45 protein-coding genes and 7 tRNA genes (1 of these 52 running past the window's edge) are annotated in these 57,671 nt (G+C 21.7%); 27 read left to right on the forward strand and 25 right to left on the reverse strand.

The window, feature by feature from the left end; translation table 11 throughout:
* The first annotated feature begins 37 nt into the window (after positions 1-37).
* Entirely contained in the window at positions 38-1,924 is a 1,887-nt protein-coding gene (gene mnmG / locus BUCICURV3402_RS00005) for a tRNA uridine-5-carboxymethylaminomethyl(34) synthesis enzyme MnmG (protein WP_154029073.1), read from the forward strand.
* Positions 1,925-2,047: 123 nt separating this feature from the next.
* Here mnmG and gyrB read toward each other — a convergent pair whose 3' ends face one another.
* The 3 genes from gyrB to dnaA form a co-directional block, all read right to left on the reverse strand.
* The gene (gene gyrB, locus BUCICURV3402_RS00010) at positions 2,048-4,459 is read right to left on the reverse strand and encodes a DNA topoisomerase (ATP-hydrolyzing) subunit B (protein WP_154029074.1); all 2,412 of its coding nucleotides are present in this window, start codon (positions 4,457-4,459) and stop codon (positions 2,048-2,050) included.
* 149 nt (positions 4,460-4,608) lie between these two features.
* A complete protein-coding gene (dnaN, locus tag BUCICURV3402_RS00015; protein ID WP_154029075.1) occupies positions 4,609-5,715 on the reverse strand; it encodes a DNA polymerase III subunit beta in 1,107 nt (368 codons plus the stop codon).
* A gap of 3 nt (positions 5,716-5,718) precedes the next feature.
* Positions 5,719-6,759, reverse strand: coding sequence for a chromosomal replication initiator protein DnaA (dnaA, locus tag BUCICURV3402_RS00020; protein ID WP_331865021.1), 1,041 nt, complete (start codon positions 6,757-6,759; stop codon positions 5,719-5,721).
* Positions 6,760-7,319: 560 nt separating this feature from the next.
* On the opposite strand from dnaA, the gene rpmH reads away from it, so the two are divergent.
* The 4 genes from rpmH to mnmE all read left to right on the forward strand — a co-directional run bounded on the left by rpmH (position 7,320) and on the right by mnmE (position 10,983).
* Complete coding sequence (gene rpmH, locus BUCICURV3402_RS00025) at positions 7,320-7,454, forward strand: 50S ribosomal protein L34 (RefSeq protein ID WP_154029076.1); 135 nt, start codon at positions 7,320-7,322, stop codon at positions 7,452-7,454.
* Between the two features lie 24 nt (positions 7,455-7,478).
* Positions 7,479-7,820, forward strand: coding sequence for a ribonuclease P protein component (gene rnpA, locus BUCICURV3402_RS00030; RefSeq protein WP_154029077.1), 342 nt, complete (start codon positions 7,479-7,481; stop codon positions 7,818-7,820).
* 101 nt (positions 7,821-7,921) lie between these two features.
* Positions 7,922-9,532, forward strand: coding sequence for a membrane protein insertase YidC (gene yidC / locus BUCICURV3402_RS00035; protein WP_154029078.1), 1,611 nt, complete (start codon positions 7,922-7,924; stop codon positions 9,530-9,532).
* 86 nt (positions 9,533-9,618) lie between these two features.
* Positions 9,619-10,983, forward strand: a complete 1,365-nt coding sequence (mnmE, locus tag BUCICURV3402_RS00040; RefSeq protein WP_154029079.1) for a tRNA uridine-5-carboxymethylaminomethyl(34) synthesis GTPase MnmE — start codon at positions 9,619-9,621, stop codon at positions 10,981-10,983.
* 42 nt (positions 10,984-11,025) lie between these two features.
* Here mnmE and BUCICURV3402_RS00045 read toward each other — a convergent pair.
* Positions 11,026-11,098: transfer RNA gene (locus BUCICURV3402_RS00045), tRNA-Phe, on the reverse strand.
* 216 nt (positions 11,099-11,314) lie between these two features.
* Here BUCICURV3402_RS00045 and BUCICURV3402_RS00050 point away from each other — a divergent pair.
* From BUCICURV3402_RS00050 to efp, 3 genes are all read left to right on the forward strand, one after another.
* Complete coding sequence (locus BUCICURV3402_RS00050) at positions 11,315-11,608, forward strand: co-chaperone GroES (protein ID WP_154029080.1); 294 nt, start codon at positions 11,315-11,317, stop codon at positions 11,606-11,608.
* A 51-nt stretch (positions 11,609-11,659) separates the two neighbouring features.
* On the forward strand, positions 11,660-13,309 hold the full coding sequence (groL, locus tag BUCICURV3402_RS00055; protein ID WP_154029081.1) for a chaperonin GroEL: 1,650 nt from the start codon (positions 11,660-11,662) through the stop codon (positions 13,307-13,309).
* Positions 13,310-13,454: 145 nt separating this feature from the next.
* On the forward strand, positions 13,455-14,024 hold the full coding sequence (efp, locus tag BUCICURV3402_RS00060) for an elongation factor P (protein ID WP_172598542.1): 570 nt from the start codon (positions 13,455-13,457) through the stop codon (positions 14,022-14,024).
* A gap of 22 nt (positions 14,025-14,046) precedes the next feature.
* On the opposite strand, the gene dnaC is transcribed toward efp, so the two are convergent.
* Together dnaC and rsmD are read right to left on the reverse strand one after the other, a co-directional pair.
* A complete protein-coding gene (dnaC, locus tag BUCICURV3402_RS00065) occupies positions 14,047-14,787 on the reverse strand; it encodes a DNA replication protein DnaC (protein ID WP_154029083.1) in 741 nt (246 codons plus the stop codon).
* A gap of 281 nt (positions 14,788-15,068) precedes the next feature.
* Positions 15,069-15,638, reverse strand: coding sequence for a 16S rRNA (guanine(966)-N(2))-methyltransferase RsmD (rsmD, locus tag BUCICURV3402_RS00070; RefSeq protein WP_154029084.1), 570 nt, complete (start codon positions 15,636-15,638; stop codon positions 15,069-15,071).
* Positions 15,639-15,908: 270 nt separating this feature from the next.
* Here rsmD and ftsY point away from each other — a divergent pair, with 270 nt between their 5' ends.
* The 3 genes from ftsY to metE all read left to right on the forward strand — a co-directional run bounded on the left by ftsY (position 15,909) and on the right by metE (position 20,770).
* Positions 15,909-16,754, forward strand: coding sequence for a signal recognition particle-docking protein FtsY (gene ftsY / locus BUCICURV3402_RS00075; RefSeq protein ID WP_269471969.1), 846 nt, complete (start codon positions 15,909-15,911; stop codon positions 16,752-16,754).
* Between the two features lie 77 nt (positions 16,755-16,831).
* Positions 16,832-17,707, forward strand: a complete 876-nt coding sequence (rpoH, locus tag BUCICURV3402_RS00080) for an RNA polymerase sigma factor RpoH (protein WP_154029086.1) — start codon at positions 16,832-16,834, stop codon at positions 17,705-17,707.
* Between the two features lie 789 nt (positions 17,708-18,496).
* Positions 18,497-20,770 carry a 5-methyltetrahydropteroyltriglutamate--homocysteine S-methyltransferase gene (gene metE / locus BUCICURV3402_RS00085; protein ID WP_154029087.1) on the forward strand — a complete coding sequence of 758 codons (2,274 nt, stop codon included), beginning with the start codon at positions 18,497-18,499 and terminating at the stop codon, positions 20,768-20,770.
* Positions 20,771-20,979: 209 nt separating this feature from the next.
* Here the strand turns inward: metE and rpoC are convergent, their stop codons facing one another.
* The 12 genes from rpoC to BUCICURV3402_RS00145 form a co-directional block, all read right to left on the reverse strand.
* Positions 20,980-25,212 (reverse strand): DNA-directed RNA polymerase subunit beta', encoded by a 4,233-nt coding sequence (rpoC, locus tag BUCICURV3402_RS00090; protein WP_154029088.1) that lies wholly within the window; start codon positions 25,210-25,212, stop codon positions 20,980-20,982.
* Positions 25,213-25,297: 85 nt separating this feature from the next.
* Complete coding sequence (rpoB, locus tag BUCICURV3402_RS00095) at positions 25,298-29,329, reverse strand: DNA-directed RNA polymerase subunit beta (protein WP_154029089.1); 4,032 nt, start codon at positions 29,327-29,329, stop codon at positions 25,298-25,300.
* A 227-nt stretch (positions 29,330-29,556) separates the two neighbouring features.
* Positions 29,557-29,925: a 50S ribosomal protein L7/L12 gene (gene rplL, locus BUCICURV3402_RS00100; protein ID WP_154029090.1), complete on the reverse strand. Its 369-nt coding sequence runs from the start codon at positions 29,923-29,925 to the stop codon at positions 29,557-29,559.
* A 50-nt stretch (positions 29,926-29,975) separates the two neighbouring features.
* Entirely contained in the window at positions 29,976-30,467 is a 492-nt protein-coding gene (gene rplJ, locus BUCICURV3402_RS00105; protein WP_154029091.1) for a 50S ribosomal protein L10, read from the reverse strand.
* A 173-nt stretch (positions 30,468-30,640) separates the two neighbouring features.
* Positions 30,641-31,330 (reverse strand): 50S ribosomal protein L1, encoded by a 690-nt coding sequence (rplA, locus tag BUCICURV3402_RS00110; protein ID WP_154029092.1) that lies wholly within the window; start codon positions 31,328-31,330, stop codon positions 30,641-30,643.
* 2 nt (positions 31,331-31,332) lie between these two features.
* Complete coding sequence (rplK, locus tag BUCICURV3402_RS00115; protein WP_154029093.1) at positions 31,333-31,764, reverse strand: 50S ribosomal protein L11; 432 nt, start codon at positions 31,762-31,764, stop codon at positions 31,333-31,335.
* Positions 31,765-31,826: 62 nt separating this feature from the next.
* Positions 31,827-32,369, reverse strand: a complete 543-nt coding sequence (gene nusG / locus BUCICURV3402_RS00120; RefSeq protein ID WP_154029094.1) for a transcription termination/antitermination protein NusG — start codon at positions 32,367-32,369, stop codon at positions 31,827-31,829.
* 3 nt (positions 32,370-32,372) lie between these two features.
* Positions 32,373-32,759 (reverse strand): preprotein translocase subunit SecE, encoded by a 387-nt coding sequence (gene secE / locus BUCICURV3402_RS00125; RefSeq protein ID WP_154029095.1) that lies wholly within the window; start codon positions 32,757-32,759, stop codon positions 32,373-32,375.
* A gap of 250 nt (positions 32,760-33,009) precedes the next feature.
* Positions 33,010-33,083: transfer RNA gene (locus tag BUCICURV3402_RS00130), tRNA-Thr, on the reverse strand.
* Positions 33,084-33,101: 18 nt separating this feature from the next.
* Positions 33,102-33,175, reverse strand: a tRNA-Gly gene (locus tag BUCICURV3402_RS00135).
* Between the two features lie 10 nt (positions 33,176-33,185).
* Positions 33,186-33,267, reverse strand: a tRNA-Tyr gene (locus BUCICURV3402_RS00140).
* A gap of 8 nt (positions 33,268-33,275) precedes the next feature.
* Positions 33,276-33,348: transfer RNA gene (locus tag BUCICURV3402_RS00145), tRNA-Thr, on the reverse strand.
* Between the two features lie 583 nt (positions 33,349-33,931).
* Here BUCICURV3402_RS00145 and BUCICURV3402_RS00150 point away from each other — a divergent pair.
* From BUCICURV3402_RS00150 to argH, 4 genes are all read left to right on the forward strand, one after another.
* Positions 33,932-34,813 (forward strand): methylenetetrahydrofolate reductase, encoded by an 882-nt coding sequence (locus tag BUCICURV3402_RS00150; RefSeq protein ID WP_154029096.1) that lies wholly within the window; start codon positions 33,932-33,934, stop codon positions 34,811-34,813.
* A gap of 247 nt (positions 34,814-35,060) precedes the next feature.
* Positions 35,061-35,855, forward strand: a complete 795-nt coding sequence (locus BUCICURV3402_RS00155; protein ID WP_154029097.1) for a hypothetical protein — start codon at positions 35,061-35,063, stop codon at positions 35,853-35,855.
* Positions 35,856-35,873: 18 nt separating this feature from the next.
* A complete protein-coding gene (locus BUCICURV3402_RS00160; RefSeq protein ID WP_154029098.1) occupies positions 35,874-37,088 on the forward strand; it encodes an argininosuccinate synthase in 1,215 nt (404 codons plus the stop codon).
* 37 nt (positions 37,089-37,125) lie between these two features.
* Entirely contained in the window at positions 37,126-38,511 is a 1,386-nt protein-coding gene (argH, locus tag BUCICURV3402_RS00165) for an argininosuccinate lyase (RefSeq protein ID WP_154029099.1), read from the forward strand.
* Positions 38,512-39,032: 521 nt separating this feature from the next.
* Here the strand turns inward: argH and rpoD are convergent.
* The 3 genes from rpoD to rpsU all read right to left on the reverse strand — a co-directional run bounded on the left by rpoD (position 39,033) and on the right by rpsU (position 43,135).
* Positions 39,033-40,874: an RNA polymerase sigma factor RpoD gene (gene rpoD, locus BUCICURV3402_RS00170; protein WP_154029100.1), complete on the reverse strand. Its 1,842-nt coding sequence runs from the start codon at positions 40,872-40,874 to the stop codon at positions 39,033-39,035.
* Positions 40,875-41,060: 186 nt separating this feature from the next.
* Complete coding sequence (gene dnaG / locus BUCICURV3402_RS00175) at positions 41,061-42,842, reverse strand: DNA primase (RefSeq protein WP_154029101.1); 1,782 nt, start codon at positions 42,840-42,842, stop codon at positions 41,061-41,063.
* A gap of 77 nt (positions 42,843-42,919) precedes the next feature.
* Complete coding sequence (gene rpsU / locus BUCICURV3402_RS00180; RefSeq protein WP_154029102.1) at positions 42,920-43,135, reverse strand: 30S ribosomal protein S21; 216 nt, start codon at positions 43,133-43,135, stop codon at positions 42,920-42,922.
* Between the two features lie 223 nt (positions 43,136-43,358).
* Here rpsU and tsaD point away from each other — a divergent pair, with 223 nt between their 5' ends.
* Together tsaD and BUCICURV3402_RS00190 are read left to right on the forward strand one after the other, a co-directional pair.
* A complete protein-coding gene (gene tsaD, locus BUCICURV3402_RS00185; RefSeq protein ID WP_154029103.1) occupies positions 43,359-44,390 on the forward strand; it encodes a tRNA (adenosine(37)-N6)-threonylcarbamoyltransferase complex transferase subunit TsaD in 1,032 nt (343 codons plus the stop codon).
* Positions 44,391-44,586: 196 nt separating this feature from the next.
* Positions 44,587-45,810 carry a CCA-adding protein gene (locus BUCICURV3402_RS00190; protein WP_154029104.1) on the forward strand — a complete coding sequence of 408 codons (1,224 nt, stop codon included), beginning with the start codon at positions 44,587-44,589 and terminating at the stop codon, positions 45,808-45,810.
* 196 nt (positions 45,811-46,006) lie between these two features.
* Here the strand turns inward: BUCICURV3402_RS00190 and BUCICURV3402_RS00195 are convergent, their stop codons facing one another.
* A complete protein-coding gene (locus BUCICURV3402_RS00195) occupies positions 46,007-46,450 on the reverse strand; it encodes a PTS glucose transporter subunit IIA (RefSeq protein WP_154029105.1) in 444 nt (147 codons plus the stop codon).
* Between the two features lie 248 nt (positions 46,451-46,698).
* Here BUCICURV3402_RS00195 and ligA point away from each other — a divergent pair, with 248 nt between their 5' ends.
* On the forward strand, positions 46,699-48,474 hold the full coding sequence (gene ligA / locus BUCICURV3402_RS00200) for an NAD-dependent DNA ligase LigA (protein ID WP_154029106.1): 1,776 nt from the start codon (positions 46,699-46,701) through the stop codon (positions 48,472-48,474).
* 27 nt (positions 48,475-48,501) lie between these two features.
* On the opposite strand, the gene BUCICURV3402_RS00205 is transcribed toward ligA, so the two are convergent.
* Together BUCICURV3402_RS00205 and BUCICURV3402_RS00210 are read right to left on the reverse strand one after the other, a co-directional pair.
* Positions 48,502-48,574: transfer RNA gene (locus BUCICURV3402_RS00205), tRNA-Lys, on the reverse strand.
* Between the two features lie 13 nt (positions 48,575-48,587).
* Positions 48,588-48,660, reverse strand: a tRNA-Val gene (locus BUCICURV3402_RS00210).
* A 153-nt stretch (positions 48,661-48,813) separates the two neighbouring features.
* Here BUCICURV3402_RS00210 and gltX point away from each other — a divergent pair.
* Complete coding sequence (gltX, locus tag BUCICURV3402_RS00215; RefSeq protein ID WP_154029107.1) at positions 48,814-50,232, forward strand: glutamate--tRNA ligase; 1,419 nt, start codon at positions 48,814-48,816, stop codon at positions 50,230-50,232.
* Positions 50,233-50,484: 252 nt separating this feature from the next.
* Here gltX and BUCICURV3402_RS00220 read toward each other — a convergent pair whose 3' ends face one another.
* A complete protein-coding gene (locus BUCICURV3402_RS00220; RefSeq protein WP_154029108.1) occupies positions 50,485-50,766 on the reverse strand; it encodes a flagellar hook-basal body complex protein FliE in 282 nt (93 codons plus the stop codon).
* Between the two features lie 159 nt (positions 50,767-50,925).
* On the opposite strand from BUCICURV3402_RS00220, the gene fliF reads away from it, so the two are divergent.
* The 8 genes from fliF to BUCICURV3402_RS00260 all read left to right on the forward strand — a co-directional run.
* Positions 50,926-52,452, forward strand: coding sequence for a flagellar basal-body MS-ring/collar protein FliF (gene fliF, locus BUCICURV3402_RS00225; protein WP_154029109.1), 1,527 nt, complete (start codon positions 50,926-50,928; stop codon positions 52,450-52,452).
* Complete coding sequence (locus BUCICURV3402_RS00230; RefSeq protein ID WP_154029110.1) at positions 52,449-53,429, forward strand: FliG C-terminal domain-containing protein; 981 nt, start codon at positions 52,449-52,451, stop codon at positions 53,427-53,429. Before fliF ends, BUCICURV3402_RS00230 begins: the two co-directional genes overlap by 4 nt.
* A 10-nt stretch (positions 53,430-53,439) precedes the next feature.
* The gene (locus tag BUCICURV3402_RS00235) at positions 53,440-54,123 is read left to right on the forward strand and encodes a FliH/SctL family protein (protein WP_154029111.1); all 684 of its coding nucleotides are present in this window, start codon (positions 53,440-53,442) and stop codon (positions 54,121-54,123) included.
* A 5-nt stretch (positions 54,124-54,128) separates the two neighbouring features.
* The gene (locus BUCICURV3402_RS00240) at positions 54,129-55,505 is read left to right on the forward strand and encodes a FliI/YscN family ATPase (protein ID WP_154029112.1); all 1,377 of its coding nucleotides are present in this window, start codon (positions 54,129-54,131) and stop codon (positions 55,503-55,505) included.
* A gap of 93 nt (positions 55,506-55,598) precedes the next feature.
* The gene (locus tag BUCICURV3402_RS00245; RefSeq protein WP_154029113.1) at positions 55,599-55,982 is read left to right on the forward strand and encodes a hypothetical protein; all 384 of its coding nucleotides are present in this window, start codon (positions 55,599-55,601) and stop codon (positions 55,980-55,982) included.
* Between the two features lie 53 nt (positions 55,983-56,035).
* Positions 56,036-56,746: a hypothetical protein gene (locus BUCICURV3402_RS00250; RefSeq protein ID WP_154029114.1), complete on the forward strand. Its 711-nt coding sequence runs from the start codon at positions 56,036-56,038 to the stop codon at positions 56,744-56,746.
* Positions 56,747-56,875: 129 nt separating this feature from the next.
* Positions 56,876-57,262: a flagellar motor switch protein FliN gene (fliN, locus tag BUCICURV3402_RS00255; RefSeq protein ID WP_154029115.1), complete on the forward strand. Its 387-nt coding sequence runs from the start codon at positions 56,876-56,878 to the stop codon at positions 57,260-57,262.
* 40 nt (positions 57,263-57,302) lie between these two features.
* A protein-coding gene (locus BUCICURV3402_RS00260) for a flagellar biosynthetic protein FliO (RefSeq protein ID WP_154029116.1) crosses the window boundary here: on the forward strand, positions 57,303-57,671 show its 5' portion. 36 nt of this gene lie beyond the right edge of the window; only the first 369 of its 405 coding nucleotides appear in the window; it begins with the start codon at positions 57,303-57,305; the stop codon falls past the right edge of the window.

Here is a 57,671-nt window from a genome sequence, read left to right on the forward strand (position 1 = left end):
TATATATAAATAAAAAATATTTTATTAGGAAAAAAAAATGGTTTTTTATGAAAAATTTGATATTATTGTAATTGGAGCTGGACATGCTGGTACAGAAGCAGCGTCCGCTTCTTCAAGAATGGGTCAGAAAACTTTATTGTTAACGAAAAATATTAATACTATCGGTGTTTTATCATGTAATCCTGCTATTGGTGGTTTAGGAAAAAGTCAATTAGTAAAAGAAATTGATGCTATGGGGGGTTTAATGGCACGAGTAATTGATTATTCTGGTATTCAATTTAGAATATTAAATTCTAAAAAAGGGCCAGCCGTACGATCAACTCGGGCTCAAGCAGATAGAATTTTATATCAAAAAAAAATGCAATATTTTTTAAACAATCAGGATAATCTGACTATCCTTGAAAGAGAAGTATCTAATTTAATTATTAAAAATAATCAGGTTTATGGAGTTTTAACTTGTAATGGCGAATCTTTTAAAAGTTCTGTAGTAATATTAACCACAGGAACTTTTTTAAATGGAAAAATGTATATAGGTTCAAATATTTCATCTGGAGGTCGACGAAATGATTCTGCTTCATCTGTTTTAGCAAAAAATTTAAAAAATTTTTCTTTTCGAATTGGACGTTTAAAAACTGGAACTCCGCCAAGATTAAGTTTAAAAACTATTAATCTAGATATTTTAGAAAAACAATGGGGTGATACTCCTACTCCAGTTTTTTCTTTTTTAGGTTGTGTTTCGCAACATCCTATTCAAGTTCCATGTTATATAACATATACAAATTTAAATACACATGAAATTATCAAAAATAATTTAAGTAGAGGTCCATTATATAATGGAAGTATTACTGGAGTGGGTCCACGATATTGTCCCTCAATTGAAGATAAGATAGTACGGTTTCCAGATAAAAATCGTCATCAAATATTTTTAGAACCTGAAGGTATAAATAGCAATATAATTTATCCTAATGGTATTTCCACAAGTTTACCTTTTTCTATTCAAAAAAAAATGATTCTTTCAATTAAAGGATTAGAAAAAACACATATTATTTATCCTGGATATGCTGTGGAATATGATTATTTTGATCCTAGAGATTTAAATATGACACTAGAATCAAAAATTATTAAAAATTTATTTTTAGCCGGTCAAATCAATGGTACAACGGGATATGAAGAAGCTGCTGCACAAGGTTTAATTGCAGGTATAAATTCTTCTTTATTAATTCAGAATAAAGAATTTTGGTTTCCAAAAAGAAATCAGGCGTATATAGGTGTTTTAATAGATGATTTATGTAATAAAGGTACTTCTGAACCATATCGTATGTTTACTTCAAGAGCAGAATATAGATTATTATTAAGAGAAAATAATGCTGATGAACGTTTAACAGAAATTGCTTATAATTTTGGTTTAATTAATCAAAAACACTGGAAAATTTTTTCTAAAAAAAAATTTTCTATTGAAAAAGAATATTATCGTTTAAAAAATATTATTATTAAGCCTAAATTTATAGATGATTTTTTTAAGAAAAAAAATATTAATATTAGTTTAAAAAAAACATGTACTGCTTTTGATTTTTTAAGAAGATCAAATATATCATATGATATTTTAATGGATTTTTTAAATTGTTATATACCTAATAATTCTACTTTAACAGATAAAACAGTAATAGAAGAAATTGAGACAAAGAGCAAATATTATGGGTATATTCAACGTCAGGAAGATGAAGTAAAAAAATGTATACGTAATGAAAATACTTGTTTATCGTTAATTAATGATTATAATTGTGTTACAGGTTTATCTAATGAAGTAATAATTAAATTAAATAAATATCGACCTAATTCTATAGGACAAGCTTCTCGTATTTCAGGAATTACTCCTGTAGCAATTTCTATATTATTGATTTTTCTTAAAAAAATGAAATATTAATCAATTTTCTTATATTTTTTCTTAAAAATTTATTGATACATTTTTGGCAGGTTTCTTAAATAAATTTCCTGCCGAAATTAATATTTTTATAGATAAAGTATTTTTTTATGGTTTTTAAAAAATTTAAATGTCAATATTTTTTGCATATAAAGCATTTTTTTTGATAAAATTCCTTCTAGGTTCTACAGAATCTCCCATTAATGTACTAAATATTTCATTTGCTGTACTAGCATCATTCATAGTAATTTGTAACATTTTTCTTGTTTTTGGATTCATTGTAGTTGTCCATAATTGTTCAGGATTCATTTCTCCTAATCCTTTATATCTTTGAATAACAATAAATTTTCTTGTTTCTTTAATTAATAAATTAATTATTTTATCTAAATTATTAAATTTAAATTTTTTCTTGTTAAATTTAATATAAGCATTATTTGAAACCATATAATTAATTTTTTTAATAAAATTAAGAATTTTTTTATATTTTTTATTTAAAAAAAATTTATTTTTTAAGTGATATGAATAAAAATTATTTTTATCGCTAATATTTAGTATTGGTTCATAATGATCATGGTTATTTTTTATCTGATAAGAATATATATTTTTTTTATTTAAATATTTTTGTTTTTGTAAATTTTTTATTAATTCTTTTATCCATTTTTTTACATTTTTCTTTTTTTTTAAATTATTTAATGGAATTATATAAATTATAGTTTTAAAAATAAATAATGGAATTTTTTTATTTAAAAAAAGAAAAATTTTATTAATTTTTTTATATTCATATAGAATTTTTTTAAATTTTTTTTTATTTTTTTGTTTTTTATTTTTTATTTTATATTTTATATAACTATTTTTTTTTATTAATTGATATTGATATTTATATAATGATTTTGTATTTGTTAAATATTTTTCTTTTTTTCCTTTTTTAATTTTATATAACGGTGGTTGAGCAACATATATGTGTCCTTGTTCTATAATTTCAGGCATTTGTCGAAAAAAAAATGTTAATAATAGTGTTCTGATATGTAACCCGTCTATGTCTGCGTCAGTCATGATTATAACGTAATGGTATCTTAATTTTTTAGGGTTATATTCTTCTTTTCCAAAACCACAACCTAAAGCAGTAATTAATGTAATTAACTCTGGTGAATTTATTATTTTTTCAAATCGAGCTTTTTCTATATTTAATATTTTACCTTTTAGTGGTAATATTGCTTGATTTCTTCTATTTCTGCCTTGTTTCGCAGATCCTCCAGCTGAATCACCTTCTACTAAATATATTTCTGAGAATAAAGGATCTTTTTCCTGACAATCAGATAATTTTCCGGGAAGGCTTGTATTTTCTAATGCTCCCTTTTTTCTCGTGATTTCTCTTGCTTTTTTTGCTGCTTCTCTAGATCTTGCGGATTGTATTATTTTAGTAATAATAATTTTTGAATCTTTTGGGTTTTCTAATAAAAAATCCATTAAATGTTCATTTAATAGTGTTTCAACAACAGATTTTACTTCAGAAGACACTAATTTTTCTTTTGTTTGAGAAGAAAATTTAGGATTAAACATTTTAATTGAAATTAATGCGGTTAAACCTTCTCTTGTATCATCACCAGTAATTGTAATCTTATTTTTTTTACTCGATCTTTCTCTATCAGAGAAATAATTTAATGTTCTTGTTAAAGCTGCACGTAAACCAGATAAATGACTACCTCCATCTTGTTGAGGTATATTATTTGTAAAACAAAGTATTTTTTCTTGAAATGTTGAATTCCATTGCATAGCAATATTAACTTCAATATTTTTTTTTTTTCTTTTAAAAATAAAAATTTTATTATGAATGGGTTTTTTATTGTGATTTATATTCTTTATGAAAGATTTAATTCCACCTTTATGAAAATATTTGAATTGTTTTTTATTTCTTAAATCTTTTAATTGTATTAATAAATTAGAATTTAGAAAAGATAATTCTTCTAGTCTTTTTTGTAAAATTTCGCATTGAAAAATATTTTGATTAGTAAAAATTTTTTTATTTGGCCAAAATCGAATTTTTGTACCTCTTTTTTTTGTTTTTCCAACATTTAATAAAGATTGTTGAGGATTTCCATTAAAATATATTTGTTGATATTTTTTTCCTTCTCGATAAATACATAGTTTTAGTTTTTCTGATAAAGCATTTACTACAGATATTCCTACTCCATGTAAACCGCCTGATACTTTATATGAATTATCATCAAATTTTCCTCCAGCATGTAAAACAGTCATAATTACTTCCGCTGCAGATATTTCTGCTTCTGGATGAATATCAACAGGTATTCCTCTTCCATTATCTTTTATTGATACAGAATTATCTTTGTATATTACAACATTAATTAAGTTACAATATCCAGCTAAAGCTTCATCTATTGAATTATCTACTACTTCAAATACCATATGATGTAATCCAGTTCCATCATCAGTATCTCCAATATACATACCCGGTCTTTTTCTAACTGCATCTAATCCTTTTAATATTTTAATATTAGATGAGGTATATAAATTTGACATATAATATCCTATTTTAAATTTATATTTTTTTTGTTTTTTATTTATATCTAAATAATTTTTTTTAAAAATATTTTTATATAAATATAAATAATTTTTTTATGAAAATTTTTGTAAAAATATAAAAATTTTATTTAATATGAAAGCTGTTATTATAATTTTAAAGGCATAATAATATATGTTATTTCTTTTTGTAAATTTGATTGAATTTGAATACTAGAAATTGGATTATTAAATAAAATATTAATTTTTTTAGAATTTAATGCATTAATAACATCAAGTAAATAAAATACATTTATAGAAAATGAGATATCTTCATATATATAGTAAATAGAAAATGAATCATAAGATTCTTCATCTTCTTGATTTTTAGATGTTATTGTTAATAAATTTTTTGAAAAATTTAAAGAAACACCTTTGAAGGTAGTATTACATAAAATTGATGTTTTTAATAAAGATTCTTTTAATTTTTCTTTTGATATTGATATACAATATTTATATTTTTTTAATATAATATCGTTATAATTTGGAAAATCACTATTTATTAATTTAGTTATTAATAATATTTTATTTATTTCAAAAGATATATTATTATTATTAATTTTAATTTTTATTAAATCTTTATTTAATAACATTATTCTAGATAATTCTAATATACTTTTTCTATTTATAATTATGGAAAATGTAGTTGTATTTAAATTTAAATTAATTTTATACATAGATAATCTATGTCCATCTGTAGTTACACCATACAGATAATTATTTTTATATTCAAATAACATTCCATTTAAAGAATTTCTAATATCATTACGGGCAATTGAAAAATGTGTTAATAAAATTATTTCTTTTAATATTGTTTGTGAAATAAAAAATTTTTTTGAATTAGTAAATTTTTGAAATATTGGGAAATTGTTATATGGAGTTATATTTAGTTTAAATAAACTATTAGATGTTTTAATATGCATCTTGTTGTTAATTAATTGAAAATATAATTCTTTATTATTTGGTATATTACGACAAATATTTAATATTTTTTTACCAGAAATTGTAATACAACCTGACTTATAGAAAATAAAATATTTTTTATTTATATATGTATTTATTTCTATCTCTAGGTTAGAACTAGTTAATTGTAATATATTTTGATTAATTTTTATGATTATATTTTCTAGTATTGGAAATATTGGATTTTTTGTTATAATTCTATTATTTTTTTTAAATGAATTTAAAAAATCATTTTTTTTTATTTTGAATTCCATATTTTATGAATTTAGTTGATTAAATAAATATAAAAAATCATAGTAGATTTGTTTTTTTTGTTTTTTGAATTGATTGATTTTTTTGCAAGCATAAAGAACAGTAGTATGATTTTTTTTTCCAAATGCAATGCCTATATCTGAAAGACTATATTTTGTTAATTTTTTTATTAATGTCATTGCAATTTGTCTAGATTGTACAATAGATTGTGATCTTTTTTTAGAAATCATATCTGATATTGTAATATTAAAGTATTTAGAGACTGTTTTTTGAATAGATAATATATCTATATTTTTTTTTTTGTATTTCATTAATTTATTTAAAATTTTTTTAGCTAAATGAATTGTTATTTTTTCTTTATTAAATAAAGAAGCTATATGTATTTTTTTTAAAATTCCTTCTAATTCTCTTACGTTGGAATATGATTTTCTTGCAATAAATTTTGCTATTTCATATGTTAAATTAATTTTATTTTCAAGAGCTTTATGTAATAGAATATTAATTCTGGTATTTAATTCAGGAGGATTAATTGATATAGTTAAACCCCATTTAAATCTAGATTTCAAACATTCATTAATTCCGCTAATATAACTTGGATAACAATTTGCTGTTATTACAATTTTTTGTCTTTTTTCAAATAAAGTATTTAATGTATTAAATAATTCTTCTTGAGATCTTTTTTTATTAGAAAAAAATTGAATATCATCTATTAATAATACATCAATAGAGCGATAATAGTTTTTAAATTTTTCAATAGAATTATTTTTTAAAGAATTTATCATATTTTGAATAAAATTTTCTGAATGTACATAAATTACTTTTTTACGATAGTCTTCTATTAGAATTTTATTTCCAATAGCATGGAGTAAATGTGTTTTTCCTAAACCCGATTTACCATATAAAAATAATAGATTATAAAAATTTTTTAAGTTATTTGTAAATCTATAAGATACATAAAGAGCTAATTGATTTGATTTACCTTCAATGAAATTATGAAATTGATATTTTTGATTAATTCCTGTATATGTAGATAATTTTATTTTTATTTTTTTTTTTTTTCTATTTTTTTATATATATTTTGATTATATAATAATATATTTGATTTTTTATTTAATAGATACGTCATAATAAATAGAGTTTTTTTTATTACAAAATTTGTATAGCAATTTTTTAAAATTATTTATATACTATTTTTAGATCTATTTTAATTCAAAGTTATTAGAAGTATATAAATTATATAATAATATTTTTTATTATAACTTTTAATAGTAATATTTATGTATTAAATTTAGTTTGTAATGATTTTAATTATCTTAAATATTTTTTCTAAATTAGAAGTATTATATAATTAATTTTTAAAAAATAATTAAACTTATATTTTTTTTTTGAAATAAAGTATATTTTTTGAAGTTATTTGTTATAATATTTTTTTTAAAAAATATAATGATATTAAATTTTTATATTTAAAAAATAATTGTTTAAATATATCTACTAGAAATAATTTTATATTTTTAAAAAAATTAATAATTGATTATAAAATATATAACTGATATGTTATCAAATATTATTTATATATTTTTTTAGATTTTATAAAGGAAAAATTTATATGAAACGTACTTTTCAACCATCTATTATTAAGCGTAATCGCACTCATGGTTTTCGAGCTCGAATGTCTTCTAAAGGCGGACGAGATATCTTATCACGTCGACGTTCTAAATTACGTTCAGTTTTATGTGTTTAGAACTTTTTATAAAAATATAAAAATATGCTTCAATTTTCTTTTAAAAAGAAATTACGTTTATTATCTAATATTCAATTTCAAAATGTTTACATTCAAAAAAGAAGAATTTATACAAAAAAATTTATTATGTTTATATGTTTAAATCATTTTAAATTTCCAAGATTAGGTATTTCAATTTCTAAAAAAAATATCACATATGCACATGATCGTAATAGGATTCGACGTCTTATTAAGGAAAGTTTTCGTTTAGTTCAAAATAATTTACTATTAATGGATTTTATTATTATTGTAAAGAAAAATATAAATTTATTAAGTAATAAAAGTGTTTTTTATTTTTTACAAAAATTATGGATTTATAAAAATTAATATTTTTTTTTGACTTATTTAAATAGATTATACCATGAATTCTTATATATAATAGATATGTTATATTTTATTTTTTAATATTTAATAATGAGAAATTTTTTATGATATATTTTAAACGTATTTTTTTTGTAATATTTTGTATTTTTTTTTCTTTTTTTTTGTGGAATATTTTTCATTTAAATTTTTTTGTGAACCAAAATAATTTAAAAATAAATAATTTTACATCTCAAATTTTAAGTAATAATTTTAATAAAAATAAAAACCAATTAATTAATATACAAAATGATGTATTATCTTTGGATATTAATTTATTAGGTGGTAATATTGAACATGCAACTCTTTTAAAATATAAAAATCATGTAAATATAAATTCTCCATTTGTTTTATTAAAAAACAAAAAAAAATTCATGTATAGAATTATTGATGGATTTTTAAAAAGAGATAATTCTAATTTTTTTTTTAAAAGACAACAACCTATATATACAGTAGAATCAGTTTTATATAAATTAAAGCCCGGAAAAAAAAAAGTTAAAGTATTTATGAATTGGAAGTCTATTGATAATATTCTTTATACAAAAATAATATCTTTAAAAAAAGGTTCGTACTCTGTTGATATAAAATATATAATTCATAATTATAGTAAAAAACCAATATACCAGTCTATATTTGGTGAAATACAACAAACAATATCTTTATCGAAAAAAAATAGTTTTTTGAATAATTTTTTTAATATAAAATCTTATATAGGCGCTGCTTTTTCTAGTGATAAAGAAAATTATCAAAAACATAGTTTTGATGATATTTTTTATAAAAAAAATATAAATTTAATAACACGTAATGGATGGATAGCAATGTTACAAAAATATTTTTTAACAGCTTGGATTCCTAAATTTATTAAAAAATATACGATATATTCTAATTGTATTAATAAAAATATTGCAGTAATAGGTTTTATATCTTCAGAAGATTGTATTAATCCTAATTCTGTTTATAAAATGTCTTCTTGTCTTTGGATAGGGCCGAATATTCAAAATAAATTATCTTATATTTCCAAAAATTTAGGATCTACTATTGACTACGGGTTATTAAATATAATTTCTTATCCTTTATTTAAGTTATTAGTTTTTTTTTATAGTATATTTCATAATTGGGGTATTACAATTATTGTAATTACATGTTTAATTAGGGTAATTATGTATCCTTTAACAAAATTACAGTATATATCTATGTTAAAAATGAGATCTTTAAATTCAAAAGTTCAAACAATAAAAAAAAAATATCATAATGATTTTAAAAAACAAAATAGAAAAATTTTATCTTTATATTCATTAAATAAAATTAGTCCAATCAATGGTTTTTTTTCTTTTATAATACAAACTCCAATATTTTTATCATTTTATTATGTATTAGTATCTTCTATTGAATTAAGACATTCTCCATTTTTTTTATGGATTTATGATTTATCAAGTTATGATTCATATTATATTTTGCCTCTTTTTATGGGTTTTAGTGTTTTCCTTACCCAGATTAATGATTTAGATTTTAAAGATATTTTTGAAAAAAAAAATATTATGTGTTTTATTCCGGTATTAAGTACTATTTTTTTTTTATGGCTTCCTTCTGGTTTAATAATATATTATATTACAAATAATCTTATTACTTTTTTTCAACAATGGTTTATATCTATAAATTTTATTGATAAAGATATATAGCATCATTAATAATGATTATTTAAATAATAAAAAAAATAATTTTATTTAATAAAATTATTTTTTTATATACGGAATAAAAATAGTATATGATATTTCATGAAACTATTGTAGCTCCTGCTACTTCTTTTGGTCGGTCTAGCGTTGGAATTATAAGAATATCAGGATCTTCTGTTTTAAAAATAATAAAAAAATTTTTAAGAATTTCAATGCAAGAACGATTTGCACATTATGTATCTTTTTTAGATGTTAATGGGAATATTCTTGACAATGGAATAGCTTTATTTTTTAATTCTCCTAGATCTTTTACTGGAGAAGATGTATTAGAGTTTCACGGTCACGGAAATCCATTTTTATTAGATTTATTAATAAAAAATATATTATTAACTAAGAATGTTCGTATGGCACGTCCGGGAGAATTTTCTGAAAGAGCGTTTTTAAATAAAAAAATGGATTTAATACAATCTGAATCAATTTGTGATTTAATTAACGCACAATCTGAACTTTCTATTAAAGCAGCCTTACGTTCTTTGTCTGGTAGTTTTTCAAAAAAAATACATTTTATTATAGAACAATTAAAGATATTATATTCTAGAATTGAGGCTATTATTAATTTTCCTGATGAAATGAATGAACTATTTTTATTTCAAAGTATAGAAATAGATTTAATTAAAGTTATTAAATTGATTCAAAAATTAATTAATACTGCACATTATAGTAATGTTTTGCAAAAAGGTATTAAAATAGTTATTTCAGGTTCTCCTAATGTAGGTAAATCTAGTTTATTTAATTATTTATCTAATCAAAAAGCTTCGATTGTTACTGATGTTCCAGGAACAACTCGCGATATAATTTGTAAAAATATATGGATAAATGGAATATCCTGCGAATTAATGGATACCGCTGGATTACGTAAAAGTAAAGATATTATTGAACAAATAGGTATAAAATTAGCAAAAAAAAAAATTTATTCCTGCGATCATATATTTTTAATGTTAGATATTACTAATGATCAATTATTTAATAATAAATTAATTCTTAAAAGTATTAATAAATTAAAATCCAATCAAAATATTACTTTTATTTTTAATAAAATAGATCTTATTAATCAAAAACCGTATTTAAAAATTATTTATAAAAAATTCAAATGTATTTATTTATCAATTAAAAATAAAACTGGATTAGATTTTTTAAAAAATAGAATTAATGAAATATCTAGTTCACTAAATAATACTGAAGGTATTTTTTTAGCAAGAAGAAGACATTTATCAGAATTAGAAAATGCATTAAAATATTTAATTAATGGTAAAAAATATTGGTTTAAAAATAAATGTATTGAATTATTATCAGATAATATTCGTTTATCTATGGATTGTTTATTAAAAATTACTGGATATTTTAGTAATGATGATTTACTAAATAAAATATTTTCTGAATTTTGTATTGGGAAATAAAAAAGTTATATAAAGAAATAAATAATTTTTTTATTAAAAATATGCCCGGAGGCGGAATTGAACCACCGACACGGGGATTTTCAGTCCCCTGCTCTACCGACTGAGCTATCCGGGCATTTAAAAAATATTAAACATTAAAATATTACTTTTGTCAATATTTTTATTTTTAAAAATTTTATTATTCAAAGAATTAAATAAAAATTTAAATACCCCTTGAAATTCTTTATTAAGGTCCATATATTCTTAAAATGTAAGAGTTCATTAATATAAATATTATTTATTATTTTTTTAAAAAATATAATATTAAAATTATTAAAGGGGATTAATAAATATGAAGCTTCGTCCATTGCATGATAGAGTTATTGTTAAGCGAAATGAAGCAGAATCAAAATCAGCAGGTGGTATTGTTTTAACTGGTTCTGCTGCAGGAAAATCTACTCGAGGAGTAGTTTTATCGGTAGGTAAAGGTCGTATGTTAGATAACGGAAATATTAAAAAATTAGATGTAAAAGTAGGTGATATTGTTATTTTTAATGAAGGTTATGGAGCAAAAACTGAAACTATTAATAATGAAGAAGTATTAATTCTTACAGAGAGTGATATTTTAGCAATTATAGAAGAGTAATAGTATTATAATATTTACTTTCAATTTAAAATTTTAAGGAGATATTTTAAAATGGCAGCAAAAGATGTAAAATTCGGTAATGAAGCTCGAATTAAAATGCTTCGTGGAGTTAATGTTTTAGCAGATGCTGTAAAAGTAACACTAGGTCCGAAAGGAAGAAATGTTGTTTTAGATAAATCATTTGGTCCGCCAAGCATTACTAAAGACGGTGTTTCTGTAGCTAGAGAAATTGAATTAGAAGATAAATTTGAAAATATGGGCGCTCAAATGGTTAAAGAAGTTGCGTCTAAAGCTAATGATGCAGCTGGAGATGGAACGACAACTGCTACTTTATTAGCTCAATCTATAGTAAATGAAGGTTTAAAAGCTGTAGCTGCAGGAATGAATCCTATGGATTTAAAAAGAGGTATTGATAAGGCAGTTATTAGCGCTGTTGATGAATTAAAAAAATTATCTGTTCCATGTTCTGATTCTAAAGCTATTACACAAGTTGGTACTATTTCTGCAAATGCAGATGAAAAAGTAGGTAGTTTAATAGCTGAGGCTATGGAAAAAGTAGGGAATGATGGTGTAATTACTGTAGAAGAAGGTACTGGATTACAAAATGAATTAGAAGTAGTAAAAGGTATGCAATTTGATAGAGGCTATTTATCTCCTTATTTTATTAATAAGCCAGAAACTGGTTTAGTAGAATTAGATAATCCTTATATTTTAATGGCAGATAAAAAAATTTCTAGTATTCGTGAACTTTTACCTATTTTAGAAGCTGTAGCTAAATCTAGTAAACCTTTATTAATTATTTCGGAAGATCTAGAAGGTGAAGCTTTAGCAACTTTAGTAGTTAATTCTATGAGAGGAATTGTTAAAGTTTCTGCTGTTAAAGCTCCTGGTTTTGGAGATCGTCGAAAAGCAATGTTACAAGATATTTCTATTCTTACAGGTGGTTCTGTTATATCAGAAGAATTAGCTATGGAATTAGAAAAATCTTCTTTAGAAGATTTAGGACAAGCAAAACGTGTAGTAATTAGTAAAGATGCAACTACTATAATTGATGGTAATGGTGAAAAAAATACTATCAAAAATCGTATTAATCAAATTAGACAAGAAATAAGTGAAGCAACTTCCGATTATGATAAAGAAAAATTGAATGAGCGTTTAGCAAAACTTTCTGGTGGTGTAGCTGTATTAAAAGTTGGTGCTGCAACAGAAGTAGAAATGAAAGAAAAAAAAGCTCGTGTTGAAGATGCCTTACATGCAACAAGAGCAGCAGTAGAAGAAGGTGTAGTACCTGGAGGTGGTGTTGCTTTAGTTCGAGTAGCAGAAAAAATTTCTCGTATTAATGGTCAAAACGAAGATCAAAATGTTGGAATACGTGTAGCTTTACGTGCAATGGAAGCTCCTTTACGTCAGATTGTTGCAAATTCCGGTGAAGAACCGTCTGTAGTGACAAATAATGTAAAAGATGGAAGAGGTAATTATGGTTATAATGCAGCTACTGATGAATATGGAGATATGATATCTTTTGGTATTTTAGATCCTACAAAAGTTACTCGTTCTGCATTGCAATATGCTGCTTCTGTAGCAGGTTTAATGATTACAACTGAATGTATGGTAACAGATTTACCTAAGGATGAAAAATCTTCACCTGATTTAAATGCTACCCCTGGAAGTGGTATGGGCGGTATGGGTGGAATGATGTAATATTTTTTTATTTTTCTTGTAAAGAAAAATAAAATTTATTTAGTATTACAAATTTTAATGATCTTCTTGTTCTCAGGAACTATTATTATGAGAACAAGGGGTATTTTAATTATATTTATTATTAATATATTTTGAGATATATATTATGACAGCATATAGTGGTAATTCTTTAAAATCTGGATTAAAAATTTTAATAAAAAATCATCCATATGAAGTTCAACATAGTGAGTTTATTAAGCCGGGAAAAGGTCAGGCGTTTGTTAGAATTAAATTAAAAGAATTATTAACCAATAAAATATTAAATAAAACATTTAAAGCAACAGACATTTTTTATTCTACCGATGTTATAGAAATTGAATCCTCATATTTATATAATACTGGATATGTTTGGATATTTATGAATAAAAAAAATTTTGAACATATTCATGTTTTAAAAAAATTTTTATTTGGTTGTGAAAAGTGGTTAACTAATCTTTCTATTTGTAAGATAACTTTATGGAATAGTTCTCCTATTGCTGTATATATAGATAATTTTATTAATTTAAAAGTTAAAAATACAGATATAGCAATACAAGGTGATACAGTTAATTTATCTACGAAATTAGTAAAATTAGAAACGGGTGTTACTGTACGCGTTCCTTTATTTATTAAAAAAGGTGATTTAATACGAATAGATACCCGTATTGGAAAATATGTTTCTCGTATAATTAAATAATTAATTTCATTTTAAGTTATAATTAATATTTTTCATTTCCATTTATATTCTTCCTATAGCTATTCCATTCGAATGTTAACCATAAACTATTTCCTAATCTCATTCTATCCATAACTCTCTCTCCTAATAAATCATTCATTCTTTTATAATTTAAATTAGATAACATTCCTGTAGATTTTTTTGATGATGAACGTCTATCTATAATTTGATTAATAATTATTTTTTCATATCGAGATTCTGTTTGCATTCCGATTTCATCAATTATTAATAGATCTAAAATACATAGATTATGTAATAATTTTTTTTCTGTCATTTCTTTATTAGAAGATTTATTAAATGTTCCTTTTAAATTTGACATAAGATCTGCGATACTAATAATTAATACACTATTTCCATTTGAAATTAAATAATTTCCAATTGCAGCAGCTAAATGATTTTTTCCTGTTCCTGATCGACCTGAAAAAATAAAGTTTGCAATACTATTTTGAAAGTTTTTTGCATATTTATTTGCTGCATAAAGTACTTTTTTATGACCTTCATGTTGTATATGGTAGTTTTTAAATGAACAGTTTATATATAACTCTTTTATTCCTGATCTACCCAATATTTTTTGTATTTTCATAGCTTTATTTTTTTGAATTATAGACTTAGAATATTTTTTTCCTTGTTCTTGATTCCAAATTAATAATTCTTTATCATTAAAAAATTTTGGTTGTATATATTTAGGCATTATTTTCTTTAATTTGATTAAAAAATTTTTCATTTATATTATTTTTTCCTTTAAATTTATTTTTATAGGTAAAAATATATACAATAGTTAAATTGAGAAAATATTATATATTTATTTTTATTATTTTTATAAAAATTAATAATAAAAATATATATTGTATATTGTAATTTGTTGTCGTTTATGTAAAAATAGATTTTCTTATATAAGAATATTATATTTTATTTTAAACGTTATTGTTAGTATATATTTTAATTTGTAATTATATATATTTATATTTTATGAAATAATTTTAGTATTTTCTTATATTAACTTTTTTAGATATTTTTATTTTTATAAAATAATGATAATAACACAATACCGATTTTTTTTTTTTTCATCAATTTCCAATTATCTGGTATATATATATTATCGTCAGTATGTTCAATATATATTATTGAGTTTTTTTGTGTCCAATTATATTTTTCTAAATATTTTATAGATTGATTTAATAATAGTTTATTATTAAAAGGTGGATCTAAATAGATAATATCAAACGGATGACCCTTTTTTTTTAACCATTTTTGTGTTTTTACATGTAATATAGATATATTATTAATTAAAAATTTTTTTAATGTTTCTTTTATTTTTTTTACTAAAATATAATTTTTTTCTAATGCTGTTACTGATTTAGCTGACCTAGATATTGATTCTATACTTAAACTGCCACTTCCAGAAAAACAGTCTAAGCATATTGAATTTTTAATATATTTTTGTAACCAGTTAAAAACTACTTGTTTAATACAGTTTCTGGTAGGTCGTATATTAGTTTTATTTATAGAATGCAGTATTCTTCCTTTAAATATTCCACCAGTAATACGAATTTTTTTTTGTTTTTTTGTTTTCATATTTATTACTCTATTTGATAGAATTATTATAATTTAAATTTTATTTTATTTATTATAATAAAATAATGAGGTGTGTATGTGTAGTAAAAAAAAAATTTTTTTTCTAGATTAAATATTTTTTCTAAAAAAAAAATATTAATTGAATCTAAATATAAAGAGAAAAATAATTTAATTCATTCTGATAAATCTACATCTAAAAACCAATTTTTTTCTTTTTTTAAAAATTCTTTAAAAACAGCAAAAGATTTTTTTACTTTAAGTATAAAAAATATTTTTTCTGAAAAAAAATTAGATAAACGTATTTTTAAAAAGTTAGAAAATTTATTATTATTATCTGATTTTGGAACTAGTTCTACTAAAAAAATATTAAGTATGTTTAAAATAGCTATTAAAAAAAAGAATATTACAGAATCAACAGTAGCTATAAAAATATTTAAAAAACAGTTATTAAATATGTTAAAAATAAATAAAAAAATAGATAGAAATATTAATTCAAGTATGCCATTTGTTATTTTAGTTGTTGGCGTTAATGGAGTTGGAAAAACGACCACTATTGTAAAATTAGCTCATTATTATAAAAAATTAGGAAAAACTGTTCTTTTATCTGCTGGAGATACTTTTCGATCTGCTGCAATTGATCAATTAATAGAATTAGGTTTAAAATATAATATTTCTGTTTTTTCAAAGTCATTAGGTTCTGATCCTGCTTCTGTTGTATTTGATTCTATTCAAAATGCAATAAAAAAAAAAATAGATATTTTAATTATTGATACTGCTGGTCGTTTACATAATAAAAATCATTTAATTCAGGAATTACAAAAAATTAATCGAGTAATTGAAAAATTTTATTTAACTTCATTTTATGAAATATTTTTAGTTTTAGATGCTGGAATAGGTCAAAATTCAGTGCAACAAGCTAAAATTTTTTCTGCTAATTTAAATATTACTGGATCTATTATAACAAAATTAGATGGAACAGCAAAAGGTGGTGTTATTTTTTCTATTTTTAGTGATTTACTGATTCCGGTTTGTTATATTTGTACAGGAGAAAAAATAACAGATTTTAAAATATTTAATAGAAAAAACTTCATTAATAGTTTTCTTAATATTTGTTAAATAATATATGTTTATCAACATCTACTGTGATTAATTGATATATTATTATATATCATGTATTTTATTTTTAGGATAAAATGAAAAAAGTAAAAAATCAAATTAATACAATCAGTTTTTTTAATATTGGTAGTTTAGATGCTTATATTCGAATGGCAAATTCTTTTTCTATATTAACTTCAGAAAAAGAAAAGTTACTGGCAAAAAAGTTATTTTTTTATGGTGATATAGAATCTGCAAAATTATTAATTTTATCAAATTTACGTTTTGTAATTCATGTTGCAAAAAATTATTCTGGATATGGTTTACCACAAGCAGATTTAATTCAAGAGGGAAATATTGGATTAATGAAAGCTATTAGAAGATTTAACCCGGATGTTAATGTTAGATTAGTATCTTTTGCTGTACATTGGATAAAATCTGAAATTCATGAATATGTTTTAAAAAATTGGCGAATAGTTAAAGTTGCTACAACAAAAGCTCAACGAAAATTATTTTTTAATTTAAGAAAATCAAAAAAGAGATTAGGTTGGTTTAATCGTAATGAAATAGAAATTGTTGCTCGTGAATTAGGAGTTAGCAAACAAGAAGTTAAAGAAATGGAAGCACGTATGTCAGCTCAAGATATTACTTTTGATATTACTTCAAAAGATTCTTGTACAGATTACTCGGTAAATAACTTACGTTCCTCTTTTTATTTAGAAGATAAAAAATCAAATTTTGCAGTTAAGGTAGAAAAGGAAAATTGGGCATCTCATGCTACTACTAAATTAAGTAATGCTTTATTAGTTTTAGATGAAAGGAGTCAGCAAATTATTAAACGACGCTGGTTAGATCATAATGATTCTAAAATTACATTGCAAGCAATTGCCCAAGATTATGGAATTTCAGCAGAAAGAGTTAGACAATTAGAAAAAAACGCAATGAAAAAATTAAAAATTGCTATTGAAGCATAATATTTTTTTTAAAAATAATGTAAGTATTTATAAGAGTATTTTAATATTAAATTTTTTTATAATTTATTTTTTGATTATTTGAATTGGATTATTTTAATAGATATTTTTATATTAAAAAATAAATAATTTTCATTATATATAAAAATTTTTGATTTTATTAAAAAAATATAAAAAATGTATTTTAATATATTTAAAATAAATAATTTATTTTTTTTAATAAAATATAATTTTATTTGATTATAATAATTTATTTTTTTAATTGTTATAAATTTTTGAAAATTATTCTTATCTTATTAAGATTTAAAAATTTTTATATTAAAAGAAAAATTATAAATTATATAGTTAATTATAAAAAATATATTTAATATTGATAAATTTTTTTATTAATTTTATTTTTATTGAAATTTTAATAAATAATTTATAATAAATTTTTATTTAATATTTAATAAATTTTTATATATATTTATCTTTTTAAAAAATAAAAGTATTTTTAATTTTTTTAAAGTATATTTATAATAATATTATATATATGCATAATATTATTATATGCATAATATTTATTAATATTTAATTGGAATTAAAAAAATTTAAATTTTAAATGAAATAATTTATTTTTATTTAAATTTTTATATTCATTAATAGTAAATGTATACAATTAATTTTTTAAATCATAAATTATTTTTTTATTTAGTAAATATTATTATCTTTTAATTTTGTAAATATAAAATTTTTATTAATATTTATTTCAATAAATAAAATTTTTTAAAATAAAAATAGGAAAAAACATGTATGTCAATAAAAAATCATATACTAGGATTTCCTAGAATTGGTTTGTATCGTGAATTAAAAATTGCTCAAGAGAATTATTGGTCAAAGAAAATTACATTGAATGAATTATTGATTGCCGGGAAGAAAATTAGAAAAAAAAATTGGAAAACTCAGATTAAAAGTGGTTTAGATTATGTTACAGTAGGTGATTTTTCTTGGTATGATCATGTTTTAAATATCAGTATGATGATTAATAATATACCTAAACGCCATCGTGCTAATGAAAAAGAGTTAAATTTAGATACTTTATTTCGTGTAGCTAGAGGGTCTAAGTTAACTGATAAAAATTGTTCAGCATCAGAGATGACAAAATGGTTTAATACTAATTATCATTATATTGTTCCAGAATTTACCAATAATCAAAATTTTTATTTTTCGTGGAAACAAATTATTGAAGAAGTTGATGAAGCTTTATCTTTAGGATATTCAGTAAAACCTGTTTTATTAGGCCCTTTAACTTATTTATGGTTAGGTAAAGTAAAGGGAATTCATTTTAATAAATTAGATCTTTTAGAAAAAATATTACCTATTTATCAAGAAGTATTTTTAGAGTTAAATATTAGAAAAGTTGAATGGATACAAATTGATGAACCGATTTTAGTTTTAGATCTTCCGAAGGATTGGAAGAAAGCATTTAAATTGTCATATAATACATTAAATAAAAATAAAATAAAAATTTTATTAGCTACATATTTTGGTGATATAAATCACAATTTAGATTTAATTAATAATTTACCTATTCAAGGTTTACATATTGATTTAATTTCTGGAAAATATGATTTATCTCAATTACATAATTATTTAAATAATAATTTTTTATTATCATTAGGAATAATTAATGGTCGTAATATTTGGAAAGCAAATCTTCTTGAGTGGTTTAATAAATTAAAATCTTTTATGAAGTTTAAAAATACATTTTGGATTAGTTCTTCATGTTCTTTGTTACATGTTCCTGTAGATGTGTCTATAGAAGATAATTTAACAGATTTTGTAAAATCATGGTTTTCTTTTGGTGTTCAAAAATGTTTAGAATTATCTATTTTATCTCGTGTATTAAATAAAAAATTAGACATACAAGAATTACATGATTGGATAAAACCAATTGATGCATATAAATCCTCTAATATTGTTAATAATATAGTTGTTCAAAAACGTGTTTCAAAAATTTCTTTAGATCAAACAAAAAGAAAAAATAATTTTATTATACGTTCTAAGATTCAGAAAAAAGAATTAAATTTACCAATATTACCAACAACTACTATTGGTTCTTTTCCACAAACTAAAGAAATTAGAAAATTACGATTAGATTATAAGAATAAAGTAATCAATCAGTTAGATTACGAAAAAGAAATTAAAATACATATTAAAAATAATATAATTCAACAAGAAAAATTAGGTTTAGATGTATTAGTTCATGGCGAACCTGAACGTAATGATATGGTAGAGTATTTTAGTGAATATTTAGAGGGTTTTGTATTTACTCAGTACGGCTGGGTACAAAGTTATGGTTCTCGATGTGTTAAGCCGCCAATTATTGTAGGAGATATTAGTCGAATTACTCCAATTACAGTCAAATGGTCTAAATTTGCTCAATCTCTAACTAAAAAACCAGTAAAAGCTATGTTAACTGGTCCAGTAACAATTTTATGTTGGTCATTTCCTCGAGAGGATATTTCTAAAGAAAATATTTCTAAGCAGATTGCTTTAGCTTTACAAGATGAAGTATTAGATTTGGAAAAATCTGGTATTAATATAATTCAAATTGATGAACCTGCTTTACGAGAAGGATTACCATTAAGAAAAAAAGAATGGAATGATTATTTATCTTGGTCTGTAAAATCATTTCAATTATGTTCATCCGGAGTAAAAGATAGTACTCAAATTCATACGCATATGTGTTATTGTGAATTTAATGATATTATGTCTGCTATAGTAGATTTAGATGCTGATGTTATTACTATTGAAACATCTCGATCTGATATGGAATTATTAGAATTTTTTAAAACATTTAAATATCCAAATGATATTGGTCCTGGAGTTTATGATATTCATTCTCCAAATATACCTACTGTAAAATGGATGGAAAAATTATTACTTAAAGCTTTAAAGTATATATCATTAGAACGATTATGGGTTAACCCAGATTGTGGTTTAAAAACTCGTAATTGGACAGAAACATATTTAGCATTACAGAATATGATACAAGCTACTATAAATATTCGAAAAAAATTTTAAAAAAATAAATTTAAATTTTTTATTCCACTTAATGCAATCTTTTTTTATTGATTGTATTTAGTGGTAGATAGAGTAATATCTATATTTATAGTATAAATTTAATATTTATTAAGTATTTTTTATTTTTTATATTTACAAAATTAAAAGTATATTTTTTAATTTTTTATAAGAAATATATCGAGCTGTTTGTAATATCAGCTCGAATTTTTTTATATTCTATTATTGATATTTTCTGTAGAATTTAATAATTCAGATAAATTTGCAGCAGCTTCTTCTGCACTAATAGAAGTTTTATTATTTTTTTTATTAGAAGTATTTTTTATTCTATTTTTTAATCTTTGTTTATGGTATTGATATCCCGTTCCAGCTGGAATTAATCGTCCAACAATAACATTTTCTTTTAATCCGCGTAATTTATCTTTTTTACCTGCAACAGCTGATTCTGTTAATACTCGGGTAGTTTCTTGAAAAGATGCAGCTGAAATAAATGATTCTGTAGCTAATGATGCTTTAGTAATACCTAATAAATCTCGAGAAAATGTAGCTATTTTCTTTTTATTTTTTTTTATTTTTTTATTTTCTAGCATAATTCGTGAATATTCTATTTGTTCACCTTTTAAAAAAGGAGAATCACCAGAATTTATAATTGTCGCTTTTCTTAACATTTGTCTAATTATTACTTCAATATGTTTATCATTAATTTTAACTCCTTGTAATCTATAAACTTCTTGAACTTCATTTACTATATAATTTGTAACAGATTGTATTCCTCTTAATCTTAAGATATCATGAGGTGATTCAGGTCCATCTGAAATAATATCTCCTTTTTCTACTCTTTCTCCTTCAAAAACATTAAGTTGTCTCCATTTAGGAATCATTTCTTCATAAGTATTATTTCCATTTGGAGGTGTAAGAATTAATCTTCTTTTACCTTTTGTTTCTTTTCCAAATGAAACAATTCCATTTATTTCAGCTAAAATAGCAAGTTCTTTTGGTTTTCTTGCTTCAAATAAATCAGCTACTCTTGGTAATCCACCAGTAATATCTTTTGTTCCTACTGATTCTTGCGGAACTCTAGCCAAAGTATCTCCTGAAGATATTTTCATTCCATTATCTAACTGTATAATAGATTTTCCTGGTAAAAAGTATTGAGCAGGCATTTCAGTTCCAGGGATAAATACGTCTAAACCATTTTTATCTATAATTTTAAGTGATGGTTTTAAGTCTTTTCCTTGTATATTTCTCTCAGATTGATCTAAAATTACTATAGAAGATAAACCTGTTAATTCATCATTTTGTTTTGTAATACTTTGTCCGTCAATCATATCAATAAATTTAATATATCCACTTACTTCAGTAATAACAGGAATAGTATGAGGATCCCATGTAGCAATTATTTCACCAGCATAAACTTTTTTTCCTTCACCTTTTGCTAGAATAGATCCATAAGGTATTTTATAACTCTCCTGTGTTTTTCCTAGTTTATCTAGCATTTTTAGTTCAACATTTCTGGAAGTAATAACAATTTTTCCATTGGAGTTAATAACTGATTTAGCTTGATTTAAATGAATGATTCCATTTTTTCGAATTCTAATACTAGATTCAGAAGCTACTTTTGAAGCTGCACCACCAATATGGAATGTTCGCATAGTTAGCTGTGTTCCTGGTTCACCAATAGATTGTGCAGCGATAACACCTATCGCTTCTCCTTTATTAACTAATTTTCCCCTAGCTAAATCACGTCCATAGCAATACGAGCATACTCCAAAACTTGTTTCACAATGTACTACTGATCTTACTTTAATAGTATCAATAGAATTTTTTTCTAGCATATTACACAATTTTTCATTTAATAGCGTATTATGTGGTATCATAATTTTAATAGAATCTATATAATAAATATTTTCTACAGTAATTCGGCCTAATACTCTTTCTTTTAATGATTCCTTAACATCTCCACCTTCAATTAATGAACTCATTAATATTCCTTTTCGAGTTTTACAGTCAGTTTCTGTAACTACTAAGTCTTGTGCTACATCTACCAGTCTTCTAGTTAAGTAACCTGAATTTGCTGTTTTTAATGCTGTGTCAGCTAATCCTTTTCTTGCTCCATGTGTAGAAATAAAATATTGTAATACATTTAATCCTTCTCTAAAATTTGCTGTTATAGGTGTTTCTATAATTGATCCATCAGGTTTTGCCATTAATCCTCGCATTCCTGCTAATTGTCTTATTTGTGCAGCAGAACCTCTAGCTCCTGAATCAGCCATAATAAAAATATTATTAAAAGATTTTTGTATTATTTTTTTTTTATAATTATCAAATAAAATATCATATGATAAATTTTTCATCATAGCTTTAGCGATGTTTTCATTTGCTGTAGCCCAGATATCTATTACTTTATTATATCGTTCACTTACTGTTACTAATCCTGTTTGGAATTGCTTGTGTATTTCTGATACTTCTTTTTCTGCCTCAGAAATAATATTTGTTTTTTCTTTTGGAATAATAATATCATTTATACCAACAGATACACCGGATTTTGCTGCATATGAAAATCCAATATACATAATTTGATCAGCTAAATTTACTGTATCCTTTAATCCTAATATTCTATAACAAGTGTTTAAAATTTTAGATATATCTGTTTTTTTTAATGTTTTATTGATAATGTTAAATGGTAATCCTCGTGGCATTATTGTCCAAAATATTGCTCTTCCTATTGTAGTCTTTATTATTTTTTTTTGCTTTATAAAATTATTTTTATCATTTTTAATATATTCATGTACACGAATACTAACAGTAGAATGTAAATCTACTGCACCTAGATAATACATTCGTTCAGCTTCTTTTGAAGAGGACAGTAACATATTTTCACCTTTTCCGTTATGTTTTTTTCTCGTCATGTAATATATACCTAAAATTACATCTTGAGATGGAACAATAATCGGTTCTCCATTTGCAGGTGAAAGTATATTTTTAGTTGACATCATTAATGATCTAGCTTCTATTTGAGCAGATTTTGTTAATGGAATATGAATTGCCATTTGATCACCATCAAAATCAGCATTATAGGCAGCACATACTAAAGGATGTAATTGTATTGCTTTTCCTTCAATTAACATTGGTTCAAATGCTTGTATTCCTAATCGATGTAATGTTGGTGCTCTATTTAATAGAATAGGATGTTTATGAATAATTTCATCTAATATATCCCATACAATAGGTTCTTCTTGTTCCACCATTTTTTTTGCAGATTTTATAGTAGTAGCAAGATTTTTTTGTTCTAATTTTCCATATATAAAAGGTTTAAATAGTTCTAATGCCATTTTTTTAGGTATACCACATTGATTTAAACGTAGGTAAGGACCCACTGTAATTACAGATCTACCGGAATAATCTACTCTTTTTCCCAATAAATTTTGTCTAAATCTACCTTGTTTTCCTTTTATCATATCAGCTAAAGATTTAAGAGGTCTTTTATTTGAACCTGTAATTGATCTTCCGCGTCTTCCGTTATCTAATAAAGCATCAATTGACTCTTGTAACATTCTTTTTTCATTTTTAACAATAATATCAGGAGCAGAAAGTTCTAATAAACGTTTTAATCGATTATTTCTGTTAATAACCCTTCTATATAAATCATTTAAATCGGATGTAGCAAATCTACCTCCATCCAATGGAACTAATGGTCTAAGATCTGGGGGTAGTATTGGAAGAACAGTTAGAATCATCCATTCTGGTTTATTTTTAGAAGATATTAATGATTCAATTAATTTAATTCTTTTTGTCATTTTTTTTCTTTTTGTTTCTGAATTTATTTTTAATACTTCTTTTTTTAATTGAATACATGTATTTTTTAAATCCATTTTTTTTAAAAGTTTTTGTATTGCTTCTGCTCCCATTTGTGCTTCAAATTCATCTCCAAATTCATCAACAGCGTGTATATACTGATCTTCTGTTAAAACTTGATATTTTTCTAAATTTGTTATACCTGGTTCTATAATTACGTATGATTCAAAATATAATACTCTTTCTATATCTCTTAGAGGCATATCAATTAGTAAACCAATTCGTGATGGTAATGATTTTAAGAACCATATATGTGCTATAGGAGAAGCTAATTCAATATGACCCATTCTTTCCCTACGAACTTTACTTTGAGTAACTTCAACACCACATTTTTCACATACTACTCCTCTATGTTTTAAACGTTTATATTTACCACATAAACATTCATAATCTTTTATAGGTCCAAATATACGAGCACAAAATAATCCATCACGTTCAGGTTTAAAAGTTCGATAATTTATTGTTTCTGGTTTTTTAACTTCTCCAAAAGACCATGATCGCATAATTTCAGGTGAAGCTAATGAAATTTTAATAGAATCGAATTCTTCATCTTTTGTATTACTTTTAAAAAATTTTAATATATCTTTCATAGATTATTCTTATAAATATATGAATGGTTAATATTTTAGGTTTTTAATAAGGTTTATTTTTTAAATTTTTTGTTATATTAATATTTTAATCGTTACTTAATTCAATATTTATTCCTAAAGAACGTATTTCTTTTATTAATACATTAAATGATTCAGGCATTCCTGGTTCCATTTTATATTCTCCGCTGACTATATTTTTATACATTTTAGTTCTTCCTGTAACATCATCAGATTTTACTGTTAACATTTCTTGTAATATATGTGAAGCTCCATATGCTTCTAATGCCCATACTTCCATCTCTCCAAATCTTTGTCCTCCAAATTGTGCCTTTCCGCCTAAAGGTTGTTGTGTTATTAAACTGTATGATCCTGTGGATCTGGCATGCATTTTATCATCTACTAAATGATTAAGTTTTAACATATACATATATCCTACTGTAATTTTTCTTTCAAATTTTTCTCCAGTTCGTCCGTCAAACAAAGTTATTTGTCCTGAAGTGGGTAAATTACCCATTTTTAATAGTTCTTGTACTTCTTTTTCATTTACTCCATCAAAAACCGGTGTTGCAATTGGCATGCCGTGACGTAAATTTTTTGCTAATTGTAGTATTTCTTCATCAGAAAATTTTTCTAATTTAACTTTTTGATCTGTTTTATCTCCAAGATTATATGCTTTTTGTAAAAATTGACGAATTTTATATATTTTTTTATGTTTTTTTAACATTTTATTTATAATATTACCGATTCCTTTTGCAGCTAAACCTAAATGTGTTTCAAGAATTTGACCTAAATTCATACGTGACGGTACACCTAATGGATTTAATACAATATCTATTGGTACTCCTTCTTTGTCATAAGGCATATCTTCAACAGGATTAATTTTAGATACAACTCCTTTATTTCCGTGTCTTCCAGCCATTTTATCACCTGGTTGTATTTTTCTTTTTACTGCTAAATATACTTTAACAATTTTTAAAATTCCTGGAGATAGTTCATCACCTTGTTTTATTTTTTTATTTTTTTCTTCTATCTTTCTTGTAAATTTCTTTTTTAATTTTTTATATTGTTCTTCTAATTTTTTTATTTCTTTTTTTTGATGATTAGATTCTTTAGAATAATTTTTAAAATAATCATCTAAAGAAATAATATTTATTTTGTTTTTTTTTATACCTGATTTAATTAATATGTTCTTTATTCGCATGATAATATTTATTTCAAATATTTTTAGTTCCTCTGTTAAATCTTTTTTTGCTTTTTTTAATAACATTTCTTCTATTTCTAATGTACGTTGGTCTTTTTTTATTCCGTCTCTCGTAAATATTTGTACATCAATTATAGTTCCATTTACTCCATTAGGAACGCGCAATGAAGAATCTTTTACATCTGAAGCTTTTTCTCCAAAAATAGCTCTTAGTAACTTTTCTTCAGGTGTTAATTGTGTTTCACCTTTAGGTGTTACTTTTCCTACTAAGACATCCCCGCTAGATACATCTGCTCCTATATATACAATTCCTGAAGAATCTAATTTTGATAATGCTGATTCACCTACATTTGGTATATCAGCAGTTATTTCTTCTAAACCTAATTTAGTATCTCGACAAATACATGATAATTCTTGAATATGAATCGTTGTAAATCGGTCTTCTTTTACAACTTTTTCTGATATAAGAATCGAATCTTCAAAGTTATATCCATTCCATGGCATAAAAGCTACTCGCATATTTTGTCCTAATGCTAATTCTCCTAAATCAGTAGAAGGTCCATCTGCTAATACATCACCTTTTTTAATTTTATCATTTAGACAAACACAAGGTATTTGATTAATACAGGTATTTTGATTTGATCGAACATATTTTGTTAGATTATATATATCTATACCAGATTGATATGCATTAATTTTTTTTTCGTTTACATTTACAACTATTTTTGACGCATCAACATATTGTATAGTTCCGCTTCTTTTAGCAATAACTGTTACACCTGAATCAATTGCTACTGATCTTTCCATTCCTGTACCTACTAATGGTTTTTCTGGTTTTACAGTAGGAACAGCTTGTCTTTGCATATTAGCGCCCATAAGTGCTCTATTAGCATCATTATGTTCTAAAAACGGTATTAATGATGCTCCAACTGAAACTATTTGTTGCGTTGAAACATCCATATAATGGACTTGTTTTTTATGAAATAAACCAAATTCTCCTTTATGTCTACATATAACGAAATTTTCATAAAATTGACCTTTTTCATTGATTTTTGTATTAGCTTGTGCAATAATATAATTTCCTTCTTCTATGGCAGATAAATATTTAATATCACAGGTAACTATATTATTTATTATTTTTCTATAAGGTGTTTCTAAAAAACCATATTGATTAGTTCTTGCATATATTGACAAAGAATTAATTAACCCTATATTAGGTCCTTCTGGTGTTTCTACCGGACAAACTCTTCCATAATGTGTAGGATGTACATCTCTTACCTCAAAACCAGCTCTTTCTCTTGTTAATCCTCCAACCCCTAAGGCTGAAATTCTACGTTTATGTGTAATTTCTGATAAAGGATTATTTTGATCCATAAACTGAGATAATTGACTCGATCCAAAAAATTCTTTTATCGCAGAAGATATAGGTTTTGCATTAATAATATCTTGCGGCATTAATATATCTAAATCACTTAATGATAATCTTTCTCTCACCGCTCTTTCCACTCTAATTAACCCAACTCTAAATTGATTTTCTACCATCTCTCCAACTGATCGTACACGACGATTTCCTAAATGATCAATATCATCTATTTCTCCTTTTCCATTACGAATATCAATTAATTTCTTTATTACATCAAGAATATCATTTTTATTTAATGTTCCAGATCCATTTTTTTCTGTACGATTTAAAGATTTATTAAATTTCATTCGACCAACCGGAGATAAATCATATCTCTCTTTAGAGAAAAAAAGATTATTAAATAAATTTTCAGTAGCTTCTTTGGTAGGTGGTTCCCCAGGTCTCATCATTCTGTATATTTCTATTAATGCAGTATTTTGATCTTTTGTAGAATCAATTCGTAATGTATCTGAAATATATGGTCCATGATCAAGATCATTAGTAAATAAAACATATATTTTTTTATAACCGAAATTTTTAATTTTTTTAAAATCTTCTTTTGTTAATTTTGTATTTGCTTTAACAAATATTGTTCCAGTTTTAGGATCAATATAATTTTTACTAATTGTTTTTCCGTAAATATACTCTTTTGGTACCTTTATTGAGGTAATACAATCTTTTTCTAATTCACTAATATGTTGTGCGGTTACTCTTTTTCCTTTTTTTAAATATATTTTTTTATTTTTTATGATATTAAATGGTATAATTTCTCCTCGTAATCTTTTTGGAATTAAGTCCATTTTGATTGAATTTTTTTTTATATAAAAAATATCATTTTTAAAAAAAATTTTAAGTATATCTTCTGTATTAAGTTTTAGAGCTCGTAGTATTATAGTAATCGGAATTTTTCTTCGACGGTCTATTCGCACAAATAAATTATCTTTAGGATCAAATTCAAAATCTAACCATGATCCTCTATAAGGTATAATTCTTGCGTTATATAATATTTTTCCTGATGAGTGTGATTTTCCTTTATCGCTATCAAAAAAAACACCAGGACTTCTATGTAATTGTGAAACAACAACTCTTTCTGTACCATTAATAATAAATGTTCCATTTCTTGTCATTAAAGGTAGTTCACCCATATATACTTCTTGTTCTTTAATATTTTTAACAATAGTATTATTTGAGTCTTTTTCATACATAATTAATTGTAGTTTTACTCTTAATGGAACTGAATATGTTGCACCTCTTGTTTGAGATTCTTGTACATCAAATGTTTTTTTTCCTAAAGTATATGAAATATATTGTAATTCAGCAGATCCATTGTAACTACGGATAGGAAAAATTGATTGAAATGCAGCCTCTAATCCTTCATGACTATTTTTTTTTGATTGGATAAAATGTTTAAATGAATCTATTTGAATAGATAATAGATAAGGAATATCTAAAATTTTTTTTTGTTTACCAAAATTTTTTCGGATGCGTTTTTTTTCAGTATGAGAGTAAACCATTGTTTCCTTAGTGTATTATTATAATTTTAAATAATGTTTTATATAATTATTTTGTATATAAATATTTATTAAATTTAATAAATAAATATTTTTTTGGATTTTATTGAAATTTTTATTGCTTTTATTAAATATACTATACTATATTATAGTAATAATAAGAACTGGTGACTTATAAATCACCAGTCATTAGTGTATGGGTATTAATACTAATTTTAAATTATTTAATTTTATGTTATCTCTGCTGTAGCGCCAGAATCCGTAAGAGTTTTTTTCAAACTTTCTGCATTTTCTTTTGTTATATTTTCTTTAATAAGAGTAGGTGCTGATTCTACAAGATCCTTGGATTCTTTTAATCCTAATCCAGTAGTACTTCGTATTATTTTAATAATCGAGACTTTATTACTTCCTATAGAAACTAATTTGACATTAAATAATACTTTTTCTTCTTTTTTAGATTTTAAAGAATCTTGTTTTACATCTAACGGAATGTTTGACGAAATATCAAATTTTTTTTCTATTGCAGAAATTAATTGCATAATTTCTTTTACTGACATATTAGAGATAGTATCTAAAATTTCTTCTTTAGTAATTGACATGATTATTATATCCAAATTAGTTAAGAATATATTTAAAAAAAATTAGATTATTATATTGATTTGTGAGTGATTTGATTAAGTAATCGTAGGAATTTTCCTAATGATATTTCTTTTAATATTGTCATAAATTTAAAGATAGATTCAATATGTGTTGGCAGTGTAGCTAAATCGTGAATTTCCTTTATATCAAGTATTTTATTTTCGTAAACTGCGTTTTTTATTTTAAAATCTTTATTTTTCTTATTAAATTCTATAAATAATCTACTTGCACTGCCTGGATGTTGAAGAGAAAATGCAATTAAATTTGGTCCTTTCAATATTTCAATAATTTTAGAAAAAATTGTTTTTTTTAAAGATTTTTTTAGTAGAGTATTTCTAGTTAAATAAATTTTTACATTAAATTTCTTAGCTTTTTTACGTAATGTGTTAATTTTATTTACTTCAATTTTTGATGGATTTGCTGTAATTATAGATAATGACTTTTTTGCAATTGTATTAATTTTTTTAATTATATCTTTTTTTTTATTGCGATTTAATGCCATTTTTTTATCCTTTTTTTAATGATGTTTATAAACAAATATAAATAATTTATATCATAAATTTAAGGATAGAAGGCATTTAAATTTTTTATGAAATTTTCATATATCATTGATTATTTTTTAAAAAAATATTTTTTATATAAAATAAAATTGATGTAATTAATAAAAATATGATTTTATAAAGATAGATGATCAATATTTATTCCTGGGCCCATTGTGGTAGATATACTAATTTTTTTAAAATAAATTCCTTTTAATTGGGCTGGTTTAGATTGTGTAATAGAATGGTATAATGCTAAAAAATTTTCATATAAATGTTCATTAGAGAAATTTATTTTTCCAAAATTACTATGTATGGTACCATTTTTGTCGTTTTTATAATTTATTTTTCCTTTTCTTGCATCTTTTATTGATTTTTTTATGTCATTAGTAACAGTTCCAAATTTTGGATTAGGCATAATACCTCTAGGTCCTAATATTGGTCCTAATTTTCCAACTAATTCCATTGATTCTGGTGAAGCAATTATTAAGTCAAATTTAATTTTTTGTTTTTTTATAATATTAGCTAAATCTTCCATTCCTACAAAATCTGCTCCAGATGATTGAGCTATTTTTATATTTTTTCCGGTAGTAAAAACTGCTATTTTTATTTTTTTTCCGGTTCCGTGAGGCAATATAACAGACCCACGGACATTTTGTTCGGATTTTTTGGGATTAATATTTAAATTAAAGGCTACATCTATACTTTCTATAAAATTTGCTGGTTTTATTTTTTTTAATATTTCTATAGCTTTATTTATTTTATAATTTTTTTTTATTTTTTTTTTTTTTTGATTGAATTGTATTTTTTTTGATTTTTCTTTCATTTTTATTCCTTTATTACTGTAATTCCCATAGAACGAGCAGTCCCTTCAATAGTTTTTTCTATTTGAATAATATTTGATCCAGTCATATCTATCATTTTTTGTTTAGCAATTTGGTTTATTTGTTTTTTTGTAATATGACCAATAATATCATGTTTAGGTTTTTTTGATCCATGTTTAATATTTAAGCATCTTTTTAATAATATTGAGGCAGGAGGTGTTTTAATTATAAAAGTAAATGATTTGTCAGCATAAACAGTTATAATAACTGGAGTAGGAATTCCTTTTTCTAATTTAGATGTTTGTAAATTAAAATTTTTACAAAATTCCATGATATTTACTCCCTTTTGTCCTAAAGCCGGACCTACTGGAGGGCTAGGATTAGCCATTCCAGATAGTACTTGTAATTTTATATATGCTGTAATTTTTTTAGTCATAATTCTTCTTGTAATTAAGTAAACAATTTTATAAAAATAAAAATGTTTTTAATTTATTTTATTCAATATTTTTCTACCTGTCTGAAGTTTAGTTCAACAGGAGTTGACCGTCCAAATATTGATACAGATACTCTTAACCTGTTCTTCTCGTAGTCAACGGTTTCGACAATGCCATTAAAATCTGAAAAGGGGCCATCATTAACACGGATATTTTCTCCTGGTTCAAATATTTTTTTTGGTCGAGGTGTATCGCCAATTTTTTTTATTTTTTTTAGAATAATATTTATTTCATTATTATTAATAGGTGTTGGTTTTTCAGAAGAGCTACCTATAAAACCTAATACTTTAGGTAAACTTTTTATTAAATGCCAACTATAGTTGTTCATAATCATTTCAATTAAAATATATCCTGGAAAAAATTTATAATCACTTTTTTTTCTTTTTCCTTTTTTAATTTCTATTACTTCTTCAGATGGAACAATTACTTGTCCGAATATATTTTTCATATTTTTTACTTTTTCATTATTTAATATAGATTGTGCAACTCTATTTTCAAATCCTGAAAAAGATTGAAGAACATACCATTTTTTTTTTTCTACATACAATTTCTATAACCTCGGTGAAAGTATATAAGATATTATACGAAGTATAATTCCATCTATCATCCATAAAAATATAGATGTTAATATTATTAAGAATATAACAATTCCTGTTGTTTGTGAGGTTTCTTTAAAAGAAGGCCAAACAATATTTGACAATTCTAATTTTATTTCATTAATAAAGATAAGTATTTTTTTACTTAAAATTGTATGAAAAAATATTTTTAATAATATTATAAATAATGTACTAAAAAAAATTATTTTTAATGTTTTTGATGATTTATATAAAAAAAAAATATAAGTTGAAATTATTAACAAAATTATGGTAATTATGCAAAACCATTTTATTTTTTCTTTATGGTTCATATATGTTTGATATATGTTATAAATATGCATAATTATAGTTCTCTTATAAAGGTAAATTTTTCTTAAAAAATTATTTATAATATATCATAATATTTTTTTTAAAATAAATAAATTATTATTTTTTAAAAAAATTAATAATCAAATTTTTTAAATTTTAAATATTAAATATAAATTTATTTTATATAAAATAATTAATATTTTCAATTAATTAAAAATATATTTTTTTTATTTATTTTCAGTTTTTTATAAAAAATTATTTTTTTTAATAAAATTTTATTTTTGCTGATACCTAGATTTGAACTAGGGACCTCATTCATACCAAGAATGTGCTCTACCAAACTAAGCTATATCAGCTTTATTTATAATTTTATATAGCGGTCAGCGGGAATTGAACCCGCATCATCAGCTTGGAAGGCTGAGGTAATATCCTTTATACGATGCCCGCTTTTTATTTTGTGGTGGGAGAAGGATTCGAACCTTCGAAGTCAATGACGTCAGATTTACAGTCTGCTCCCTTTAACCACTCGGGAACCCCACCTATATTTTTGCCGGCTACCGGAATTGAACTGGTGACCTACTGATTACAAGTCAGTTGCTCTACCTTCTGAGCTAAGCCGGCTATAAAATTATATTACATTATTTTTTATTTACATCAATTAATATATTTTTAAATAAATAAAATTAATAATTATTTATATAAAATAATATATTTTTAAAAAAAATAAATATTTTTTATTTTTTTTAATTGTAACATATTTTTTTATGAATATAAAATATTTTATTAAAAAGATTAATATTTATTTTTAATAAAAATATATAAGACATATTATAAAGTATTTTATTAATTTAATAAATGTTATACTAATTTAAAAAAACTTTTAAATAATAAAAATTTTCTTTTTTGATTTTTATTTATTATTTTTTTATATATATGATTTTATTTTTATAAATGTTTAATATTTTTTATAACTATATTATTTATAATATTTTATATATTTATTTTTTAAAATAAAATTAAAATTTAAATAGTTTTTTATTTATTTATAGATATTAATAAATATTTAAATTAATTTAATAAAATTAATATTTTTAAATAAAAAAATTTATATTTAGTAGATATTTATTTGTCAAATAAAATATCACTTTATATTATTTTCAATTTTAATAATTTAAATATTAATAATAATAATTAGGATATAGATATGATAACTATTTTTAAAGATAGAAAAAAAAAATATAATCATGAGGTAGTTAATTTAAAAAATAAGATCAAAATTTCTTTTGAAGTATTTCCTCCGAAAAATATTGTTTTAGAAAATAAACTATTTCATTCAGTTAAAATGTTAAATAAATGTAATCCAGAATTTTTTTCAGTAACAAGTAGTATAAATATAGATAAATATGATAAAACTTTTTCTGTTTTAAAAAAAATATTTCCTTTAACTAATGCAAAATTATTTGCTCATTTTATCACTGTAGGATTAAATGAATCTTTAATAAAAGAGATTGCATATAAATATTGGAGTTATGGAATTAAAAATATTATTGCCTTAAGGGGTGATTTGCCTTTTAATTATTCTAAAAAAGTAATATATGCAGTTGATTTAATTAAATTATTAAAATCTGTAAATGACTTTAAAATATTAGTTGCAGCATATCCTGAATTACATCCTGAATCTCATAGTTTAAAAGAAGATTTAATTAATTTAAAAAATAAAGTAGATTTAGGCGTTACTGCAGCAATTACACAGTTTTTTTTTAGTATTAATAAATTTTTAAAGTTTCGTGATAATTGTTTAATGATGGGTTTAAAAATTGACTTAATACCTGGAATATTACCTATATTAAATATTAATCAACTAAAAAAATTTGTTAATATGACAAATATTTATGTTCCTCAATGGATCTTAGATTTTTTTTATGAACATTCTAATGATATAGATAAATGTACTGATTTAAGTGTAAGCATTGCGGTAGATTTAATAGTCAGTTTATATCGTGAAGGTATTAAAAATTTTCATTTATATACATTAAATCAATCTGATTTAAGTTTAAAAATTTGTCATAAGTTAGGTTTAATTTAATTATTTTAATAAATATTAGTTAATATAGGTAATTTATAATTATTTTTTTTATATGATTAGTAAAATTATTTACAATATTTTATTTAATATAAAATTTATTTATTTAAATTAAATAAATCTTTATATATTTTTTATAAATAAAATATTTTTATATTAAAAATATGTTTAAATTTTTATTTAAATTATTATTTATATTGTATATTTTATGTAATTTAATAATTAAATATTTAATATAAGGTTTTTAATAATGAAAGGTCCTTTAGTAGTAAAAATAGGTGGTATATTATTAAATAATAATAATGCTATAAAACGTTTATTTAAAGCAATACACGTTGTTTATAAGTTAAAAAAAAGGAGAATAATATTAGTTAATGGTGGTCATTTGTTTGGTAGAAACATTTTTCAAAAATTTAATTTTTTTTCTTCAAAAAATAAATTTTGTTCAATTGAAAAGTTAAATACTAAGAATATATTATTTTCTATTTTACCTAATATTGCTAATATGCGTTTGTTAGCTTGGTCAAAAAAATATAAAATTATAGGGCAAAATTTATTATTAACAGATTTTTTTAATGAATTAATTTTTAAGTCTATTTCTATAAAAGAGATTAATTTTTTTTTAAAAAAAAATAAAAAAGAAATATTAGAATATATAAAAATTATTCAAATGTTTTTAGAAAAAAATATTATTCCTTTTATTTGTTCCTCTGGTTTAGATTTAGAAGGTAATATTTTTAATATTAATTCTGATATAGTAGCAATGATATTAACTATTATATTAAATGGACGTTTAATTATACTAACAGATGTAAGTGCAGTTTTAGATGGTAAAGGTCAGCGTATTAAAGAAATCTCTTATAGAGAAATAAATAGTTTACTTGATTCAGGATCAATAACTAATGGAATGATTATTAAAATACAATCTGCATTAATAGTATCAAAAATTTTAAAAAAACCAGTTGAAATAGCTAGTTGGCATAATTTAAATGATTTATCAGATGTATTTATAGGAAAATCTATCGGTACCAAAATTATAGAATAAAATAGGTTTATAAAAAATATGAAAAATAGAAGCATAAAAAATACAATAGTTTTAGCATATTCAGGCGGTTTAGATACTTCAGCTATTATACCTTGGATAAAGGATAATTATAAATTTAATGTTGTTGCTTTTGTTGCAAATATTGGACAATCTAGTTCAGATTTAGAAAATATTAAAGAAAAAGCAATTATGTCTGGAGCTTTGGATTGTCATATTGCTGATTTAAGAAATGATTTTGTAAATAAATATGTATTTCCTATGTTAAAAATTGGAGCAATATATGAAGGACAATATTTATTAGGAACAGCAATTGCAAGACCATTAATTGCTAAATCTCAAGTGGATTATGCTCATAAAATTAATGCAATTGGTGTAAGTCACGGAGCAACAGGAAAAGGAAATGATCAAGTACGTTTTGAATCAGCGTATGCTGCTTTAGATTCTTCTTTAATAGTAATAGCTCCATGGAGAGAATGGAAATTTCAATCTAGAGAAGAGTTATTAGAATATTTACGTCAAAAAAATATTAATACTACAGTAACTCAAAAGAAGATTTATAGTAGAGATGAAAATATTTTTCATATTTCTACTGAAGGTGGAGTTTTAGAAAATACTTGGAATGCTCCAAATAATGATTGTTGGGTATGGACAAAAAGTCCTCATGATGCTCCTAATCAATCTGAAAAGATACATTTAAAAATTAAAAAAGGTTGTGTAGTAGGAGTAAACCATAAAAATTTAAGTGCTTATGAATGTTTAGATAAATTAAATACCTTAGGAAGTAAACATTCTATTGGCCGTGTTGATATTGTAGAAAATCGTCTTATTGGTATAAAATCAAGAGGTTGTTACGAAACTCCTGGTGGAACTATTATATATCACGCTTTAAGAGGTTTGGAACAATTAATATTAGATAGAGATAGTATGTATTGGAAAAATAAAATTGCATTAGATATGTCATTAATAATATACGACGGAAAATGGTTTACTCCAATGAGAAAGTCACTTCAACAGTCCTCAGAAATATTATCAAATAGTATTTCTGGTGAAGTAGTAGTGGAATTATATAAAGGATCAGTTAATATCTTACAAAAGAAATCACCAAACACATTATATTCACAAGAATATGCTACTTTTAGTAAGGATACTGTATATAGTCAATTAGATGCTCAAGGTTTTATCCGTTTATTTTCATTATCATCACGTATTCGTTCGTTAAATCGTCAAAAATAATATTTGATATGTTTTTTGTATTTTTTGAGGTAAAAATATGTCTCTTTGGGGTGGTAGATTTAAGAAAGTATCTAATATACATTTTAAAAAATTTAATAACTCTTTAAATATGGATTATAGATTAATAAAAGATGATATTAAATCTTCTATAGCTTGGTCAAAAATATTGTTAGATATTAAAATTTTAACTAATTGTGAACAAAAATTAATTGAAAAAACTTTAAAATGGATTTTAAAAAAGTATATATGTAATATTAATGAAATTTTATCTTCAGATTCTGAAGATATTCATAGTTGGATAGAATCAACTTTAGTAAAAAAAATTGGAAAATTAGGAAAAAAATTATATACAGGTAGAAGTCGTAATGATCAAATTGCTACTAATTTAAAATTATGGTGTAAAAGAAAATCAAATCGTATTTTGAAAGAAATTATTAAATTACAACGTAATTTTTTTAATCATGCTTCTTTACAACAGAATACTATTATTCCGGGTTATACACATTTACAAAGAGCTCAACCAATTACATTTTCATATTGGTGTTTAGCATACATTGATATGCTTGAAAGAGATCGATTGCGAATGCTAGATACAATTAAACGCTTAGATATTTCTCCCTTAGGATCTGGAGCTATAGCAGGCACTTCGTGGAATATTAATAGAAAAAAATTAGCTGAACTTATGGGTTTTTCAAATTGTACTACTAATGCTTTAGATAGTGTTTCTGATAGAGATTTTATTTTAGAGATTTTATCTACAGCTTCTATTAGTATGATGCATTTATCTCGTTTTTCTGAAGATTTAATATTTTATAATTCAGGAGAAGCTAATTTTATTGAATTATCTGATGAAATAACCTCTGGATCTTCATTAATGCCTCAAAAGAAAAATCCAGATATTTTAGAATTAATAAGAGGAAAATGTAGTGGAGTATATGGTTCTTTAATATCTATGTTTACTTTATTTAAAGGATTACCTTTATCTTATAATAAAGATTTTCAAGAAGATAAAAAATATTTATTTCAAGGTTTAGATATTTGGGAAGATTGTTTAAAAATGAGTAGTTTAGTATTGAACAATATGAAATTAAATAGTTTACGTTGCAAACAAACAGCTCAAGAAGGTTATAGTAATGCTACAGAATTAGCAGATTACTTAGTTAGTAAAGGTATATCTTTTAGAGATGCTCATCATATTTCAGGAAAAATTGTTATAGAGGCTATTCATCAAAATAAATACCTTGAAGAATTAGATTTACTACTTTTAAAAAAATATTGTTCAATAATTGAGAAGGACATATATCAGTATTTAACATTAGAATCTTGTTTAGAAAAGAAGAATGCTATTGGTGGAGTTTCTAAAATACAAACTAAAATAGCTTTAGATAATATCGAGAAACGTTTAATAAGTCTTGAAAAATAAAATGTATTTTTATATGGTATGACATAATATGATAAAAATATTTTGTAAATCACGCGATATTTTTTATATCGCGTGATATTAAGAAAATTATATAAATAAATATATATTTAATGTGATATAAATAGTATGATGATTTTTAATAAAATTATTTTTTAGATTTATTTCTTATAAATGTAAATTTGTATAAGTATAGAATTATAATAATTTTTTTATTATATTAATATTTTTTTAATAGACATTTGTATTTTATAAAACTTTTATAAGGATTTTTTTTAAAATTTAATAAAATATATCTATTTTTTATAAGAAAATAATATAATTTTTATTATATAAATTTTTTAACAAAAAATATAAAAATTATATTTTTTTATATATAATATATAATATATTAATATAATACAATTAAACTTTAAATAATATTAAAAATATAATATTATTTATTTTTTAGTATATTTTTTATATAAAAATTTTATAGAAAAATTATTTTTTAAAATATTATCTAATTAGATATTAATGTTAGATTAGGAATTGTCCAAAAAACTTTTTAATATTTCTGATCGACTAGGATGTCTTAATTTTCTTAATGCTTTAGCTTCAATTTGACGTATTCTTTCTCGTGTTACATCAAATTGTTTTCCAACTTCTTCTAAGGTATGATCTGTATTCATATCAATTCCGAATCTCATTCTTAGTACTTTTGCTTCTCTCTCTGTTAAACCAGATAAAACATCGTTTGTAATTGCTTTTAAACTTTCTGAAGTAGCTGATTCTAAAGGTAATTCTAAATTTGTATCTTCAATAAAGTCACCTAAATGTGCATCATCATCTTCTCCTACCGGAGTCTCCATAGAGATAGGTTCTTTAGCAATTTTTAATACTTTTCTAATTTTTTCTTCTGGAATTAACATTTTTTCAGATAGTTCTTCTGGAGTTGGTTCTCTTCCAATTTCTTGTAGCATTTGTCTAGAAATTCTATTTAATTTATTAATTGTTTCAATCATATGTACTGGAATACGAATAGTTCTTGCTTGATCTGCTATAGATCTAGTAATCGCTTGACGTATCCACCATGTTGCATAGGTAGAAAATTTATATCCTCGTCGATATTCAAATTTATCAACAGCTTTCATTAATCCAATGTTACCTTCTTGAATTAAATCTAAAAACTGTAACCCTCTATTTGTATATTTTTTAGCTATAGAAATTACTAATCTTAAATTTGCTTCAACCATTTCTTTTTTTGCTCTTTTTGCCTTTTCTTCTCCTAATAATATACGTTTGTTAATATCTTTTACTTGTTTAATAGTTAAACCGGTTTTTTTTTCAATAATTAGTAATTTTTTAATACTATTATTTATATCTTTTTGTACTAAGTTTAATTTAGAAGACCATGGTTTTTTTTTACTTGTAGCAATATTATACCATGCATAATTTGTTTCTTTTCCTTTAAATAATTGTATAAAATTTTTTTTAGGTATTTTACAGGTTTCTATACATAATTTCATTATTTTTCTTTCTTGCGATCTGATTTTTTGAATCATTTTTCTCATATTTTTTACTAAATAATTGAATTGTTTAGGAACTAATCGAAATTGTTTAAATATTTCAGATAGTTCATGTATAGCATGTATAGAATCTTTATGATTTCTTTTTTTTGTTTTTATAGTATCATTAGTAATATTATATTGTTTTTTTAGTTGTAAAAATTTTTTTTTAGCTAAATCTGGATCTATAGGATTATAGACATCTTCTGGTTCTTCTGTTTGTTCAATATTTAAATGTGTTTTTGAAGTATTTTTTATTATGTTATTCAATATTTCTTCAGAAGGATGAGATAAATTTGTTTCTGTGTTTGGATCTATAAATCCTGTAATTAATTCTGATAATCTAATATCTCCTGATTCAACTCGATTATATTGTTTTAATAAATATAGAATAGCATCGGGATATTCAGAAACAGTACATTGTACTTGATTTATTCCTTCTTCAATGCGCTTAGCAATATTTATTTCGCCTTCTCTAGTAAGAAGTTCTACAGTTCCCATTTCTCTCATGTACATCCTTACAGGGTCTGTTGTACGGCCAATGTCTGTTTCAACATTAGATAAAACTTGAGCAGCAGCTTCTACTGTATCTTCATCAGTATCTGTGGGTGTTTCATTAATAATTAACTCATCTATTTCTCTAGCTTCTTCTACAACTTGAATTCCTAAATCTTTTATCATTTGTATAATATTTTTTATTTGATCTGAATCAATAATTTCATCTGGAAGGTGATCGTGTACTTCTGAATATGTTAAGTATCCCTGTTCTTTTCCGTGTGAAACAAGTAATTTTAATTGTGATTTTGGTTTTTTTTTCATAAGACGATATCCGTTTATATTTATTAGTTTATTGTAATAAAAAGATATATATATTTATTTATATATAAAATTTATTTAATTGTACTGTTTTTTTGTATATATAAATATATATATTGTATATAAATAAACTATGATTCACCTTATAGTGTAAATTATTTAATAAAATTAAATATTTTTTAATATTTATTAAAATGAATATCTTTTATTTTTAATTTTAATTATTTTTTTATTTATTTTCCATAATTTATTTTTTTCTTTATTATTAAGACCTTTTTTTCTTTCTAAAGTAATTAATTTATTATATTTATATTCTAAATGTTGTATTAAAAGATTGTTAAATAATTCTTTAGTTATAGAATATATTTTATTTTTTACAATCATATGGTCCCATGTACTTAAATATTGAAAAATTTTTTCTAGTTTAGTATGTCTATAAAATTCTAATAAATGACCAGTTTTAAAGATTTTATTTTTAATAATTATTTGTATTAATTCAATAAGAATATTTTTTCCTATTATATTTAATTGTTTAATTTTTTCTATTTTTTTTATTTTTTTTACTATTTTTGGGTTCTGAATAATTAAACTAATTAATAATCTCATTGTAGTAATTTTAATTGGTATAATATTTTTTTTATAAATTTTTTTTATTGGTATAGTAATTAATTTATTTAATTGATATGTATCTAATATTCCTATTTTATTTCCGAGCATTGTTCTTAAATGAATTCTTATTATTTTACTTGGAATTTTTTTAATCAATGGAATAGTTAATAAACTTAATTTTATACAATCATTAATACAACTTAAATTCATTTTATCAGAAATTTTTCTAAAAAAAAAAGAATATAATGTTTCAGATTTTTGAATTCTTTTTTCAAATTTTTTTTTTCCTTCTTTAATAATTAAACTACTTGGATCTTCATTTTTTGGTAGTAATAGAAAATTTATTGTACAATTATCATGTAAAAATGATAATGATAATTTTAATGAAAACCAGTTTGCTTCACGACCAGCGTTATCTCCATCAAAACAAAAAATAATATTCTTGCTAATTTTAAATAGTACTTGTATTTGATATTTTGTAATTATACTTCCCAGTAAAGCGACTGAATAATTTATATTAAATTGATTTAGAGAAATAACATCTAGATATCCTTCTACTACTAATATTTTTTTAGGTTTTGGATTATATAAATTTAATTCATATATTCCATAAAGATTTTTTTTTTTATGAAATGTAATTGTTTCTGGAGAATTTAAATATTTAGGTTTAATATTTTTTTTTAAAATTCTCCCTCCAAATCCTTGAATTTGTCCATATTTATTTTTTATAGGAAACATAATTCTTTCTTTAAATCGATCATATTGAATTTTTTTTGTATTTTGAAGGATTAAACCACAATCTTGGATAATTGATTTGTTTGTGTATTTTTTGTTAATATAATTTGTAATTTGACAATTATCGGATATAGCAAAACCTAATGAAAATTTTTTCATTGTTTTTTGATTAATACCGCGTTTTATAAGGTATATATATGCTATATTTGGTAAAATAAATAAATTATTTGTATATATTTCTGATATTTTTTTTAAAACTGAATGTATTTTTTGTCTATAAGAATATTTTTTATTGAGTGTATAATTATTATTGATATATGGAATATTCATTCCATTTAATGTGGTTAATTCCATAATACTACTTAAAAAATCTAATTTTTCATATTGCATTAAAAAATCTATTACATTTCCATGTATTCCACAACCAAAACAATAAAAAAATTGTTTGTTTTGATTTACAATAAAAGAAGGTGTTTTTTCATTATGAAAAGGACATAAAGCTTTATAATTATCTCCTGATTTTTTTAATGTAATGTATTTATTGATTAATTCAATAATATCTGTTTTTTCTACTAATTCATGAATAAATTTTTGTGGAATTTTTTTTATTTTTCTTTTGATTATCATATATTTATTTTTGATTTTTGACCGTTATTATATATAAATTAACGGTCTCAATATTTTAGAATATAATAATATTTTTATTAGTACATTCGAATACGTTTAGCATTTTCTCGTGCTAATTTTTTTGCCAATCTTTTTATTGCTGAAGCTTTTGCTCTTTTTTTTTCTGTTGTAGGTTTTTCATAGAATTCTCTTCGACGTATTTCAGATAATATTCCCGCTTTTTCACAAGATCTTTTAAATCTTCTTAATGCAACATCAAAAGGTTCATTATCTCTTATTTTAATCATTGGCATAGTAATTCCTATAAAATTTATTTATTTTTTTTGAATGAATATTAGTATAGTAACAATTAATAAAATATAGTTTTTATGTAAATTTTATTACTTCATAAAATAGAATATATACAGAATAATATTTATTTTTATGATATATATTATATCATAATATATAATATAGGTTTTTAGATAGATAATTTATATTTAATAAATTTTAGTTATAAAAAATTTTAGGATAATTATGAGAATATTGGGAATAGAAACATCATGTGATGATACTTCAGTTGCTGTTTATGATCAAAAAATAGGATTAATTTTTCATTCAACACTTAATCAAAATAAAGTTCATTCTGAATTTAGCGGTATAGTACCTGAATTAGCTGCTAGATCTCATTTAGATAAGTTAATTTTTTTAATTAAAAAAATTTTTTCTCAATATTCAATTGATAAAAATTTTATTACTAAAAAAAATATTTTTGATGCAATTGCATATACTATCGGTCCCGGTTTTTCAGGATCTCTTTTAGTTGGTTCAACAATTGCTTTATCTTTATCTTTGTCTCTTAATATTCCCTCTATTTCAGTTAATCATTTAGAAGGTCATTTATTTTCCGTTATGTTAAACCACACATGTAATCTTTTTCCTTTTTTAGCATTGTTAGTTTCAGGAGCTAATACTCAATTAATTAGTGCCCATAGATTTGGTCAATATACTATATTAGGTGAAACTTTAGATGATTCAGTTGGAAATGTATTTGATTATATAGCAAAATTATTAGGATTAGGATATCCTGGTGGTAAAAAACTATCTGATTTAGCAAAATATGGTCAGTCTGGAAAATATTTTTTTCCTCGTCCTATGACTAAATATTCTAATTTAAATTTTAGTTTTTCTGGTTTAAAAACACATGTAAAAAATATTATTTTAAATAATTCCAATTTACTTCAAGAAAGATTTAACATTGCTAAGTCTTTTGAAGAAGCAATTGTAGATACATTAGTAATAAAATGTAAACTTGCTATTCAAAAAACTAATTTAAAAAATTTCTTAGTATGTGGAGGAGTTAGTTCTAATCATTTATTGAGAAAAAAATTAAAAAATTTAGTTGAATCTAAACAAGGAAAATGTTATTTTCCTAAAAAAATTTTTTGTACAGATAATGCAGCTATGATTGCATATGTAGGGTTTTTAAAATATAATTCTAATATATATTCTCGTCATAATTCTATTAGGGTGTTTCCAGATTTATTAATTAATGATAATATTGATTAATATAATTATTATTTTAATATAACAAACAAATTTCAGTAATTAATATATTATTTTAATAATATTTATTTTTGTATGAATAAAATTATTTTTTATTTAATTTATTAAATATTAAATATTTTTTATTAATTTTAGTAAAATTTTTAAAAATAATTTTTTTTATTATTTTTCTTATTATACTTTTATTTGGACATTTTTATTGAAAATTTATTTAGTTGGTGGATCTATTAGAGATCGTTTATTAGGTTTTCCTGTTCATGATCGTGATTGGGTAGTAGTTGGTTCTACTCCAGAAAAAATGTTAAAAAAAAAATATCAACAAGTTGGACGAGATTTTCCGGTTTTTATACATCCCAAAACACATGAAGAGTATGCTTTAGCTAGAACTGAAAAAAAACACGGATTTGGTTATACAGGTTTTTTATTTAATTTTTCTCCTAAAATTACTTTAAAAGATGATTTAATCAGACGTGATTTAACTATTAATGCAATGGCACAAGATAATTATGGAAATATTATTGATTTTTTTAATGGAAAAAGGGATCTTAAAAAAAGAGTTTTAAGACATGTGTCATCTTCTTTTCAAGAAGATCCTTTAAGGGTATTACGAGTTGCTCGTTTTGCTGCTACATTATCTCATTTAGGTTTTTATATTGCAAAAAAAACTTTATTTTTAATGAAATTAATTTGTATGCGGAAAGAATTATTATATTTAACTCCTGAAAGAGTTTGGAATGAAACTAAAAAAGGTTTATGTTCTCGTAATCCTCATATTTATTTTCAGGTATTGCATAGTTGTAATGCATTAATTTATTTGTTTCCAGAAATTAGTTTTTTTTATAAAAAATCTTTTTTATGTCATTTTTTTATGAATCAAAAGAATTTTTTACGTTATAGCTTTTTTGAATTATCACGTGTTTCTAGGGTTACAAATAATTTAGATATAAGATTTGCTTATTTTTTACAATTTATTAGTCAAATATATTCTATTTCTAAACTTAACATAAAAAATTATTTTTTTTATGAAAAACCTGTTTTATTAGTTAAAAGTTTATGTAGAAGATTGAAAGTTCCAAAAGAAACTCAAAAAATTGCTATTTTTCTATGTGGTTTTCATAATTTTTTACAAATGATAGAATTACAAAGTTCTGAATTAATTGTTAATTTTTTTAATATTATTGATGCGTGGAGAAAACCGGATAGATTAAATAAATTAATATATTTAAATTTTTATTATAAAGATGATTTAAAAAATTTAAAAAAAAATATTACATTAGGTAAATTATTAAAATCCATGTTTTCTATTATTAAAAATATATCTATTAATTCGTTTGTAAATAAAAATTTGTTTAAAGGTATTGAAATCAAGAACGAATTATATCGATTAAGAGTAAAAGCATTAAATATTTGGAGAAATAAATAATATATTTTTTATATAAATATAAATTATAATACATAAATATTATAATTTGTTTAAATTATTAATTAGTAAATATTGTTTAAAATAAATTATTTTTTTAAAAAAATTTTTATTTTATTTATTGAAAATATATTAATATTATTAAAATAATATTGTTATGTTATATATATTAAATATTTATTTAAAAATATAAATTTTATTATATATACGTTAGTATAGTTATACCTGCTTTTACTTTATATAGAGAATTTTTTATTTTTTTTATTTTTCTATTACATAAGATTTCAATTATTGTTTGAGTATATATAAATTTATTATTCTTTTTTAAATTATTTACTATAAAAATAGTTTCTCCAGAACATATTTTTCTATTTTTTTTTATTATAGAAAGAAATTTAGCTTGTTTTTTTTTTTGAAAAATATATTTATTTTTTACAGATATATTTAAATTAGGATAAGATTGGATGATAAAATTATTTTTTTTAGGAAAATAGTTTTTTATTATTCCGTCACAAGGAGAAACAATTATTTTATTATTTGAATGAATTATTATTTTTTTTTTATAGTTTAATGAATCTTTTGTTTCATTGATATTTTGAATAAATCCAGATATTGGTGAAAAAATATATTTTTTATTTTTCATTTTTAAATAAATATATGTATATTTAATTATGTTGAGTGTATGTTTAAGTTAATTTTTATTAATAAAATAAATTTTATTTTTTTTAACAAAAAATTTTTTTATTTATAATTTTTATATATAGAAATTATTTTATATAAAAAATATTATTTTATATTATATATAATATATATATTTTTTTATTAAAAAAAAGATTAATATATATAATATTTTTAATTTATTTATTAATTTTTTTATTTTATGGTGTATATATGGTTAAATCAGTTTATGATAAAATTATAGAATTACGCTTACAATTAAGATATCATAATTATATGTATTATACTTTAGATTCTCCTATAATATCAGATTCTGTATATGATGAATTATGTATTCAACTAATAAAATTAGAAAAAGAATATGGACAAAAAAAATCATTCGATATATCAGATCGTCTTTTAAATCAAATTGGTGGAAAAAAATTATATTCTTTTTCTGAATATATTCATAAAGCTCCAATGTTATCATTAAATAGTACTAATAATATTTCTGATATAATCTATTTTGATAAAAAAATAAAAAAATACTTAAAAAATACAGATAATATTAAATATTATTGTGATTTTAAATTTGATGGATTAGCTGTTAATTTATTTTATGAAAATGGTTTATTAGTATCAGCTTCTACACGTGGTGACGGAAAAATAGGAGAAGATATTACTAAAAATATTTTTACAATCTCTTCTATACCAAAGGAAATAAAGGGAAATGATTTTCCTAAAAAAATAGAAATACGTGGAGAAGTTTTTATGACAAAATCTGATTTTTTTCTTTTAAATAAATCTAGAATGTCTAATAATAAGAAGATATTTTCTAATCCTCGTAATGCTGCTGCTGGTTCTTTACGTCAATTAGATTATAAAATTACCAAGCAAAGAAAATTGATGTTTTTTGTTTATGGTTATGGATTATTTCATTATAAAAAAAAGATTAATAGTCATTATGAACGATTAATAAAAATAAAAGAATGGGGTTTTCCATTAAATAAAGATTTTTTATTATCTAATTGTATTAACAACATTATAAATTTCTATAATATAGTTAATATTCGTAGATCCAAATTAAACTTTGAAATAGATGGAATTGTTATAAAAGTTGATTCTATTTTTTTACAAGAAAAATTAGGTTATGTAGAAAAATATCCTCGCTGGTCTATTGCTTTAAAATTCCCTTCTCTTGATGTAGAAACTAGAATTATAGATGTATCTTTTCAAATTGGTCGAACTGGAGTTATTACACCTATTGCTCATTTTATACCTATAAATATTGGTGGAGTTATTATTAGTAAAGCATCTTTACATAATATTGGTATAATTAAAAAATTAGATTTACATATTAATGATTTTATTCTTGTATATCGTGCTGGAGAAGTTATTCCTAAAATTAGAAAGGTTATAATAAGTAAAAGGGATGAATCAATTAAAAAAATTATTTTTCCACTTAATTGTTTGTCCTGCGGGGCCAAATTATTATATTCTACAAATTTAGTTTCTTATTTTTGTCCTAATGATTTTTTATGTCCAGATCAAAATTTAAAAAAATTAATTTATTTTTCTTCAAAAAATTGTTTAAAAATTAAAGGGCTTGGTCCAAAAAATATTATTAAATTAGTAAAATATGGTTGTTTAAATACTCCAGTAGATTTTTTTAATCTAAATATTAATTATTTACAAAAAATATCTGGATTAGGTAAAAAATTATCTAATAAAATTATTGAAAATATTAATTTTTCTAAAAATGTTAGTTTGGATAAATTTATTTGTTCTTTGGGAATTTTATATGTAGGGACTTCTATTGCTAAACTTTTATCTAATTATTTTATGTCTATTGAAAAATTTTTATATACAGACTATTTAACGTTATTAAAAATAAAAGGTATTGGTGAAAATATTGCAAATTCTATAATTAAATTTATACAAAAAAAAAATAATAAAAAAATTATTTTAAATTTAATTCAAATATTGAATATTTTTTTTATATCTAAATAAAATAAATCATTAATTAATATTTTTTTTTGGGTCGTGCAGGATTTGAACCTGCGACCAATTGATTAAAAGTCAACTGCTCTACCAACTGAGCTAACGACCCTAATATTTATTTATGGGTGATGACGGATTTGAACCGCCGACCCTCTCCGTGTAAAGGAGAAGCTCTACCAACTGAGCTAATCACCCTTTTTCTACTATATATTGTAGAGCAGATATATTATGAGTCAATATATATTTTACATATATTTGTTTATTTGGTTAAAAAATATACAATTATTAGAATATATTTATTATTATGAATATTTGTAGTAATTATTATAATTAAACTTGAGTATATTTATGAAAATTAAAACTAGATTTTCTCCTAGCCCAACTGGGTTGTTACATATTGGTGGTTTGCGAACAGCTTTATATTCATGGTTGTTTGCACGTAAAAATAATGGAACATTTATTTTGCGTATTGAAGATACTGATATAAAAAGAGTAAATAATAATTCTATTAAAGATATTTTGTATGTGTTAAATTATTTAGGTTTATTTTGGGATAAAGAGCCTGTTTATCAAAGTAGTCGATTAAAGATATATAAAGATATAATATCATCTATGTTAAAAAATAATATTGCATATAAATGTTATTGTTCACAAGAGCGATTAGATGGATTAAGAAAAAATCAAATTTTAAATAAACAAAAACCAAAATATGATAGAAAATGTAGATACAAAAATTCCTGTGTTAAAAAATTTAATATTCCATATGTTGTTCGATTTAAAAATCCTATTTCTGGATTAGTTAAATTTACAGATATGATTCGAGGAGAAATATGTACTTCTAATGAAGAATTAGATGATTTAATTATTCAGAGATCTAATGGTATGCCAACATACAATTTTTGTGTAGTTATTGATGATTGGAAAATGAATATAACACATATTATTAGAGGTGAGGATCATATTAACAATACTCCTAGACAAATTAATTTATTAAATGCTTTAAATGCAAGAATTCCAGTTTATGCTCATGTGTCAATGATTTTGGATTCTCAAGGAAAAAAATTATCTAAAAGAAATCATGTAATGAGTGTTAGTAATTATATTAATAAAGGCTTCATACCAGAAGCGATATTAAATTATGTTTTACGATTAGGATGGTCTTATAAAGATAAAGAGATCTTTACAATTAATGAAATGAAAAATTTATTTAATTTACAATCTCTTAGTAAGTCTCCTAGCATTATAAATGATAAAAAACTTTTATGGTTAAATCATTACCATTTAAATAATCTTCCTCTTGAAAAAGTATATCAGTATTTTATTATGTATGCTCAAATAAAAAAAATTTTTTTAGATAAAAATATTGATATAAAAGGTTTAATAAAAGATTTTTTATGTCATCATAAAACTTTACATGAATTTGCTTTATCATATTGTTATTTTTATCAAGATATTGATTTATCAAAAATACTTGATATTCATATATATTGTAATATTTTTAATCTAAAAATATTAAAATTTTTATATAAAAAATTTTTTTTATTAACTCAATGGAGTGTATCAAATATTCTTTTGTTAATAAAAGAATCTGCATTAAAATTTAAAGTATGTTTTAAAGATATAGCAGTTTTAATTAGAATTAGTATTGCAGGAAAAAAAGATACACCAAATATTTCTTCTGTAATTTTATATATTGGAAAGAATACATTTTTATCTAGAATAAAAAATTTAATAAAATATATAAAATTACAAATATTAGAGAAATAAATATTTATTTATAAATAAATAATAATCTTTATTATTGTATAAATAAATATAACAAATATTAAAAATAATATTTTTTAAGAATATATATTATATGTTTATATATCAAATAATTATTAGTATAATAATATTTTCATTATATTTAATGATATTAAACATATAATATATAAAAAGTATTATAAATAATACAAATTATATTTACAATTTTTTAATATAATATTTTATTGAGTATAGTTAATTATTTTTTAAATAAAATTAAACTGGCATGTTCATTATTTCTTCATATGTTTTTATTATTTTATTATTAATTTGTATCAATATATCTATTTGTTTTTTTTTAAGTTCTGTTTCTTTGATATTTACTTCTTTATTAGAGATAATTTTATTATTTTTTTTTTGTATATTATTTTTAATATAAACTGGTTTTTTTAATATATTGTTGAATATTTTTATAAATTTTTTATTTTTCTTTTTATTTTCTATTTTTATAGGTTCTAGAAATTTAATAATTTTTTTTTGAATATGATTTATTTTCATAATATTTTTCCTATTTTAATATCTTATATTATATAATATAATTTTTATATTATTAATATAATAACATACTTAAATTTTTTATATAATCAAAAATATTTTTTTAAAATATAATTCTTAATAAATTATGTATTATATCATAATTATTTTGAGGGAAAAATTATGAATATTATTAATATGTTTTTTTTAAACATTAAAAAAAAATGGAATAATTTTTTAATTTATATATTGAATCAAATAAAACTTGTTATTTTTATTCTATTTTTTATTTTTTTTGTTTCTTTTTCTTTTTTTTTATGGTCTAAAAAAGTTAATTATGTAGTATTATATACTAATCTTTCGGATGCAGATGGTAGATGGGTTATATCTAAATTAAAGAATATGCATATTTCATATCGTTTTTGTAATTTTTCTAGAACATTATTAGTACCTGAAAACAAGTTGAATGAATTACGTTTTTCTTTAGTTAATAATAATATTTTAAAAAAAAATTATGGTTTTGAATTATTAGATAAAGAAAAATTAGGTATTAGTCAATTTCATGAACGTATTAATTATCATCGAGGATTAGAAGGTGAATTATCTAAAACTCTAGAACATATTTTTCCTATTCAACATGCTAGAGTACATCTAGTTTGTAAGAAAGATACTGATTTTTTTCGAGATGAACAAGTTCCTTCTGCTTCAATAGTTGTAACTTTATTTCCAAATACTAGTTTAAAAAAAGAACAAATAGATGCGATTATATTATTAGTTTCTGGTAGTGTTCCTAATTTATCTACGGATAATATTGTTTTAGTTAATCATTTTGGAAGTATTTTAAATAAATTTAATTTAAATAATACTAAATTTTTTAATAATAATCAGTATAAAAATATTAATATATTAGAAGAGTATTATTGTGATTGTATTAATAAAATTTTAATTCCAATATATGGATTAAAAAATTTTGTTGTACATGTCAAAGTAAATGAAAACAATAAAAATATTTCTATAGATGAGCCTAAAAAACAAAAAATACATTTAATTAATCCTAAATCACAACAACCAATAAATAATATTTTAGATATTTTGTCATGTAAAAATAATTATTTTTTTAATTTAGAAAATAAAATATTAGATTCTAATACAGTATTCACAAATAATAATATTTCTCTTTTAGGATTTAAAGAATCAGATATTAAAAATTTAACTGTAACAATATTAATAAATTATAAAGAAAATAGTTCAGGTGTGTTGTTACCTTTATCTAAAAAAGAATTACAAGATATAGAAAATACAATTAAATTGGTAATAAATTTTTCTAGCGAAAGAGGTGATCATATTCATATGATGAATTATTTATTCTCTGATTCATCTAGTACTGTTAATTTTAATGAAATTTCTATACATAATAATTTTAATCAATATTATAAAATATATATTTTTTTTGGAATATTAATTATTTTTTTATTTTTTTGTTTTCTATTTATTAAAGATAGATTAATTAATAAAAAAAAATTTTTTTCAAATTTAACAAATAATTTTAATAAACATAAAAAAAGTCATTCGGTAGAATGTATAAATAAATCTGATCTTAATAAATTAGATGATATAAATAAAAATGATTTTTTTGTAAAAAAGGATTTTCTTCAAAAAAACCCAAAAATTATTGAACAAATTATACGTTATTGGATAAAAAAGAAATGATGCATTTAAATGGTATACAAAAAAGTGCTTTATTGCTAATATCTATGGATATAGAAGATTCAGTAAGGGTTTTGAAATATTTTACTGAACTAGAAATTAAGAAATTTATTGATACTATAATATCTTTTGATATAAAAATTATAAAATATTCTGATATTGTCATTTATGAATTTTATGATGTATTAAAAAAAAATAAAATTTTTAATTTTGATTTAAGAACATATTTATTAAAAATTTTAGAAAAAACTATGAATACTGATAAAGCTTATAAATTATTAAAGGATAGTCTAATTAAAAATTCTTTTTTAAAAAATATTTCTGATTTAGAAAAATTAGGTTCAAAAAATATTTTTATATTAATAAAAAAAGAAAATTTAAATATTATTTCATCTTTATTAATGTATACAAACACTAATTTATCTATACGAATATTATCATTTTTTGATACAAAAACAAGATTAGATATTTTAATAAAAATGATTAATTTTTCAGGTTTGAATCGTTTTGGATTTGTTGAATTAAATAAAATAATTAATTTTTGGTTAAATACACATAAAATTTTTATTTTAGAAGAAGAAAGAATTAATAAAATAATAAATATTATATCTTTTTTTAAAAAAAAAAATATAATTCAATTAGTAAAAAAAATAAATACTCCGTATATAAATATTTTAAATAAAATAATTAGTAAATATTTTAAGTTTGAAAATATAATAAATATTGAAGATAGTAGTATTAAATTTATTATAAATAATACGGATATAGATAATTTATGTATTGTTTTGCACAATACAGATTGTGCTATAAAAGATAAGTTTATTTCTAATATGTCACATAAAAAATATGAATATTTTAAAAAAAATTTCTTTAAAAAAAAATTAATTTCTTTTGAAACAATATGTTTAAAAAAAAATTTATTATTAAGAAATATTAAAAATTTTATAAAAGATAATAAAATTATTATAAAAGAAAAATAGGTTGTAGTATATGAAAAATATTTCAAAAGATAATTTATGGAAAAGATGGAAACCTAAAAATTTAAATAAAAAACTGGATTTAGTATCTACTTCTAATTCTATTAAATACAAAAATATTTCGTTTGTTAAAATTACTAAAAAAAAAGATAATAATGCATCTTGTTCTGATATATATCAAAAAAATTATAAAAATGGATTAACTGAAGGATATAAAAGAGGATATATAGATGGATGGTTACAAGGGTGTTCTTTTTCAAATAATTACTTTTTAGAGAGTAAAGATAAATGTATAGAGATGAAATATGCAGATTTATTAAATAAGTTTCGTATTGCTATATATCAATTTAATAATAATTTTTCAAAACGTTTAATAAGAATTGTATTACATATATCAAAAATTTTAGTAGATGATATTTTTTTAGTTAATAAAAACTATATAATAAAAAAAATTGATAAATTAATTAAAACATCACATTATATTTTTAATAAATTACAGCTACATGTTCATCCAGATAATTATAATTTAATAATAAAAAGATTTGGAGTATTAATGAATACATATGGATGGATAGTTATTAAAAATAAAAAAATGAATATTAATGATTACCGAATTATTACTTCAGAAGGAGAAATAAATGCTTCAATTCAATCTTTTTGGGATAGGATTTATAGATCAGCTAATTTATTGGATTAATAAATATGAATGATGTATTGAATAAATGGTTTAATAAAATTGATAAATTTGAAAAAAATATATCAATTTTTTCTTACGAGTTATTTTTTGGTCGAGTGGTAAGTGTAAATAATTTAATTATTGAAGCTACTGGTATATATTTACCCGTAGGAAATTTTTGTTGGGTAGAACGTATATATAATAATAAATTATCTACTGTTTTATGTAAAATACTAGGTTTTAAAGAAAAAATAGTTTTTTTAATACCCATCTATAGATTAGATGGTATTTTTCCGGGAGCAAAAGTTTTTTCACAGTCTTCATCTCAGAAACAAATAAACTCACATTTAAAATTTCCTTTTGGATTTGAATTACTTGGAAGAGTACTCGATGGATTTGGTAATCCTTTAGACAATTTAGGTAATATTAAATCAAAAAAAATGTTATTTAATTTTTTTAAACCATCTATTAATCCATTAAAAAGAACTTTAATTACAGAAATTTTAGATACTGGTGTTCGTGCTATTAATAGTTTATTAACTGTTGGTAGAGGTCAAAGGATGGGTATATTTTCTCAAGCTGGAATTGGAAAAAGTATGCTTCTTGGTATGATATCTAGATATACTAATGCAGATATAATTATTATTTCTTTAGTTGGAGAAAGAGGAAGGGAAGTAAGGGAGTTTATTAATAATATATTAGGAATTGAAAGTTTAAAAAAATCAGTTGTTATTGTATCTCCAGCAGATGTTTCTCCAATGTTTAAGATTCAATCTGTTCAATATGCTACATCTATTGCAGAATATTTTTGTAAAAAAAATAATCATGTATTACTAATAGTAGACTCACTTACACGGTATGCTATGGCTTATAGAGAAATATCAAATTCTATGAATGAAGCACCAGTTTTAAAAGGTTATCCAGCTTCTATTTTTTCAAACATTCCATATTTGATTGAACGAACAGGTAATATTAATAGTGAAGGATTTGGTTCAATTACTTCTTTTTATACTGTTTTAACTGAAGGTGATGAATATAATGATCCTATATTAGATATAGCAAAATCTGTTTTAGATGGTCATATTATTTTATCAGATTTTTTATCAAAATCTGGTCATTACCCATCTATTGATATTGAAAAGTCAATTAGTAGATCTATGCATTCCATTGTTAATCATGATCATCAAAAAAAATCTATTTATATTAAAAAATTAATTTCATGTTATTATTATCATCGCGATGTAATTAATTTGGGTATTTATTCTAAAGGAAACAATAAATTATTAGATGATTCAATTAAGATATGGCCTTTTTTAGAAAAATTTTTACAACAAAATTTTTTAGAATGTTGTACATATGATCAATCTATTTTAGAATTAACAGAATTGTTAAAAATAATTTAATATATTCAAGGTAATGCATATGAAATTCAATCTTTCTCATATATATATTTTAAAAAAAAAATAGAATTAGATATAAAAAAAAATATTTACTCTATGGAAAGTTATAAGAACAAAAAAATAGAAATAAAAAGATATTTATTACAATTAAAGAAATATCAAGATCAATATAATTTGTTTTTGTATAAAAAGTTTATTTATGGTGCTTTACAGTATATAATTAAGCTATATATAAAATTTTTATCAATGTTACAAAAATTAATTATACAACAAAAGACTTTAATGGGTTATTTAAGAAAAAAAATTAAAGAAAAGTTTTTAATATATAAAAAATTATATTCTAATTTAGAACAATGGAAAAAATTGGAAATACGTTTAAAAAATTATAAAAAAAAACAAAAAAGAATAGTAGAACAACGTGAAGATAATATTATATGTTTGAATATTTATAATTATTTTTTATATAATCAAAAAAAATAATTTATGTTTACGTATTTAATGAAATCATTTATTAATTTATATGTGAAAATAATATGTTATTGAAAAAATATATACCAGCTTATATTTATATACAAAATAGAAAGTCATATATTATATCCTTAAAATCTGACTATTTATTTACAAATATAGATAAGAAATTATTGAATCGTATTAATTTTTTAAATTTTATTTTAAAAAGAAATAAATCTTTTTATAAAAATTTTTTTTATGATTTTTGTTATTTATTCAAGAAAAAATTTGAAAAATTTTTTTCTTCTTATGTTAATTTAAAATTCTTAGATAGTTATATTGAGTATAATAAAAAAAATGTTAATTTTAAACATTTTAATTATAAAGGAAAACAGTTTTCTTTAAATAATTATACTGATAGGTGTTTATTGCTCTTAAAAAATAATTTTTTTTCTATTTTTATGAATTATTTTTTTGGTAATTTTACATCTGATTTATATGAAAGTGATAAAAAATTAAATTTAAATAAAAATGAAATTAAAATTTTAAATATTTTATTTGAAAGAATTTTTGTAATTTTAAATAAAACTTTTTTAAAAAATATTAAAACATTTGTTATTAATAATTTTAAATATATAAAAATAAATAAATTTTTATATAATCATTTTTTTAATATATCTTATGTGTGTTTTATTTTTAAAATAAATTTAAATACAGTAATTAGTATATTAAAGATTTATATACCAATTAATATTATAGAACAATTTAAATATTCAAATATTTTAAAAATTTAAAATTTTTAATAGAATATATAAATATATTTATTAATATTTAAAATAATTTTCTTGTATTAATTGAGATATTATATATATAATGTTTAGATTATATAAATATTTAAATTCACTTATATTGAGAATAATATTATGAATAAAAAAAATGAAAAATTTGAAAAAGATAATTTACAGTCAATATCAAGTAAAGTAAACTTAGATAATAATTTAAATAATACATATAACGATAGTTTAAAAAAAAAAAAAATAGAAAATATAAATTTTAATAAAAAAATTATTAATGATGTATTTGAATATAAAAAATCAATTATATCAATCCCAGTTTCTGTTACTATAGAACTAGGTAAAAAAAAAATTACTATTAAAGAGTTATTGAAATTATCAACAGGTTCTATTCTAGAGCTAGAAGATAAAGTAGATGAACCATTAAATATATTTGTAAATAAAAATCTTGTTGCTTTAGGAGAATTAGTTGTTCATAATAAAAAATATGGTGTTCGAATAATAAAATTATTATGAAATTGATTTTAAAAAATTATTTTAATAATATGGACATTTTATGGAATTGTATAGTTATATTCAACTTAGTGAGAAATTTGATATAAAATATAAAATATGGAATCAGTATAATTATTTAATTAATTTAGGAAGAAAATATATTTATTTTTTTTTATTTCTATCAATATTATTTTTATTGATAACAAAATTTAAATTTTTTTTTAGGAAAAATAATAATTTTAATAAAATGTATATTGTTGATAAAATTTATTTAAGTCCTACGCAATATATTTGTATATTATATGTTAATAATACTAAATTTTTATTAGGCGTGACTGTAAATTCGATTAATTTAATAAAAGAATTACCTAAAAATAAAATATATTTTGTAAAAGAAAAAAAAGAATATTCATTTTATTCTATTTTATTA

The organism is Buchnera aphidicola (Cinara curvipes), from assembly GCF_900698915.1.
GTDB lineage: Bacteria > Pseudomonadota > Gammaproteobacteria > Enterobacterales > Enterobacteriaceae > Buchnera_F > Buchnera_F aphidicola_AY.

Coding starts and splice junctions, on each gene's coding strand:
- mnmG (WP_154029073.1), top strand. CDS start 38: ATGGTTTTTTATGAAAAATTTGATATTATTGTAATTGGAGCTGGACAT.
- gyrB (WP_154029074.1), bottom strand. CDS start 4,459: ATGTCAAATTTATATACCTCATCTAATATTAAAATATTAAAAGGATTA.
- dnaN (WP_154029075.1), bottom strand. CDS start 5,715: ATGGAATTCAAAATAAAAAAAAATGATTTTTTAAATTCATTTAAAAAA.
- rpmH (WP_154029076.1), top strand. CDS start 7,320: ATGAAACGTACTTTTCAACCATCTATTATTAAGCGTAATCGCACTCAT.
- rnpA (WP_154029077.1), top strand. CDS start 7,479: ATGCTTCAATTTTCTTTTAAAAAGAAATTACGTTTATTATCTAATATT.
- yidC (WP_154029078.1), top strand. CDS start 7,922: ATGATATATTTTAAACGTATTTTTTTTGTAATATTTTGTATTTTTTTT.
- mnmE (WP_154029079.1), top strand. CDS start 9,619: ATGATATTTCATGAAACTATTGTAGCTCCTGCTACTTCTTTTGGTCGG.
- BUCICURV3402_RS00050 (WP_154029080.1), top strand. CDS start 11,315: ATGAAGCTTCGTCCATTGCATGATAGAGTTATTGTTAAGCGAAATGAA.
- groL (WP_154029081.1), top strand. CDS start 11,660: ATGGCAGCAAAAGATGTAAAATTCGGTAATGAAGCTCGAATTAAAATG.
- efp (WP_172598542.1), top strand. CDS start 13,455: ATGACAGCATATAGTGGTAATTCTTTAAAATCTGGATTAAAAATTTTA.
- dnaC (WP_154029083.1), bottom strand. CDS start 14,787: ATGAAAAATTTTTTAATCAAATTAAAGAAAATAATGCCTAAATATATA.
- rsmD (WP_154029084.1), bottom strand. CDS start 15,638: ATGAAAACAAAAAAACAAAAAAAAATTCGTATTACTGGTGGAATATTT.
- rpoH (WP_154029086.1), top strand. CDS start 16,832: ATGAAAAAAGTAAAAAATCAAATTAATACAATCAGTTTTTTTAATATT.
- metE (WP_154029087.1), top strand. CDS start 18,497: ATGTCAATAAAAAATCATATACTAGGATTTCCTAGAATTGGTTTGTAT.
- rpoC (WP_154029088.1), bottom strand. CDS start 25,212: ATGAAAGATATATTAAAATTTTTTAAAAGTAATACAAAAGATGAAGAA.
- rpoB (WP_154029089.1), bottom strand. CDS start 29,329: ATGGTTTACTCTCATACTGAAAAAAAACGCATCCGAAAAAATTTTGGT.
- rplL (WP_154029090.1), bottom strand. CDS start 29,925: ATGTCAATTACTAAAGAAGAAATTTTAGATACTATCTCTAATATGTCA.
- rplJ (WP_154029091.1), bottom strand. CDS start 30,467: ATGGCATTAAATCGCAATAAAAAAAAAGATATAATTAAAAAAATTAAT.
- rplA (WP_154029092.1), bottom strand. CDS start 31,330: ATGAAAGAAAAATCAAAAAAAATACAATTCAATCAAAAAAAAAAAAAA.
- rplK (WP_154029093.1), bottom strand. CDS start 31,764: ATGACTAAAAAAATTACAGCATATATAAAATTACAAGTACTATCTGGA.
- secE (WP_154029095.1), bottom strand. CDS start 32,759: ATGCATATTTATAACATATATCAAACATATATGAACCATAAAGAAAAA.
- BUCICURV3402_RS00150 (WP_154029096.1), top strand. CDS start 33,932: ATGATAACTATTTTTAAAGATAGAAAAAAAAAATATAATCATGAGGTA.
- BUCICURV3402_RS00155 (WP_154029097.1), top strand. CDS start 35,061: ATGAAAGGTCCTTTAGTAGTAAAAATAGGTGGTATATTATTAAATAAT.
- BUCICURV3402_RS00160 (WP_154029098.1), top strand. CDS start 35,874: ATGAAAAATAGAAGCATAAAAAATACAATAGTTTTAGCATATTCAGGC.
- argH (WP_154029099.1), top strand. CDS start 37,126: ATGTCTCTTTGGGGTGGTAGATTTAAGAAAGTATCTAATATACATTTT.
- rpoD (WP_154029100.1), bottom strand. CDS start 40,874: ATGAAAAAAAAACCAAAATCACAATTAAAATTACTTGTTTCACACGGA.
- dnaG (WP_154029101.1), bottom strand. CDS start 42,842: ATGATAATCAAAAGAAAAATAAAAAAAATTCCACAAAAATTTATTCAT.
- rpsU (WP_154029102.1), bottom strand. CDS start 43,135: ATGCCAATGATTAAAATAAGAGATAATGAACCTTTTGATGTTGCATTA.
- tsaD (WP_154029103.1), top strand. CDS start 43,359: ATGAGAATATTGGGAATAGAAACATCATGTGATGATACTTCAGTTGCT.
- BUCICURV3402_RS00195 (WP_154029105.1), bottom strand. CDS start 46,450: ATGAAAAATAAAAAATATATTTTTTCACCAATATCTGGATTTATTCAA.
- ligA (WP_154029106.1), top strand. CDS start 46,699: ATGGTTAAATCAGTTTATGATAAAATTATAGAATTACGCTTACAATTA.
- gltX (WP_154029107.1), top strand. CDS start 48,814: ATGAAAATTAAAACTAGATTTTCTCCTAGCCCAACTGGGTTGTTACAT.
- BUCICURV3402_RS00220 (WP_154029108.1), bottom strand. CDS start 50,766: ATGAAAATAAATCATATTCAAAAAAAAATTATTAAATTTCTAGAACCT.
- fliF (WP_154029109.1), top strand. CDS start 50,926: ATGAATATTATTAATATGTTTTTTTTAAACATTAAAAAAAAATGGAAT.
- BUCICURV3402_RS00230 (WP_154029110.1), top strand. CDS start 52,449: ATGATGCATTTAAATGGTATACAAAAAAGTGCTTTATTGCTAATATCT.
- BUCICURV3402_RS00235 (WP_154029111.1), top strand. CDS start 53,440: ATGAAAAATATTTCAAAAGATAATTTATGGAAAAGATGGAAACCTAAA.
- BUCICURV3402_RS00240 (WP_154029112.1), top strand. CDS start 54,129: ATGAATGATGTATTGAATAAATGGTTTAATAAAATTGATAAATTTGAA.
- BUCICURV3402_RS00245 (WP_154029113.1), top strand. CDS start 55,599: ATGGAAAGTTATAAGAACAAAAAAATAGAAATAAAAAGATATTTATTA.
- BUCICURV3402_RS00250 (WP_154029114.1), top strand. CDS start 56,036: ATGTTATTGAAAAAATATATACCAGCTTATATTTATATACAAAATAGA.
- fliN (WP_154029115.1), top strand. CDS start 56,876: ATGAATAAAAAAAATGAAAAATTTGAAAAAGATAATTTACAGTCAATA.